General features: G+C 53.6%; 47 protein-coding genes (2 of these 47 cut by a window edge). 21 read left to right on the top strand and 26 right to left on the bottom strand.

The annotated features are described in order from the left end of the window. The 3 genes in view from dndD to JXQ78_RS16490 are tightly spaced (each overlapping or abutting the next) and all read left to right on the top strand, a layout consistent with a single transcriptional unit that may run on beyond the window. Positions 1–1,106: the 3' portion of a DNA sulfur modification protein DndD gene (gene dndD, locus JXQ78_RS16500; protein WP_330632932.1), read on the top strand. The gene continues 919 nt to the left of window position 1, outside the view; only the last 1,106 of its 2,025 coding nucleotides appear in the window; its start codon lies off the left edge, out of view; its stop codon occupies positions 1,104–1,106. Beyond that, on the top strand, positions 1,103–1,513 hold the full coding sequence (gene dndE, locus JXQ78_RS16495) for a DNA sulfur modification protein DndE (protein WP_330632931.1): 411 nt from the start codon (positions 1,103–1,105) through the stop codon (positions 1,511–1,513). The genes dndD and dndE overlap by 4 nt, the downstream gene beginning before the upstream one ends. Continuing rightward, positions 1,503–2,681 carry a cysteine desulfurase family protein gene (locus JXQ78_RS16490; protein ID WP_330632930.1) on the top strand — a complete coding sequence of 393 codons (1,179 nt, stop codon included), beginning with the start codon at positions 1,503–1,505 and terminating at the stop codon, positions 2,679–2,681. The genes dndE and JXQ78_RS16490 overlap by 11 nt, the downstream gene beginning before the upstream one ends. A 128-nt stretch (positions 2,682–2,809) precedes the next feature. Here the strand turns inward: JXQ78_RS16490 and JXQ78_RS16485 are convergent, their stop codons facing one another. From JXQ78_RS16485 to JXQ78_RS16450, 8 genes are all read right to left on the bottom strand, one after another. Next, entirely contained in the window at positions 2,810–3,274 is a 465-nt protein-coding gene (locus JXQ78_RS16485) for a hypothetical protein (RefSeq protein WP_330632929.1), read from the bottom strand. 3 nt (positions 3,275–3,277) lie between these two features. Beyond that, positions 3,278–5,224 (bottom strand): AAA family ATPase, encoded by a 1,947-nt coding sequence (locus JXQ78_RS16480; protein ID WP_330632928.1) that lies wholly within the window; start codon positions 5,222–5,224, stop codon positions 3,278–3,280. Continuing rightward, positions 5,214–5,402, bottom strand: a complete 189-nt coding sequence (locus JXQ78_RS16475) for a CxC ATPase DNA modification system associated small protein (protein ID WP_330632927.1) — start codon at positions 5,400–5,402, stop codon at positions 5,214–5,216. The genes JXQ78_RS16480 and JXQ78_RS16475 overlap by 11 nt, the downstream gene beginning before the upstream one ends. A 1-nt stretch (position 5,403) precedes the next feature. Further along, the gene (locus JXQ78_RS16470; RefSeq protein WP_330632926.1) at positions 5,404–7,338 is read right to left on the bottom strand and encodes a DEAD/DEAH box helicase family protein; all 1,935 of its coding nucleotides are present in this window, start codon (positions 7,336–7,338) and stop codon (positions 5,404–5,406) included. 312 nt (positions 7,339–7,650) lie between these two features. After that, complete coding sequence (locus tag JXQ78_RS16465; RefSeq protein ID WP_330632925.1) at positions 7,651–8,145, bottom strand: hypothetical protein; 495 nt, start codon at positions 8,143–8,145, stop codon at positions 7,651–7,653. 9 nt (positions 8,146–8,154) lie between these two features. After that, positions 8,155–10,110, bottom strand: coding sequence for an AAA family ATPase (locus JXQ78_RS16460; protein ID WP_330632924.1), 1,956 nt, complete (start codon positions 10,108–10,110; stop codon positions 8,155–8,157). Between the two features lie 90 nt (positions 10,111–10,200). After that, entirely contained in the window at positions 10,201–10,401 is a 201-nt protein-coding gene (locus JXQ78_RS16455) for a DNA modification system-associated small protein (protein ID WP_330632923.1), read from the bottom strand. Continuing rightward, positions 10,391–12,538: a DEAD/DEAH box helicase family protein gene (locus JXQ78_RS16450; RefSeq protein ID WP_330632922.1), complete on the bottom strand. Its 2,148-nt coding sequence runs from the start codon at positions 12,536–12,538 to the stop codon at positions 10,391–10,393. Before JXQ78_RS16450 ends, JXQ78_RS16455 begins: the two co-directional genes overlap by 11 nt. A gap of 770 nt (positions 12,539–13,308) precedes the next feature. Between JXQ78_RS16450 and JXQ78_RS16445 the strand changes: the two genes are divergently transcribed. Then, positions 13,309–13,446, top strand: coding sequence for a hypothetical protein (locus tag JXQ78_RS16445; RefSeq protein ID WP_330632921.1), 138 nt, complete (start codon positions 13,309–13,311; stop codon positions 13,444–13,446). Positions 13,447–13,507: 61 nt separating this feature from the next. Here the strand turns inward: JXQ78_RS16445 and JXQ78_RS16440 are convergent, their stop codons facing one another. The 7 genes from JXQ78_RS16440 to JXQ78_RS16410 all read right to left on the bottom strand — a co-directional run bounded on the left by JXQ78_RS16440 (position 13,508) and on the right by JXQ78_RS16410 (position 22,404). After that, on the bottom strand, positions 13,508–14,356 hold the full coding sequence (locus JXQ78_RS16440; RefSeq protein WP_330632920.1) for a malectin domain-containing carbohydrate-binding protein: 849 nt from the start codon (positions 14,354–14,356) through the stop codon (positions 13,508–13,510). Positions 14,357–14,454: 98 nt separating this feature from the next. Then, positions 14,455–15,195 (bottom strand): bifunctional helix-turn-helix transcriptional regulator/GNAT family N-acetyltransferase, encoded by a 741-nt coding sequence (locus JXQ78_RS16435; protein ID WP_330632919.1) that lies wholly within the window; start codon positions 15,193–15,195, stop codon positions 14,455–14,457. Positions 15,196–15,250: 55 nt separating this feature from the next. Further along, complete coding sequence (gene leuS / locus JXQ78_RS16430; protein ID WP_330632918.1) at positions 15,251–17,890, bottom strand: leucine--tRNA ligase; 2,640 nt, start codon at positions 17,888–17,890, stop codon at positions 15,251–15,253. A gap of 78 nt (positions 17,891–17,968) precedes the next feature. Next, positions 17,969–19,036, bottom strand: a complete 1,068-nt coding sequence (locus JXQ78_RS16425) for a hypothetical protein (RefSeq protein ID WP_330632917.1) — start codon at positions 19,034–19,036, stop codon at positions 17,969–17,971. Between the two features lie 37 nt (positions 19,037–19,073). Beyond that, complete coding sequence (locus tag JXQ78_RS16420; protein WP_330632916.1) at positions 19,074–21,548, bottom strand: efflux RND transporter permease subunit; 2,475 nt, start codon at positions 21,546–21,548, stop codon at positions 19,074–19,076. Between the two features lie 134 nt (positions 21,549–21,682). Next, the gene (locus tag JXQ78_RS16415; protein WP_330632915.1) at positions 21,683–21,958 is read right to left on the bottom strand and encodes a DUF7521 family protein; all 276 of its coding nucleotides are present in this window, start codon (positions 21,956–21,958) and stop codon (positions 21,683–21,685) included. Continuing rightward, positions 21,958–22,404 carry a helix-turn-helix domain-containing protein gene (locus JXQ78_RS16410; RefSeq protein ID WP_330632914.1) on the bottom strand — a complete coding sequence of 149 codons (447 nt, stop codon included), beginning with the start codon at positions 22,402–22,404 and terminating at the stop codon, positions 21,958–21,960. Before JXQ78_RS16410 ends, JXQ78_RS16415 begins: the two co-directional genes overlap by 1 nt. Positions 22,405–22,560: 156 nt before the next feature. Between JXQ78_RS16410 and fer the strand changes: the two genes are divergently transcribed. Continuing rightward, the gene (fer, locus tag JXQ78_RS16405) at positions 22,561–23,199 is read left to right on the top strand and encodes a ferredoxin Fer (RefSeq protein ID WP_330632913.1); all 639 of its coding nucleotides are present in this window, start codon (positions 22,561–22,563) and stop codon (positions 23,197–23,199) included. Between the two features lie 19 nt (positions 23,200–23,218). On the opposite strand, the gene JXQ78_RS16400 is transcribed toward fer, so the two are convergent. Continuing rightward, positions 23,219–23,854, bottom strand: a complete 636-nt coding sequence (locus JXQ78_RS16400) for a helix-turn-helix domain-containing protein (protein ID WP_330632912.1) — start codon at positions 23,852–23,854, stop codon at positions 23,219–23,221. Positions 23,855–23,956: 102 nt separating this feature from the next. Between JXQ78_RS16400 and JXQ78_RS16395 the strand changes: the two genes are divergently transcribed. Next, positions 23,957–24,433: an SAM-dependent methyltransferase gene (locus JXQ78_RS16395; RefSeq protein ID WP_330632911.1), complete on the top strand. Its 477-nt coding sequence runs from the start codon at positions 23,957–23,959 to the stop codon at positions 24,431–24,433. A 180-nt stretch (positions 24,434–24,613) separates the two neighbouring features. Further along, positions 24,614–25,201, top strand: coding sequence for an NADPH-dependent FMN reductase (locus JXQ78_RS16390; protein WP_330633558.1), 588 nt, complete (start codon positions 24,614–24,616; stop codon positions 25,199–25,201). A 1,053-nt stretch (positions 25,202–26,254) separates the two neighbouring features. Here JXQ78_RS16390 and JXQ78_RS16385 read toward each other — a convergent pair. Beyond that, positions 26,255–27,751, bottom strand: coding sequence for an alpha-N-arabinofuranosidase (locus tag JXQ78_RS16385; RefSeq protein WP_330632910.1), 1,497 nt, complete (start codon positions 27,749–27,751; stop codon positions 26,255–26,257). 140 nt (positions 27,752–27,891) lie between these two features. On the opposite strand from JXQ78_RS16385, the gene JXQ78_RS16380 reads away from it, so the two are divergent. From JXQ78_RS16380 to JXQ78_RS16350, 7 genes are all read left to right on the top strand, one after another. Next, entirely contained in the window at positions 27,892–29,187 is a 1,296-nt protein-coding gene (locus JXQ78_RS16380) for a sialidase family protein (protein WP_407934059.1), read from the top strand. 37 nt (positions 29,188–29,224) lie between these two features. After that, positions 29,225–30,355, top strand: a complete 1,131-nt coding sequence (locus tag JXQ78_RS16375) for an ABC transporter ATP-binding protein (RefSeq protein ID WP_330632908.1) — start codon at positions 29,225–29,227, stop codon at positions 30,353–30,355. A gap of 28 nt (positions 30,356–30,383) precedes the next feature. Continuing rightward, positions 30,384–31,721, top strand: coding sequence for an extracellular solute-binding protein (locus tag JXQ78_RS16370; RefSeq protein WP_330632907.1), 1,338 nt, complete (start codon positions 30,384–30,386; stop codon positions 31,719–31,721). A 13-nt stretch (positions 31,722–31,734) separates the two neighbouring features. Beyond that, entirely contained in the window at positions 31,735–32,625 is an 891-nt protein-coding gene (locus JXQ78_RS16365; RefSeq protein ID WP_330632906.1) for a carbohydrate ABC transporter permease, read from the top strand. Further along, on the top strand, positions 32,622–33,476 hold the full coding sequence (locus JXQ78_RS16360; RefSeq protein ID WP_330632905.1) for a carbohydrate ABC transporter permease: 855 nt from the start codon (positions 32,622–32,624) through the stop codon (positions 33,474–33,476). The genes JXQ78_RS16365 and JXQ78_RS16360 overlap by 4 nt, the downstream gene beginning before the upstream one ends. Continuing rightward, entirely contained in the window at positions 33,473–34,060 is a 588-nt protein-coding gene (locus JXQ78_RS16355; protein WP_330632904.1) for a hypothetical protein, read from the top strand. The genes JXQ78_RS16360 and JXQ78_RS16355 overlap by 4 nt, the downstream gene beginning before the upstream one ends. Before the next feature lie 103 nt (positions 34,061–34,163). After that, positions 34,164–35,690: a family 43 glycosylhydrolase gene (locus JXQ78_RS16350; protein WP_330632903.1), complete on the top strand. Its 1,527-nt coding sequence runs from the start codon at positions 34,164–34,166 to the stop codon at positions 35,688–35,690. A gap of 315 nt (positions 35,691–36,005) precedes the next feature. On the opposite strand, the gene JXQ78_RS16345 is transcribed toward JXQ78_RS16350, so the two are convergent. Together JXQ78_RS16345 and JXQ78_RS16340 are read right to left on the bottom strand one after the other, a co-directional pair. Next, on the bottom strand, positions 36,006–36,602 hold the full coding sequence (locus tag JXQ78_RS16345; RefSeq protein ID WP_330632902.1) for a dihydrofolate reductase family protein: 597 nt from the start codon (positions 36,600–36,602) through the stop codon (positions 36,006–36,008). A 174-nt stretch (positions 36,603–36,776) separates the two neighbouring features. Further along, the gene (locus tag JXQ78_RS16340; RefSeq protein ID WP_330632901.1) at positions 36,777–37,211 is read right to left on the bottom strand and encodes an alpha/beta hydrolase; all 435 of its coding nucleotides are present in this window, start codon (positions 37,209–37,211) and stop codon (positions 36,777–36,779) included. A gap of 591 nt (positions 37,212–37,802) precedes the next feature. Here JXQ78_RS16340 and JXQ78_RS16335 point away from each other — a divergent pair. Together JXQ78_RS16335 and JXQ78_RS16330 are read left to right on the top strand one after the other, a co-directional pair. Beyond that, positions 37,803–38,318, top strand: a complete 516-nt coding sequence (locus JXQ78_RS16335; protein ID WP_330632900.1) for a methyltransferase family protein — start codon at positions 37,803–37,805, stop codon at positions 38,316–38,318. A gap of 222 nt (positions 38,319–38,540) precedes the next feature. After that, complete coding sequence (locus JXQ78_RS16330; RefSeq protein WP_330632899.1) at positions 38,541–39,731, top strand: HEAT repeat domain-containing protein; 1,191 nt, start codon at positions 38,541–38,543, stop codon at positions 39,729–39,731. Between the two features lie 250 nt (positions 39,732–39,981). On the opposite strand, the gene JXQ78_RS16325 is transcribed toward JXQ78_RS16330, so the two are convergent. The 4 genes from JXQ78_RS16325 to JXQ78_RS16310 all read right to left on the bottom strand — a co-directional run bounded on the left by JXQ78_RS16325 (position 39,982) and on the right by JXQ78_RS16310 (position 46,364). Further along, complete coding sequence (locus JXQ78_RS16325) at positions 39,982–40,206, bottom strand: hypothetical protein (protein WP_330632898.1); 225 nt, start codon at positions 40,204–40,206, stop codon at positions 39,982–39,984. Positions 40,207–40,512: 306 nt separating this feature from the next. Further along, complete coding sequence (locus tag JXQ78_RS16320; RefSeq protein ID WP_330632897.1) at positions 40,513–43,392, bottom strand: UvrD-helicase domain-containing protein; 2,880 nt, start codon at positions 43,390–43,392, stop codon at positions 40,513–40,515. Next, positions 43,385–45,967 (bottom strand): PD-(D/E)XK nuclease family protein, encoded by a 2,583-nt coding sequence (locus tag JXQ78_RS16315; protein ID WP_330632896.1) that lies wholly within the window; start codon positions 45,965–45,967, stop codon positions 43,385–43,387. The genes JXQ78_RS16320 and JXQ78_RS16315 overlap by 8 nt, the downstream gene beginning before the upstream one ends. After that, positions 45,909–46,364 carry a hypothetical protein gene (locus JXQ78_RS16310; RefSeq protein WP_330632895.1) on the bottom strand — a complete coding sequence of 152 codons (456 nt, stop codon included), beginning with the start codon at positions 46,362–46,364 and terminating at the stop codon, positions 45,909–45,911. The genes JXQ78_RS16315 and JXQ78_RS16310 overlap by 59 nt, the downstream gene beginning before the upstream one ends. A gap of 360 nt (positions 46,365–46,724) precedes the next feature. Here JXQ78_RS16310 and JXQ78_RS16305 point away from each other — a divergent pair, with 360 nt between their 5' ends. From JXQ78_RS16305 to JXQ78_RS16295, 3 genes are all read left to right on the top strand, one after another. Further along, complete coding sequence (locus JXQ78_RS16305; RefSeq protein ID WP_330632894.1) at positions 46,725–47,498, top strand: hypothetical protein; 774 nt, start codon at positions 46,725–46,727, stop codon at positions 47,496–47,498. Positions 47,499–47,575: 77 nt separating this feature from the next. Then, a complete protein-coding gene (locus JXQ78_RS16300) occupies positions 47,576–48,325 on the top strand; it encodes a helix-turn-helix domain-containing protein (RefSeq protein ID WP_330632893.1) in 750 nt (249 codons plus the stop codon). A gap of 60 nt (positions 48,326–48,385) precedes the next feature. Beyond that, on the top strand, positions 48,386–50,734 hold the full coding sequence (locus JXQ78_RS16295) for a heavy metal translocating P-type ATPase (RefSeq protein ID WP_330632892.1): 2,349 nt from the start codon (positions 48,386–48,388) through the stop codon (positions 50,732–50,734). 187 nt (positions 50,735–50,921) lie between these two features. Here the strand turns inward: JXQ78_RS16295 and JXQ78_RS16290 are convergent, their stop codons facing one another. Both JXQ78_RS16290 and JXQ78_RS16285 read right to left on the bottom strand, forming a co-directional pair. Then, a complete protein-coding gene (locus tag JXQ78_RS16290) occupies positions 50,922–54,398 on the bottom strand; it encodes an AAA family ATPase (RefSeq protein WP_330632891.1) in 3,477 nt (1,158 codons plus the stop codon). Further along, the gene (locus JXQ78_RS16285) at positions 54,395–55,696 is read right to left on the bottom strand and encodes a metallophosphoesterase family protein (protein ID WP_330632890.1); all 1,302 of its coding nucleotides are present in this window, start codon (positions 55,694–55,696) and stop codon (positions 54,395–54,397) included. Before JXQ78_RS16285 ends, JXQ78_RS16290 begins: the two co-directional genes overlap by 4 nt. A 246-nt stretch (positions 55,697–55,942) precedes the next feature. On the opposite strand from JXQ78_RS16285, the gene JXQ78_RS16280 reads away from it, so the two are divergent. Beyond that, positions 55,943–56,269: a DUF6788 family protein gene (locus tag JXQ78_RS16280; RefSeq protein ID WP_330632889.1), complete on the top strand. Its 327-nt coding sequence runs from the start codon at positions 55,943–55,945 to the stop codon at positions 56,267–56,269. Positions 56,270–56,541: 272 nt separating this feature from the next. Here JXQ78_RS16280 and JXQ78_RS16275 read toward each other — a convergent pair whose 3' ends face one another. After that, the gene (locus tag JXQ78_RS16275) at positions 56,542–56,853 is read right to left on the bottom strand and encodes a hypothetical protein (protein WP_330632888.1); all 312 of its coding nucleotides are present in this window, start codon (positions 56,851–56,853) and stop codon (positions 56,542–56,544) included. Positions 56,854–57,402: 549 nt separating this feature from the next. On the opposite strand from JXQ78_RS16275, the gene JXQ78_RS19135 reads away from it, so the two are divergent. After that, positions 57,403–57,671 carry the 5' portion of an outer membrane protein assembly factor BamB family protein gene (locus JXQ78_RS19135; RefSeq protein ID WP_407934058.1) on the top strand. Its footprint extends 118 nt past the window's final position, so 269 of the gene's 387 nt are visible here — the first part of the coding sequence; the start codon lies at positions 57,403–57,405; the stop codon falls past the right edge of the window.

The following is a 57,671-nucleotide window of genomic DNA, read 5'->3' as shown; positions in this document are numbered from 1 at the left end:
TTGTTGAACGTCTCCAAGAAGAAACCGAGCAGCAGAATCAGCAGACTGCAAAGGAAGAGCTCACCAAAGAACTCGATGATGTGCTAGATGAAGACGATGTCTGGGAAGACCTTGGTGTCAGCGAAGGCGACGTCAACGAACTTACCTCCCGTATCTACTCCAAACTCGAGGGCCAACTTGAACACGATGGCGACGATACGCAGTTAGCCCATCAGTTCTCCCGGGCGCAACGTCAAGACATCTACTCGGTTGTTGACCGAGCGATGAACGACATTCCTGAGCAGTTCGCCGAGATCAACCACAAGACAGAGGCTGATGTCCGGGAGCTGCAAGAAGTAGAAGGTAGTCTTAGTAAGGTTCCCGACCAATCGGTTATCTCACCGATGATCGACAAATTGAACGATCTAACAGAGGAGAAAGGTTCACTCAAAAATGAGATTGAAGGCCTAGAAAGCGAAATCAACACACTTCAGAACAAGCTCGAAACAGTAAATAGCCGTATTCAGAGCAAGCTCGATGAAAAGTCCCGGCTCGAAGATGTCTCTGAACGCGCCAACCTCGCTTCCGACGTTCGAAAAGCAATTAAGGACTACCGAGATGAACTCACAAAGGAGAAGCTCGGGAAGCTAGAAAAGGTGCTAAGTGATCGCTACCTCACTCTTTCCAACAAGAGTGACTTCTACGAGAAAATCCAGATTGACGAGGACACACTGGACATCTCTCTTATCACGAAACATAGCAGCCAGAAACCACATACAGAATTGTCGGCGGGTGAACGACAAATTTTCGCCACGTCTCTACTTTGGGCACTTGCTGAGATTTCTGGTCGACCGCTTCCGTTCATCATTGATACGCCGCTTGGACGATTAGACCAGAATCATCGGAATAACCTGATTAAACAGTTCTTCCCAGAGGCGTCACACCAAGTTTTGATTTTCTCTACTGATACCGAAATCGACGACCAACAGTACAAAGTCTTGAGTCGCGATGTGGCGAAAGCTTACCACCTCGAATATGATGAAGCAGAAGGAGTCACGGTTCCAACCGAGGGGTACTTCTGGGATGACGACACAGAACAGCTCTCTTACGGAGAGATCACATCATGAGTAACGAATTCAACCGTATCACATTGGGAAGCGACGCAACGCATCGATTACAAATGCTGAAAGGCCGGACAGGAATGACCCACAATTTCACCTGTCGGATTGGTCTCTGTTATTCGTTAAACGAGCCTCGGCCTCCAAGCCAAAGAGAGTACGATACAGAGGGACTCACCATCAATCGCTACACCCTGTTCGGAGAGCACGAAGCTCTCTATCTCGCACTTGTCAAAGAACGGCTTATTCAGGAGGGAAAAGACCCCGATGAGGATCTCTACGATGAATTAGTGGCACACCTGAACCGGGGTGTCGTCCGAATCTTTGGAAATATCAAGAATATCAACGATTACTATACCCTGATGCCCGAACGGCTCAAATCAGAACAAGGTGATCTGGCCACGAATGAGTCCTAACCCCAAATCTCCAATATATCTTGACCACCACGCTACAACTCCTGTCGACGAAGCGGTTGTCGAGGAGATGCAGCCGTATTTCACAGAACAGTTCGGAAACCCGGCTAGTGATGATCACATCTTTGGATCCAACGCCAAGAGGGGCGTCGAACAGGCCCGGGAACGTATTGCGGATGTCATCAACTGCCGGAGCGAAGAGGTCATCTTCACCAGTGGGGCCACAGAGTCGGATAACCTCGCTGTCCGTGGTGTAGCTGAATACGCCAAGAAACAGGACAAAGGTAGCCACATCATTACCAGCGTCACCGAACACGAAGCGATCCTAGAGGTTTGTAAATCCCTCGAGAAAGACGGATTCGACATCACCTATCTCACCGTTGATGCACACGGTTGTGTCGACCCACAAGATGTTAAAGAAGCGATTCGGGAAGACACCATCCTGACCTCGATAATGGCCGCTAACAATGAGATCGGGACTATTGCACCGATAGAAGACATTGGGGAGATTGCCAAGAACAATCAGGTCTTCTTCCATACTGATGCAGTCCAGGCGATGGGATATGTCCCGATCAACGTCCAAGCAATGGGGGTCGATCTAATGTCACTATCTGCTCACAAAATCTACGGCCCGAAAGGGGTCGGGGCACTCTACGTCCGTAGACGAAACCCGAAGGTCAAACTCCAGCCATTGATTCATGGGGGAGGCCACGAACGAGGGTGGCGCTCTGGAACGCTTAACGTTCCATCGATCGTCGGATTTGGGAAGGCTGTCCAGCTGGCTGACGAGCAAATGCAAGAGCGTAGTCAACATGTTACCGAGCTCACCACAGCGATGTGGGAGCGAATCAATACTGAACTCGACGATGTTGTCCTGAATGGCCATCCAGAAAAACGAATTCCGAACAATCTCAATATCTCCTTCACTGGCGTAGAGAACAAAGCGTTGGTCCAGAATCTGCAACCTGACATCGCGGTTTCCGCTGGTTCTGCCTGCGCAACGGGGAAGGTAGAGGCATCTCATGTTCTCCAGGCAATCTCAGATGAAGAGGATATCTGGCATTCAGCCATCCGATTCGGGCTCGGTAAAGACAACACTCAAGAACAGATTGAATATGCGACTGACCAGGTAATTCAGTCGGTTAACCGGCTTCAAAAGCTGACGTTCTAACAGTCGTCGGTAACACCAACCATATCTTCTTTAATTTGGTCTTTGAACATCACAACAAATATTTTATAATAGTTTATAGAAGATAATTGTACAACCCTGAGCCCGGGAATCGATCTGTGACTTCAGTTCTATAGGTCATTGAGGAAGTTGTAGTAAAGTTCGAGAAATTCATCCAGTTGGGATTGTGGAGTAATTTCGCTTCTGACTAGTCGGAATCCTTTCTCGGCATAGCAGTTGAGAACTTGGATTCCTTCTTCTGAGAGCCGAGTGTTACTGCTGGAGTCCAGCAGGTTCAACATCAGCTGCCTAATCTCTTCTTTCTGTCCCCAGGGGATCCCTTCTCGCTCGATCTCGGCTACAATTAGCGAGCCGTAAATCTCGTATTTCTGGTCATCGTAGTTCTGGATAACATAGTCGACAAACTGCTGCTCAGCTGGAGGCTCCTCGTCATCTGGGACACGGTTGCGGGCTTTGATCCCTGCCATTGCAGAGAGGTAGTACTTGTCCCAGTCACTCTCAAACTTGTTGGTTGTACTGGCTTTGTTAATGTTATTATAGTAACTTCTTGATTCCTTGCTCAATCTAAAAGACATTATTCAGGTTGCCTCTTGCATTTCTTCTTCGTCCACTTCGGATTGGAAGTCCATGAAGTAGTCCTTGTTCAGGCTTTTCTCGACCTGTCCCGATTTTTCGGTTTTATGGACGGTACAGTATTTGATGTCGCCGGAGTCCAGTCCGTCAACGAATCGTCCACGCTCTGGAGAGATCACAAAGATCACCAATTGATCGAACAGATTCGAGATGATCGGGGCGACTTCTGCCCGTTTTTCGTAATCGATGCTGACTGCTGGGCTGTCGATGATGAATGGGACGTCGATTGCAGAGTCTTCGAATAGCGTAGAGAGGTAGGCGTAGGCAATTGATAGTCTCTGCCCCTCGGAGACGTCCCCCTTCCCTTTGATCTTGATCGAGTTATCGATATCTTCAATTTGAACCTGTGACAGTCCGAGGATTCTCTGAAGTCGCTTGTTGGTCTTATCGATCTGGCTCTGTTTCAGGGTAGCCAAGTATCTGTCGATGAAGTCTTCGAAGATGTCTTCGAGGAGATTGGCTCTTTTCCCGAAGTTGACGGTGTTGCTGGCCTCTCGGACTTTTTGAGTTCGCTTATCCACCTCTTGTCGGCAGAGATGGATGTTGTTCTTCCAATCCAAGCCTAGTTCTTCCCGCTCGTTTTTATCAGTACTCGTCAATTCACGCCGTTCTTGCTTTTTCTGGTTTTTCTGCCGTTTCTCCTTTTGCTTTTCTTTAGTAATCTCTTGGAGGCATTTGTTCATGTCTGGGTCGTCAAGGTCGACTCTTGCTTTTTCCTGTTTCTTCTGCTCCAGCTTTTTTCGCTTGGCTTCTAATTCGTTGAACTTGCTTTCGCAATTCTCGAAGTTAGGAATTCCTCTCAGATCTTCTTTGAGAAGGTTGAGGACGCCGATATCCTCTTCGGAGAGATAGTGGTCTGCATTGTTCAGTATGGCTTCTGCGTGATCTTCGTCGATTTTCCGTCCACAAATACATTTCGGGCGTTTAGACAGTTCCGTGAAAAACTCCTGGGAAGTCGGCTTCGGCAGCTCCATGATATTCATGTTCTTCACGAGTTTCCCCATGTCGTCGTGGAAGTTTTCATGGAGTTGGCCGGGCTCCCGCATCCGTTTCAGGACTTCATCTGTCGAGTTCTTTATCTTAGAGCGTAGCTCGGTGATTTCACGTTCCAGCCGGTTATCCTTCTCTAGTTGCTCTTGGTTCTCGGCCAGTAATTCACTACGTTTAGTGCTCAGTGACTGGATAGTCTGTTCGTGCTCTTCTATCTCGGATTTAAGCGTTTTTTCTCTCCGCTTAAGCTCTTCAATCTTTTCTTGAGCGGTGTCCCGCCGTCCCTTAATATTCCGGTAACCAGGTTCGGTATCGACGCTTCCCTCGCTCTGTTTTTCCTCTACTTCTTGCTCGATCTTATTCTTCTTATCTTCCAGCCGGTTGAGGTGGTTGACGATCTTCAGGGCATTCTCCGCCTCGGCCTTCCCAGTCTGAAGGAAGTCCTGCGTGAGTTCGCCGTTGAAGACAAACAAGTTAGTGAAGGACTCATTAATCACTGTACGCAACTTATTCGGCGGGGAGTGGCCTAGCATGTTCCCACCGCCAACCTCGCTGGGGCGAATTGTCCGGTACCGGTGATCATAGGTTTCGTAGTCGAGTTCGAGGCGGAAAGTGAATTGGTTCCCGTTGGATTTGAAGTCCGCTTCAAACCAGCCTTCTATCGCATCGTACCCTTCTGGTTCAAGATTATTGACTGTGAGCTTGCTTTCCTCACTCTCATCCAGATTCTTGCCTATGAGCACCGTCCGTATCAGGTCCATTGTGGTTGTTTTCCCGGTACCATTCGGCATCTGGATCAGTGAGATGTGATGAGTATCTCCGTCGTCTCTAATCAGACTAATTTCCAGATCTTTGAACTCCCGGATGTTCTTGTACCGTATACCTGTAATTCTAAGATTCATCGAGTTTCTCTTCTTCTGCGAGCTCAATTGAATTGATAAGTCTCTGTAGGTCACTTCCACCAAAATTGTTGTTGACAGTGTTTTCGTAGAACGCTAAAAATCGCCTCTCGACGTCGTCTGACTGTTCGTGTTCTTCCATTACTTCTTTCATTATTTTTTCAACATCTTGTTTTGACATATTAATTCTCCTTCTTGGTCACCTTACTGAGATCTGTTAGCCAGTCGTACCGAATCTTGTCTGGAGGGATATCGACTTCATCGTTTTCTGGTTCTCCTTCGATATCACTTCTGACAACAAAGTCAACTATATTAGCTGTTTTCCCAGGGTTATCAGGATTGGTTCTGAGTGCTCTGCCAATTCGCTGGATGGTAGTTCCTTTGGAGCGGTTTGATGTAAATAATATGATGTTTTCCACTGACTTAATATCGATACCTTCAGAGATTGCCTTGCTGCTCACGAGGGTTGAGATGTCTCCATTTGAGAAGGCGTTAAGGGTTTCCTCAGGATCTTCTCCGTAGTACGTCCTGTAGCTCTTGGTGTAGTTGTGGATGATTTTTTGGACCTTGTATCCGTATTTCTTCGTCTCAACGAAGATGAGACAGTCCTTAAGGATGTCAGGGTTGTTCTTGAGATGCTCTCTGAAGACCGGAAGCTTCGCCTCCGAAGTTTTCCGGACCTTGGCCAGCATAATGTACAGTTGGCTTTTGAGAGTACACGGGTTGTTTTCTTTCATCCCTTTGAATGTCCCGAACGCTGCTTTCTGTTCCTCTTTATCCTCCTCTGAGAGTTCGTAAAACAGTGGAGTATAGTCTGTTTCACAGAGGATACCTCTCTTAATTGCGTCTTCAGCAGAGAATTCGTATACTACGGGGCCAACTTCGTCTCGGAGGAAGTCATTTCGATCCGAGTCGTAGGGGTCAAAGGGTGTGGCGCTTAGTCCAAGACGGTGTTTGAAAATATTCAGCCCTCCAGTGAGGTTTGCTTGTCTTGTGTCGCTGCCCATATTGTGGACTTCATCAGCTATAAGAAGACTTCGTGGCAGTTTGTTGTTAATGTCTCCGTTGATGGCTTCGTGGAGATTGTCGTAGGAGATTATTAGTGTCTCCAGCTTGTCTCTGTTCTTAGTCAGGAATTTCCCTAGGTCATGATTTCCTCCATATTCTTGGTAAATCCACATTTCGTCGGCACTGAAGTTCTTAGTGAGGGTATTGTGCCATTGATCTAAGAGATCGTTTCCTTGAGTGGCGACAACAATGTTCTCTACGGCGTCTTGTCTGAGAAGTCGGTTCAGGATCTTAAGGGAAGTTCGGGTTTTCCCAGTTCCTGTTGCCATGTTGAGAATACCGTGACCATTCTCCAGAAATTTGTTCATCGCAATCTCTTGGTGCCTCCACCGGTAGGCACTGGTCAGCTTTTTTGACTCTGAAGGTTCGTTATACGGTCGGTCGTCTTCCCGTAGCTCTGCGATATTGAGGGCGAGACTGTCTGGCAGTGAGATACTGTGTATTCCTTGTTTGGCGTTATCCCAGATGCTATCGAACCTTTTTTCGTGCTTTTCTAGCTTTCTTAATTCTCGATCAGAGGCCCAAGAAATAAAGACAGTATAAGATTCGTAGTTTGAAAATCCTTTGCTGCTGTCGTTTTGTGACCCGTGGAAGGCGATTTTATCGTTGTTGGTATCCCGTATAATTCCCCATTTGTCGTGGAAGTCACCGGACAGGTTCTCACCGGTAATGGCGATTTTAATATCGAGGAGGCCATCAGCAATCATCCACGCGATAGTGTTCCTAGTCTCCTTCTCGAGCCCTTCTTCGATGTTAGGGACCATGGTGCTTAGCCGATCGTAGAGTTCTTGACTCCGTTTGGCTTCTTCTCCTTTCTGAAGTGTCTTCCAGTCGTCCTCCTCCAGTATAGGACTGATAATCCACTTCGCGGTGCCTTCGTTCTCCGCTAGTCCTTTCAGACCCTTGGAGGCGAACTTAAACCAGTTGCTGGTGAAGTAGCCGACTCCTCTCTTATACTCAACAGCAACGTTCAGAGCGGGATTATAAAATTCGTCAGCAAAGTCTACATCGGAGGTTTCGATGACTCCTGGAAGATCTAACTCTTTCAAACCTTTGTTAGAGCCTAACATCTAGAAATATGCATTACATACTTACTATTTCAACTCTTCGATATCATATGGGATAATAATTAATATATAACCTTCAACAGTAGTTCTTACAATATAAATATATGAATAATATATTGATAAGATATCTGTAACGTACTTACGGAGATCAAGGGCAAGAAGACGTAACACCGATTGTATGGCGGCAATCAACTATCTCAAAGAAGATAGCGTGACGATAGCAGAAGCTGCTAAGCGGACTTAAATTCAAGCAGGTATTTCCTCATACAGTCAATAGCTACCACAACTCGTAGATTATTCTGGATGAAGTATTCGTTCGTCCCCGGGTGGCCCCCCGAGAGCGTCTTCGATTCGATCTGGCCATTTCTCTTCGTGTTCTTTTACAAACCCTATGAGATCGAAATTGCCTTGGATATCGACTTGCTTGTCGACGTAGTCGGTCCCGGCATCAGCGTGCTCGAGCATCCGTGTCCAAGCCTTCGTTTCAAGTTTCTTTTCATCGATGTCTTCATCGACTTCTCCGGACTGAACTAACTCGGCTTTAACGAGCGAATAGATGAACTCAATCGCTGACTGATGCTCATCCCTCGTAATATCTCCGACCTTGATGAACGTCTGGCTGTAACTATTCCCTTTCTCTTTCTTATAGGTCTCCTCCCGGAGGAACCCGATCGCTGCACCGAGCGTAAAGAGTTCGTATCGGTGCTGGAATGGATAGTCATCGCTGTTATCGACGATGGCTTTGTACAGGTCGAGTCGAGTGCTTTTGATTGATTTTGAGAGTGCCATTTGTTATTCCTACATTAGAGTTGTCTGCCTTTGACCAGGAGAGATTAGTGCTGCTTCAGGTTCGTCTTCCTTCTGCTCGATTTCTAGATGTTTGGATGCATACTCCGACAGGTACTCTATATCCTCCTTTTCTAGCTCCCGTGGATGATACAGGATAATCACCTGTTCACTGAATTCAGGATAATACTTGATCAGATTGTCTTTATGTTCTTTGTCAAGTCTACTGAGTGGGGTATCAATCACGACCGGAGCCTTACGAGCAGTATAGTTGTTCAATCCGGCAATGAACGAATACGCAATAATCTGAGTGGCGCCTGCGCTCGGTGCCTGCTCTTGAACATCTCGTGTTGCTGTGTCGGTCTTCACCTGCAGCTTATATTCCGAAGTGATATTGATCCCATCGTAGACATCCGATTTATTCGTGAGTTCTCTAAACGTCTTTGAGGTATGGTTCTCCACCGCCGTCTGACGACTCTCTACGAACTCTTCCTTGAGATCCTGCATTGCTTCTTTGGATCTGGCGGTCAGGTCACGAAGTTTCCGGAAATATTTTTCATCTTCTGATGCCCCGCCTAAGCTGTCGATCCGACGTTCCTTTTGCTCTTCCTCACCCTCCACCTTTCCAATCTTCTGATTAATATCTTCAATCTCACTCTTCAATTCTTCAATCTGTTCGTTGGTTTGTTCTTTCTGTTTTTTCAATTGTTTGTGATCGTCCTCTGTGGCCTCATCAATCTCTTGTTCCAGATCATCTCGTGTACTGCGGAGCGTACGCAAATCCCGTTCTAATTCGTAGATCCGTCGTTGAACTAGTGTAAACTCTTCTTTCTTCTGTTCACTACCCAACTCTAACTTCGACGCTTTATCTCTCGCTTTGATCGTCCGTTTACGTCCATCGGATGCCAACTCTTCAAGTTGGTCTCTGAGACTCTCTTTATCATCTTTGTCTAAGGAATCTCCACAGATGCAAGTCCCAGATTCAAGAATATGCTTGATCACTTCTTCGCCGCCATCGATTGAATCGAAATCATAGCATTGTTCGACGTGAGATGTGCCCACAGCAGTGATCAGTGGTCCTGCAAGCCGCAAGAGGTCTTGACGACGATCAATCTTCGTATCAAGCTCAGATTCTTTGTTGTTGATCTCATTTTCTGTATCATCTAGCTTCGATTGTTTTTCCGCAATCTCTTTGATATTTCCTAAATCTTCTTCAATCCCACTTAACCTCTTTTCTGCCTGATCACGGTCGTTTTTGAGGCGTTTCTTCTCACTCTCTAAGTGTTCTTTGCGGAATAAGATCTCTTCCAGATCTTGCTTTATTTGTGAATACTCATCAACATTTGACTGAGCTGTTAGGAATTTCTTATTATACTGCTTTTGCCGTTCCCTTAGGTCTTCAATTGCATTTTGGATTTCCTCGATTCCGAGAACAGTTTCAATTGCTTGCTTGACCTCCTCGGTGTGCTTCATATACTTTTGCAGATCATCTTCAGCATCAAAAAAGAAGAATTTCGAAGCTTTCTCCGGTAGAATTGGATTGATGACTTCGTTGTATTCATGTGGCAAATCACTCTTACCAACCTCCTGATTACCGTTCTTTTCTACGGTAACGTAGCTGTTGTTCGGACTTCGCTCATCCGGATCGTCAACCTGATCAAAAGTGATCACCCGTTTGATCTCGTAAACATCATCCTCATGCAGGAATTCAACAGCGACACTTGTTTCGTCTAACCCATCCTCCGCAGCTTTTCGATTAATTGCCTGCCGTTGTTGCTCGTTGACTTCTGTTCTTGTTCCTTCAAAACCGTAGAGGCAAAACTTTAGACCAGAGTAGAACGCGCTCTTCCCTCTGTCATTTTGGCCTTCGATGAGGACTAGCGGCTTGTCATCATCTGTTTTGAGATCGACAGCAACCTCGCTATGATAGGGCTTATAGTTATTGAATGTAACTGAGGCTATCTTCATTTGATGCCACTTGCTTGATCAAGTGTAATAAGCATTTATCCTTTTAGTTTCTATCACAGGTATAGTGATAGAGATATTCACATCAAATACTTATTGCTCTCTATTTTCAGCATAGTCTTCAATGATGTCTTTCACTCTTTCGCGAATCCCATGCCGATTTTCCATGTTCACCACTTTCTCCTCCTCAGCAAAAAGATCATGAAGAAGTCCTTTCGGGACGTCGTGTTTCTCCGCTTGTTTCTCAATCAATTCATCAATATCGTCGTGGGAGTCTGTCGTTTCAGTACTCATTGATGTATGCCAGGTGCCCAAAGCCGTATGGCTCTAAGTTGGTACGCAGCTTTTGTTCGACTTGATGATGGTTCTCGGCAGACCGAATTAATACTTTTGCTCTTCTCAACTCCTGTTCAATAACCTTCCGAGCAGTTGTTCCACGTTGCTCAGCTGTCAATCCAGGGAGAGTGATCATATCATAGATTGCTGCTTTATCTTTCGCTTCAGTCTTTCGTAGCACTCGCCCGCGACGCTGAACGAATTGACGTTTATTTGTCGAACTTGCTATTAGAACGCAGGTCGGACAGTTAGGTACGTCCACTCCCTCATCCAGACAATTAATTGCCAATAGGTAATCAATAAATCCTTTTTCGAATTTGTAAAACGCTTTCTCCTGTTCCTCATTCGCCATCTCAGAAACGTATACAGCAAATGCTTTCTCCTCGCTTTTGAGGTGGTATTTTACTGCATCCACCTGTTCGTTGTCCTCACAGAAAATAATCACAGGTGTCGGATGGCTGCTCTGAAGGAAATCCCTGAATCGGTCTGGCTTTGAGCGTGCTTTTTTCTTGATTTTCGCTCGTTGTCGTAGCAATATTTCGTGTTCTTCTTCGAGATCTGGAGTTGGAGCATCTTTATCGTTTAGTTGACCGCTAACTTTCCCGATTCGCTTCGTATAGTCTATGAAGTCTTCGTACTCCTCTGGATCAAGTTCACAGATGATTGGATGGTACTCATACCGAGTCAGGTATCCGTTATCGATCGCATCTTGGGTTTTAAATCCGAATTCGTAGTTGCCAAAGTAGTCTCGGATCACTTGAGTGCCTTTTTCATCCCATTGTCGGTCTGGCGTGGCGGATAAGCCGATTCGGCGGCCAGCATCAATGTTGAACAGACGTTGGTATGTCGGTGCCCCGTAGTTATGTACTTCGTCAGCGATGAGCTGCAACCGCTCTGGGGGGGTAAACTTCATGTATCGTTGAAAGGCGTCACCAGAGGCTGTCTGGATCGTTGTGAGAATCACGTGTTTCGGTGTATTGTCGATCAGCTCCTCATTATCGATCCGGTATGGGTTAACGATCTGGGTAATCCTTTCTCGCCAGTTCGTCTCGCCCCGGCACTGCAGGATACTGGCTTCGTCTCCGAATACAGCCCGTATCTCATCTGCCCATTGCCCAAGCAAGGGTGACTGAGGAACTACGATCAATGTTAGCCGGCTATCTGCCTGTAACTGGGCTGCTCGAAGTGCTGTATATGTTTTCCCAGTCCCTGTCGCCATCGCGAAAATTCCATTATATTTGTTATCAATCCACCAGTTGATCGCTTCGGTCTGGTGCTCCCAAAGGTCACGGTTTTTGTCCCTTTTACCCCCTGCACTAGAATCTTCCCGATAGAACATATCTAAAGCCGGTTTCCCATCAACAGTCCCTGGACTGTGTTTCTTCAGTCCCTCCTTGATAGCTTCAGGTAATTTCTTGATAACGATATTCGGATCCTTATCTTCCCAGAGTTTGTCGAATTCCTGCTGCTTGTCTTGGACTCGAATGTCGTCTACATCTCGCCAACTGCAGAAGACATCGAATGACTCGTAGTTGTCTGTCCACGCCAGCTCTGTCTCGTTGATTGATCCAGAGAACGCAACCTGATTTCCATGCGTGTCAGTGAAGATTCCTTTCTTTTCATGATAATGACCAAATGGATTTACAATTTCATCTTGTCGTATAAATGCTACGCGGATCTCAAGTAAGCCTTCTTTCACCATCCACGCAAGGCACCTGAACCGATCATGTCTCAGATAATCCGAAAACTGGTCAGCGGTCAGTCCACGGTGAAGGGACTCCTCTACGATCTCATCATCTGTTATCACCCCGTTTTCAAGAGCTTGGATATCGTCTTTGGTAAGCCGCGGACTTACCACCATCCGCATTTTCCCACCGCTCACGATCAGCTGGGATATACCGCGAGCAGCGTTCATTAATGACTTGCTATCAAAATAGCCTGCAGCCCGGTCATATCGCTTCGTCTGCTGCAGACAGGGGACGTAGAATTCTTCTAGGAGATCATTCTTCCCTGTTCGATAACTCCGATCAAGTGGAAGGCTTTGCAGCCCCCCACGGCTACTTGTTTTCGTATCTGCCTCCCTTGTGTCTTCCATCTATTCTCTAACCAATTTATACGACACAATCGGCTTATTTTTTATCTTTCTCAGCCAATTCACAGTTGCGATCATATGGTTAGCTATAAGGCCAATCTCTTTGGCTATGTTGTCTTTTTAGAAACTGAACAGGATGTCCGGTCGAAATCACGGCTTGCCACTCGGGCCTAAAGACACAATTGAAACTATCGAATGAGTCCAGCGTGACAACTCAAAGAAGTTTCAAACACCCACGAACGATGGCACTCTACCGTCGCAATGCGGACAGAGTTTCCCACTGGTCGGAGAATGTGCTGATGGAGCCAAGTAAACTCAGAAGCATTGGTTTTGTGGCTGTGATCGTCATGATTGAATGTGCTTTTCTAATATTCAATCGTCAGTGGTGGCAACAGATGTGGGGGCTGTCATCACTGGACGACCCAGCGCGTGAGAGCTGATTACAGCGGTGGTCCCGGGAAGTACTACGACATGACAATGGTGTTCTTGATCGGAGTGATCACCGTTGGTGTTAGGAAATACGTAGAATCGATTTCTTTGGGATTACGAGTCATCAAGATATTGACGAAGTTGCTCCATCTTTTCGCGCTCCGTCTGCCGATCGTAGTGTTTGTCGATCATCCTCTGGCTCATGTTCGGTCAATCACTGACAACCCTCTCTGGTATATCACTATGAAGACAATGAGTGATGCTACCTCGACAAATCGCGTGCGGACTCACACTCGACGGCCAGATCGGGATGGCTCTCGATCAGTGATGACTACGAAATCCTCGTGAAAGACGCATCTGATCGAGAGGGGTACGACGAATTCCACCACCTGGCTGGCACCACGATAACTCTTCCAGAGAACGACGATGCACTACCGCATCCGATCTTTCTCGAAAAACATCGAGCGCGCAACGGATTCTGATCACGTCCCCACTATCACCGCACCGCCACCCACACAGTTCACACTGTCTGGACAGTGTGACTCAGCCTTGCTGTTCGCCTTTATCAACGATTTCGATCGCTGAGACTGTCGGATTCTCTTGCTCGCGTGGGAAGTCGATCGTCAACCGATCGTCGTCCGGCGAGATTTCGACCGTTTTCACGGTCCCCACGTCGTGGCCAGCATCCTTGAGGAGTTCGAGGTCGTTCACTACCGTATCGCCTTCAACCCGGATGTCGAAGACCCGTGGGCCGCCGTCACTGTTTGCCCGTTCGTCCTCGCGGGGGGGCTCACCGTTGACGAAAAACGGCTCCATCGTGTAGACGCGAACCTCGTAGGTGTGTGATGGATTTACGGGGAACTCGTAGGCCATCGTCTCGCTGCTAGAAAACAGCCCGCCACCGTCATCGAATCGGTAGGTGGTGAACAGCTCTTTGGGCGTAGACGCTCCTATCGATGGCCCGAGTGTCACCGAGTCGGGCGTCGAATATGCGACGGTGTCCGACGCTTGTGCATTCAGATACGGCGAGGGAGCCTCACCAGTGTCTGCCTGCCAGTCCGGCCCCGAATCTGACGCGGCGATCCGTTCGCCACCGACGTTGATTCGATAGGCAGTCTGCTCTGTGGGTGTCGGTGTTGGCGTCGGTGTGGGAGTCGGCGTCGGGGTCTGGGTCGCCGTCTCCGTTTGGTTGTCGATCACGGTCGGTGTGTCGCCTGTTTGGCCGCCTGGAAGACCGCTCCCGAGAAACATCACGGCGATAGCGCCGACCAGAAAGAGTCCACCGAATCCGAACAGCAGATACTGCTGCCAGTTGCGGGACCCCTCATCAAACTCTCCCGATCGTTTGTTTGGTCCCTGCGATCGGCGATTGGGTGGTCTTGAACGAGGCACGGATATCGATTCACTATTACCGACACGAACAATTAATCCTCACGCTTTTCGTTTCCGTGACATCTGCCCACATCCAACGTACACCAATTGAAACGCTCTCAGTCGGTATCGAGTGTGCGGGCCATCATGAGTTCGGCCGTGTAGCTCCCCTCGATCTGGTAGTGGTCTTTCCGAATCGCCTCTGTTTCGAAGCCATGGTCTTCGAGAAAGCGGGCGGCATTCTGATTCGTTGCGGGAATGGAGTTGTACACACGCTTATAATCATGCGACCGTGCCCATTCGAGCCCGCGATGGAGCAGGTGACTGCCCATACCATGTCGACGATACGTGGGCAACACGCCGACGGTCAGTTTTGCCGCGTGACTGAGCTTTTCGAGCTGTGGCGCTTCGATGTGGGCCCAGCCAACGACATCATCGTTCACGGTCGCGACGAAGAACATCCGTCGTTCTACGTCGTTGTTACGAAGCAACACTCCTTCGAAATTGATCTGTTCGGCGACGCTTTCTGCGACCAGATACGTTTTCTCGGCGGTAATCGCCCGAATTGTGCCGACGATTCCCGTCAGATCCGACTGTCTGGCCGGTCGAACGACGAACGTCAGATCGCTCGAAACGTACTCTTCTGCAGTACCGGCCTCAAGGACTACCTGAAATTCGCCACCGTGCTCTTCGACGTAGCCATCGCGTTTTAGTATCGCGATCTCGTGAGTCATCGTCTCTGGGTCGACGCCAACCGCTTCGGCGAGATCGGGCGGTGCCACGGAGCCGTGTCGTTCGATGTAGTCGTATAGCTCCTCGTGGATGGAGCGATCGAACGATGGTACCTGGCCGTGTGTCATGCTCGTACCCCGTCTTCGGCCGTGGCGTACTTACTGATACTGGCTGCGCTTGCAATCACTCGGTGATATCGATCGCGACGCGTCCGGGTTGTGCCGGCGTTCGCTCGTCATCTTCGGCCGGCCGGATCTCGACTGGCGCACCGAACTCATCTTCGAGCAGCCACGCCGCTCGTTCGAGTGCCGCTCGTTCGCGATCGGGATGGAGCTGGTGCTCGGTAGCGCCACCAGCAATCTCCTTTGCGAATGAGGCGGCTTGCTCACCTCGCTCGCGGAGCTGTTCGTCTGCCATTACCGTCCCAACCACGTTTCCGTCGGCTCCAGCGGCGAGCTGGTAGGCATGGTGTTTCCATTCGGGGGCAACGGTCAGCGTGATTTCCCGGGGATCGTCGATCCCCGCGGTGTCGATGATGTCGCGAACGTCAGCGCGGGTGTTCTCGATCAGCCGCTCTTCGAGATGGTAGGTCTCCTCGACACTGCCAGCCGGCCACTCTGCCGTTGCAAGCAGCCCGTCCGTATCGAGTCGCTCCCAGATCGCTTCGGTAACGTGCGGTGCGACCGGTGAGAGCATGGTAACAGCGGCCTCGATGCCGTCGGCAAGCGTTGCTGGATCCGCACCGTCGTACTCGAGATACCGTCCGAGTAACCCGATGAGCTCACGGAGCTCGCTCAGTGCGCGATTGAACGTGAACGCCTCGTATGATTCCGTCACTGTCTCGACCGTCCGGTCGATCTCCGCGGTGACGTACGCCGTTGCGTCTGCGTCGACCGTCGCGGGGTCCTCCAGTGTGCGAATGCGTTCGGCAAGCGAGTAGACACGCTGGAGAAAGCCCGACGCGGCTGCGACGCCGTCTGGACTCCACTCGAAATCCCGTTCGGGAAGCGCTGCTTCCATGGTGAACAGGCGTGCGGTGTCGGCACCGTACTCCTCGACGATCCGCTGTGGTGAAACGCCATTCCCTCTTGATTTTGACATCTTTGCACCATCTTCACCCAGCACCATTCCCTGCGTGGTCAGTTTCGTGAATGGCTCTCTGACTCCCTCGAGCAGTTCCAGATCGCTGAGCACCTTCGTGAAAAACCGGGCGTACAGCAGGTGCATGACGGCGTGCTCACTCCCACCAACGTAGCGATCGACCGGCAGCCAATCGCTCGCCTGCTCTGTGTCGAACGGAGCCGATTCGAGCTCTGGAGAGATGAATCTGAGGAAATACCACGAGGAGTCGACGAACGTGTCCATCGTGTCGGTCTCCCGTAAGGCAGCTGATCCACAGGACGGGCAGCTGACCTGCTTCCAGTCAGTGGCGGCATCCAGTGGGTTGCCGGTCGTGTTGATGAACTCGGGGAGCTCGACCGGCAGATCGTCCGCGGGTACCGGCTGATAGCCACAGTCATCGCAGTGGATCATCGGAATTGGCGTCCCCCAGTAGCGCTGTCTGGAAATGCCCCAATCGCGCAGCCGATAGGTGGTCTCGGTCTCGGCCTCGAACACGGAAAGAAATCGCTCGCGTGCCGTTTCACTCGTGAGTCCATCGAATTCGGCGCTGTTGATCAGGATGCCGTCTTCGGTGAACGCCTCGGTGTCGGTGTCGACCGATCGGTCGTCCGCCGGTTCGACGACCTGTCTGATGGGGATGTCGTGTTCGGTGGCAAACGCATGATCACGGTCATCGTGTGCTGGCACACCGAACAGCGCACCCGTTCCAACGTCGTCGAGCACGTAGTCGGCGACGTACACGGGAATTTCCTCGCCGGTCGCCGGATTCGTGGTGGTGACACCCGTATCGACGCCAGACTCCTGTGGCGGCTGCTCAACGGACTCAACGTAGTCGAGATACTCCTGGACTGCCTCGTTGCGCGCTCCAAGTCGTTCGCTCAACGGATGGCCCGGTGAAAGCGCAAGGAACGTTGCCCCATATATCGTGTCGAGTCGGGTCGTGAACACGTCTACGGACCCATTAAGTGCTGGAATCTCGAACGACAGTCCGTAGCCCGCTTGCCGACCGATCCAATTGCGCTGCATCTCTTTGACGTTTTCTGGCCACCCATCGAGCGTGTCGATTGCCTCGAGCAGCTCGTCGGCGTACTCGGTGATGGTGAAAAACCACTGATCCATCTCTCGCGACTCAATCGGCGTTCCACACCGCCAGCAGCGCTCTTCGTCGCCCTCGACCTGCTCGTCGGCCAGGACTGTTTCACAGGAGGGACACCAGTTCAGCTCGGTTTCCTGGCGTTCAAGCAGTCCGGTCTCGTAGAACTGGGTGAATAGCCACTGGTTCCACTGGTAGTATTCGGGCTCACACGTGGTTATCTCTCGGTCCCAATCGTAGCCAAATCCCATGGCTCGCATCTGTTCGGCCATGGTTTCGATACACTCGAGCGTGTAATCGCGGGGATTCGTGTCCTGTTTTTTGGCTGCGTTTTCTGCGGGAAGCCCAAACGCATCCCAGCCGATCGGATGGAGCACCGACGCCCCGCGCAGTCGCTCGAATCGCGCGTACGCATCCGTGAGCGTGTAGTTGCGGACGTGTCCCATATGAAGCGTCCCCGACGTGTATGGAAACATAGAGAGTACATACGTCGGATCGGTCGTCTCATCATCAATACGGAACACATCTGCGTCTGCCCACTGTTGTTGGGCACGGCGTTCGATCGCCGCGTGATCGAACCGTTCAGGCGGATCGGTCTGGGTGTTCATGGATATGGATAGGAACCGTTTCACCTCTATACCTTTCTCTCCTGCGGAACGCGGCCGGTATTCACACTGAGTGACGCGTTAGGGCGTCTGTTCGTCAACAGAGTAGTACCAGTCCTGATCGATAAACTGCTCGGCGATCTGAAGTGCCCCCCGTGCAGCCGCCGTTTCTGGCGTTTCGGGAGCGATGACGTCGATGTCGTGCTGGAGTTTCTTTCCGAGTCTGCGCTCGAACGCCTCGACGAGGTCAGGAATCGAGGCCATCCCGCCGTTGAGTACGATCGGTTCCTCGAGCGAGTGTTTATAAATTTTCATGTGGTCGTTTGCCAGCTGTGGGAGAAATTCGTCTGCGATCGTTTCGACGGCTTTATCGACGTATCGATTGATTCCGTCGACGACCGAACGGTTGATGGTGAACTCGTGAGTGCCTCCGCCGGGCTGTTGTATTACGTCAGTAAACGGTTCGAAATCGTCGAGTGCTCCGTGATTTTCTTTGTACTCTCTCGCCGTCGATTCGTCGACGTTGACTCGTCCCTGGGTTTCTTCTTCGATGTTGTTGGCGATCCACCGGTCGACTTCGTTGCCGGCGATTGAGCCTGTGGTGAATCGTACCAGCTGCTCGCCTCGCTGGTACGCACACGCTCCAATGTTGGTCGATCCGAGATTGATCGAAATGAACACTCGCCCGATCGCAGCGAGCTGGCGGCCAAACGCCGGAATCGATCCACAGAGCGATTCAGGATAGCCCCGGATCAGCCGATCTCCGACTGGCGTCGATTCGATGACGTTTCCGAGGTTATCGATGCCGGCTTCGTTGTTGACGGCCGGAATCGCGTAGACAACGACGCTGTTGGCCGGCAGATCGTTGGCTGTAACGATGCGCTCGAAAAACCGGGCGGTCTCTTTTGTCCGCCGTTCGTCCTCTGGGAGCCCCGTTCTGAGCATGAATTCGACGCGTTCGGGGTATTCGTCGACGGCTTGCTGACCGAAAATGGCGTGTTGTTCGCCCGAAAGCACGTCCTCATACTCGGCGAGACAGGTGAGTGTTGTGTCGGTGTCGATCGATCGCCCGTCCGGTGTGGCGACGACGGTCCGGGTCGATCCGATCTTGATCCCGACCGGCGTTGGATCGCTCGACGAGTGTGCCATATCGTTTGGCTAGAGGGTGCCGTCGTAATAACTACCATCACTCGTCTTTGGGTGTGCGCCAGGCAAACAGCGCTGGCAACACCGTCACGCAGGCGACAAACGAAAATCCGATCGAGAGTGCCGTCACCAGTCCGAACCGCCTGAGTGGCGGTGAAAGCGAAAGTGCGAGCACGCCAAATCCAGCGGCAGTGGTGAGTGCGCTGCCGAAAAGCGCACCTCCTGTGCCCGTCAGTCCGGCCGTGATCCATGCCTGCGTTGAGTCGTGTCGCGGCCGCTCTTCGAGGAAGCGTTCGGTCAGGTGAACGCTGTAGTCCACGCCGAGACCGATCGCCAGGCTCGTGATGACGACCGTTTCGCTGTTGAATGGCACGTCTAGCACCGCCATTGTTCCGAGTAGCCAGGCGAGTGCGAGCACAACTGGCACCAGCATGATGATTCCAAGCGACGGTCGCCGGTGGCGTATCCACGCGAGTCCAGCGAGAACGAGCAGGATTACGCCCACCGTGATCGCGAACCCTTCGACCATTGTGGTGAACAGGGCAGTCTGGACGACTGCGGTGACGACCGGCTCTCCGGTGGCAATCACCGAAACGCTCGCGTCAGCTTCGATGTCGTCGGCGACTGCCCGTGTGTCTGTGGCCACTGCACTCGCTGGTTCGTCGGATTCGACCGGTAACAGGACCCGAGCGCTCTCATAGGTGCCGTTCTCGTGGTAGAGCACGGTCTGTGCTTCTTCGGGGGCCACATCCATCACCGCATCGTACACCGGCTCGAGATCTCGGTCTGGGAGTCCGTCACCATCGGTGTCCCGTTCGGCGACGAGCGTGGCCACGGTCTCGTTACGAGCACTCACCGATCGGATCAGTGCTGGTGGACTCTGAATCGATCCTGCTGTTGGTCCGGTTACGATCGTTGAATCGCCATCGTCAACCACAGCAGTCGTGGCACGATCGACCGCTGCGAGCGTTTCCGTGTCCGTGACCGATCCGCGGACGAGTAGCTGTGCCTGTTGGTCCTGGCGGGTGAACGTGTCGCTCACGTAGCTGAATTCCTTGGCGATCGTGTACTCGTCAGGAGCAAACGGTGCGGGCAGTTCGTCCATCCATTCCGGTGCATCCTGTGGGAGGAAATCGGCCTGGTTGAACGACGTATCGATACTCGTTGCGCTGTACGCACCGACGCCGGCGAACACCACCGCGAAGAGCAAAATGACTACCGGCAGCCGACTCGTCAGGCTCGCAGTTCCAGTGAGTGCGGACTGAATTGGCCCTGTGGTGCGCCCAACGGCCGCCGTCGATCGCTCCCGGCCGAGTCGTCTGAGTCCCCGTTCGAGCAGGAGCTTCAGCGCCGGCACGAACAGGATGAACACGAACACCAGGCTCAGGATACCCGCTGTCGAAAGCAATGCGAACTCACGAATTGACCTGATTGAACTGCTGTAGTTGGCGAAAAAGCCGATTGCCGTTGTGAACCCGGCGACGAGCAGTGCAGCCCCGACCGAGCCAAGCGCACGGTTCATTGTGTCGCGCGGAATTCGCTCGCCACCATCGCTGGCCTGTCGGTATCGCATTATGATGTGGAGCGAGTAGTCGATGCTGAGCCCGACGAGAAGGAACGGAACGGCGATCAGCATCGAACTATCACCGATCCCGAACCAGCCCCTGATGCCAGCAAGCCACACCATCACGACGGCGACACCACTCAGGCTCACGAGCACATCGACCACGTCACGGTAGGCGATTGCCAGCGCGATCACCACCAACAACAGTGCGATTGGCGTGATAACGATGAAGCTGTCGCCGATGGCACTCGAGTTCGCCGCATCGATCCGACCGCTTCCGAAGACGAACCCATCATCCAGTTGGTCGCTCGCGAAGTCGTTCATCACGAGTTGGGCAGGGGCGGTTGCCGTGGATGCGTTCTGCGTAACAATTGTAACGCGCGCGTGTGCGGTGGCCGTTCCCGGCTCGTAATCCGCCGGCAGAAACGCCGTCGGGTCTCGCTCGCCGGTGTGTGTCCCATCGAGTAGTTGGCCGACGATTTGATCGATTTCGGCGGGCGAACTCGATTTGAGTGCCCCGATCTGCTCATCGATCGTGAGCGAGGTGGTGGTTTCTTCCGGATTCTGTTCTGCGTACGCCATTCGGGCGACCACATTCTCGAATCCGAACGCCCCACGGTCATCGAGCGTCTTTGCGACCGTTTCGTTCGATTCGAACGAGCGTTGTAATCGGAGGCTCTCCAGTAACGATTCTTTCCCAAGCACGTTCTCATCGGGGGATCTGACGACGACCTGTGCGACCGTCGTGTTATCAGTTCCATACGTTGCTTCGATCGTCTCGAGTGCGTCCTGTTCGGGCGACGATTGACTTTCAATCATCGCATTTGAACTGGCCCCCTCCGATTGTGTTACTCCCGCACCGACGGCGGCCGTCAGAATCAGCACGCCAATGAGAACGAGTCCCGGATGGTCGAGGAGTGTGCCGAGCAGTCGACTACTTGGGATTTTCATCGAACGGTACCTCCCGAATACCACTGCGTCTGTCGCATTGAGATGTAGTATCAGCTTGCCGTATTAGATGCGCTGGAAGATTCCCAGCTCCTGGGAGTAGCATACAACCGAGAGTGTGGTCGCCAGCTTGAGATTTAGTACTGATATAAACCGGCGATCATCACGACGAAGCCAATCGAGAGAATGAGACTCTCGATCACCATTCCGAGACGCACAGATACACCCAGCAAGTGGTGGAAGATACCGACGAGAACGGTACCAGCGGTGATGATCGAAAGCCCAAGTGCGAAATACTTCAATCCGGAGAGTCCAGTGCGGCGGTAGGCACGGTAGGCGAGCAGCGCTACGACGCTTCCCAACACCAGCGCCAGTAGTTTTGCGAACACCAGCGCGAGCGTGAGTGGATCCATCATGATTCGTCTTGCATTGCCTGGAAAAACGTGGCCATCCGATCGGTGGCGTCCGCATCTCGCCGGTCGATCGCCAGCTCGATGCCGTTCTCGCCAAATCGCAGGGAAATTCGTTCGATATCACGCTCGTACCGGCTCGCATTGGGACCGGACCGGCGGATTTCTGTGTACTCGCACACGAGTCCGGCTTCACTGAGCCGATCGAGCTTCCGATAGACGGTAGAACTCGAAAGCTCGGTCGCTTCGATCAACTCCGAGGCCGTCAGCGGCTCGTCGAGACACTCGAGCAGCGTTCGACAGTGAGCATCCTCCAGGGCAGAAAGGACGTCGGAGAGCTTGGCCTGTTCTGGAGTGGCTTCCGTCAGACGGTGGTCTCTGCTGGTTGTGTCGTCCGCCGTAGCAGTGCCCGAAAGCAATCGATCCCAGCCGTTCGTGTGTTCTTCCATCCTCGAAACCGTTATTCTCAGTTCGGTGCTCTCGAGTAAAGGGATTCCGACAGCATTCAACGGCTGAGAATCATGGGCGTATGATAGCTATTCACGTGGATGGCTTGCGAATGCTGGGAAGCCAGATTTATACCCCGCCCAGCCGTCAGGTAACGTGTGGAATCTTCGTTCGATGTTCTCGGGATCGACCCGGATGCGGACGACACAACAATAGAGCGTGCGTATCGGGATCGAATCATGGAAGCCCATCCCGATCAGGGGGGGTCTGTAGAGGCGTTTCAGCGGGTCCGTCGCGCGTACGAACGAATTCGCAACGGCGAGACTAAACCGCCCGCAATCGGAGAGCCATCGGATCCAAACCAGCGTCATCCACCCTCTCGTGTGGAGTATCTGAACTACGAGGTGCTCGACGATTTTGGCTGGTCGATTGAGGATGACGATCTATTCCGAAAAGCGCACCGTGCGGATCTCCCGGCCGAAGATTTCGGCCGATTTCTGGTTCGTCCGCACGAAAGTTTGCTCGAGGCGGCAGAAAATCGTGGCTTTGCCTGGCCGTTCGCCTGTCGTGGTGGGGCGTGTGCAAACTGTGCGGTGGCAGTTCTCTCGGGCGAACTCAAGATGCCCGTGAACACAATTCTACCGAGTGAAATGTACGAGCGAAATATCCGCCTTTCGTGCAACGGCATGCCGTTGACCGAGTCGATGCAGGTAGTGTACAATCTGAAACACCTCCCAGAACTCGACGAACTACAGCTACCGCCACGCCCCTTCGAACAGGCGTGCATGACCGATTGAATCGGTTGGGACCGACTCGTTAGGGCGCAGGCGCATCCAGAAACGCTTTGATGATACGCCCTTCAGCTCGGTGGAGTATCCCGCTCGCTGCCGATTTATTGATGTCGAACGCTGCTGCCAGATCGGTCAGCGTACAGTCGCGAGGACTGTCATAGTAGCCCCGCTCAACTGCTTCGGTGATGATTTCCAGTTGGCGATCTGTTAGCATCGCTGTCGAATCGTGTGATTGGGAGAGCCGGTCGATCTGAAACGGAATACCGGCCGCCTCGAGCTCGCTAGTGTATTGAGAGAGTTGCTCGTGCGTGCCCGTCAGTTCGGTGTGCAGCCACCCATCCTGCAGCCGTGCCGGAAAATCGGGCGGCATTTCGGACGCGTGATTCGCCTGATACCCGGCGGGAATCGGGGTTGTTGCTCGCACCAGAACGGATTGATCGTCGATAGAGAGCACGTCAGTAGATCGAACGTCTGGGGCGTCTTCGAAGCGGCGAATGACCGTGTCAGCTGCTGGTCCACGGAGCTCCATCACCGTGAGCAATCCAACGTCAGCTGGATGACTCGATAGCAAACAGATTTCGGTATTCGGAACGTCGGTCGAGAGCGTGGCCAACCAATCGTCGGTTGCTCCTGTATTGAGCGAGAGTCGAACGAGAGGCATGCGATTGGTCGATTCGTAGGTGGGACACACACGAAAAGATGATGGCAGCGTATTTTTCACAAATAATATCTAATACACTCTCAACTAGTACTACGAAATCAGATGGACTCAACGATTCCCAATGGGGCAATTGAACCAATCGGTGTTGTCAGCTCCCCCAGAAAGAAACGACGGGATGATGAGTGGGGAACGGTCGAATCAACAATCACGCTCGACGCCGAGCAATTCGATCCGGTTGCCCTGAATGGGCTTTCTACGTTCTCTCACGCCGAAGTTATCTTTTTTATGGACCGCGTTCGTGAGGAGGAGATCGAGTGGAAAGCACGACACCCGCGAAACAATTCGGACTGGCCGTCAGTTGGCATTTTCGCACAGCGCGCAAAAAGCCGCCCCAACCGCATCGGGCTGTCACGGTGTCAGATCACGAGCGTAGACGGCCTGACGGTGTCCATAACGGGGCTGGACGCCATCGATGGAACGCCGATCCTCGGACTGAAACCATATATGAACGAGTTCGGTCCGAACGGACCGGTGAGACAGCCAGCATGGGCTGATGAGTTGATGGCCAACTACTACTGAGTGTCTCGTGGGCCCACTCGCTGCTGACATTATATAAATACCTGAACGTGTTCACGAGTGGAGCCGTTGTGTCGACCACCGTTCTCAGCGTATGGCACCGAACCAGGATGTGACCGATGCAGAACAGAAGATCGAATGGAATCGGGTTTTGCTTACCAGAGGTCGATCACCGTGACAGATCTGGCTCGTCCGCACGTCGTGGCTCTCTGTGGAAGTCTTCGTGCCGGGAGCTATACGAAAATGGCACTCCAACACGTGCTTGAGGCCGCAAAAGCTGCTGGTGCGACGACGGACTGCATCGACCTCCGGACGCTTGAGTTGCCGGTGTTCGATGCTGATTCACAGGACGCAGGTGATGCAGACCGTCTTCGACAGCGGGTGGATGCTGCAGATGCGATCATCCTTGGCACCCCCGTGTATCACGGTTCGTACGCATCACCGCTCAAGACTGCGATCGACTACTGTGGATTCGACGAGTTCGAGGGAAAAACGGTGGGATTGCTCGCGGTTTCGGGTGGGCCGAGTTCATACCCAGATACATTGGCACAGCTTCGGCTCGTCGCCCAATCGCTTCACGCGTGGGTTCTCCCACAGCAGGTCGGCATCGGGGCTGCAAGTGAAGTGTTCGACGAAACGGGCGCGTTCACCGAACCGAACCACGATCTCGCCCGGCGAACGAGAACGCTCGGTTCGGAAATCGTCTCGTATGCACATATTGTTCCAATAGAAGAGGATGCGCACGTCGTAGCTGTTCGTGGCGATGCGTAGAGACAGATTCCAGCCCCGAGGTGTGATGTCCCGACGGACTGTGTAAAAGACGCGCTCTCGAGGATGACGCCGTGAGCGTTCGGTGGGGCTCTCGCGCTCGTCGGCCTCATCCACACGGAGCGCAAATCGATCCCTCGATCAGTAACGAGTAACTGCTATCCCCGTCCAGATTCACACTGGATCCGGTCTTGCCACACGTCCGTGCGCCACAACCGAATCCTCGCGAGCACCGCCTTTTCCTGAATCGGTGAATTGCCAGTTCAACAGGGAATTTGCCAGCTACGCGTTCACTGGGTGGTGCCCGGAGGAGCCAATATGTCGAACGACGAACGACCCATCGTGAGCCATCCACAGAGAGAAGCGGCTCGGCCATCGCACACGCCGAATTCGTGCACCCACAACGGATACGGCGCGATTGGATAGTGAAGGCATGCGGTTGCACACGTGGGTGAGTGGGCTCCGAGACGTGTTTTGGTATAATCGGAGCTGTGAGATCCATCTGGATGTCATTGATGAAAACGTCCGTTCGGAGATTTCAAAAATATTTTTGATAGCAAAACCTCTATTAAAGTATAATATCTCGGTACAACATAGTTCTTTCGCATTCTTGCCTGTCACGCTCCATTCGAAGCGCGTCCGTGATCGATGGCTCAGTGACGCCACATAGATTCTGTGCCGTCCACAATCGGTCTACTCCGTCGAAACTGTTAGCCGCTGGCTGATCAGGCGTCCGCACTGGAGTTACACGTGTACACCTGTAATGGGAAGGGTGTTTTCCGTCACGCTTCCGTGTAGTGAAACTCACCAATGATGTAAGCATCCATTATGCCTGTGGCGTCGTTCCACGATGGAGAATGTAGATACTGACCCTGTCGACACTCTCTCCGATTCGTGATCGTCGCGCTCGGGGAATGCTCGCTCACGGAGGGCGAGCGCTCCAAATTCAATAATCAGGGAATTCGGTACAGAACGGAGTGAATGAGGGTTTCCGACGGTGAAATTGACCAGTACGTGGCTATCTGCCAACGGTACTGACGTCCGATCGAACCGGTATTACCGGACTGCGATCCCGGCGACACTCAGTGGCGGGAGTTCCACCGACAGGGTGTGGTCGGCAACAGTCATACAGTCGAGCGTTGTCGCTTCGAAGTCGTCCTCGTTCGAGGCATTGACGACCGTATCAGCAGACTGATCGCCGAACAGTAGCGATCCCGAAACGTCGTTCGTAGTCACCTCTCCCGTCAGGGTGACATCGACGGCGTGTGCGGAGGCATGATCCAGATTCGTGAGCGTGAGATACGTCTCCTCGTCGGCGACCGATGCCGAGCCACCAACCAGTGGGAGCTCATCATCATCCACAGCCCGTGTCGGTGTCGCAATGGAGGTTTCCACGGCGGTGTTTCCTTTGTGTGGCGCGTACAGATCGAACACCCGGTAGGTTGGTCGTGCCCAGGCATTCTCCCCCTCGGTCTCGACGAGACAGTGGAGCACGTTGACCGTCTGTGCGATGTTGGACATCGTCATCACATCGCTGTGGTGGTTGAAAATATCGAGAACCGCCGCCGCAGAGACGCCATCGATCACGGTCCCTGGCTGTTCGAGTCCGCTCTCGGCGACTGCCTCTGGGTGCCAGGCACCCCATTCGTCGATGATCACACCGATATCGCGGGTGGTGGCAACGGCGTTGATCGCGGCCCCAATCCGTTCGATGTGCGATTCGATCTCGAGCGCTTCACAGAGAAACGTGTCGTACGCGTCCGTGTCTGCCTCCTCGATCGTGATCGTTCGGCCGTAGTAGTGATGGAGCGTTAAATGATCCAACGGGAACTCGACGCCCCAGGCGTTCGTCCCGATCTCTTCCATGAATCTTCGATTCCATTCGTGACCCTCAAAGCCACAGGCAATGAGTTCGAGGTCGTGATCGAGCAGCAGTTTGTCCATCGACCCGACGTACGTCGCAAATTTCCGGTACTCACGGGCGTACTGTTCTGGAGTCATCTGTCCACCACAGCCCCAGTTCTCGTTGCCAATTCCCCAGTATTTGACCCCATAGGGCTCTGGATGGCCGTTCTCACGACGTCGGTCGGCGAGTTCGGTCTCGCCATCGTAGTTGCAGTATTCAACCCAGTCCGTGGCTTGTTGGGGATCCCCCGACCCAACGTTGACCGCGAGATACGGTTCGGTTCCGATTTGCTCGCACAACTGGAGAAACTCGTCCGTGCCAAAGCTGTTGGGCTCTTCGGGAAGTTCCTCGCGACCCTGTGCCCAGAAGAGATTCCGCCGCCCTGGTCGGTCTTCCTGTGGCCCGATGCCGTCTTCCCAGTGGTAATCGTCGGCGAAACAGCCTCCCGGCCAGCGCAACACCGGGATATCGAGGGCCGACAGCAACGATGCTACATCCGATCTAACGCCCGTCTTGGTCGACGAGGGATCGTGATAGAGCCCATCGTACACACACCGGCCGAGATGCTCCGAGAAATGACCGTGAAGTTCGGGTGCAATCCGATCGATGCGTGCCTCTGGATGGACCGTAATCTGAACATCCGACATGCAGTCTCGGTGTGGCGGTTGGTGTGGCATAAATCAACTGGTTGAGGCAACTCGGTCACCGATTGAGTGAGGGCGTTTCGAATTCATATGTATGATATATGAAGAAAATTTAATAATCAATCAATTGCCAGTACGGACGTATGTTTGACGATGGCCAACGGTCATTGAGGCACAGAGTAACAACCGCCCGACGAGGATTTCTCCGTGGTGTCGGTGCTGTGACGGCTGGACTAGCAAGTTCAGTTATTGCAGACAGGGCCCAGGGAAAACGTTCCACCACGGGTCGTTCTCTGTACACACCACCGGCAACGACGCCGAAACCGGGCGCAATGTATCCACGTGTGACGCGACTCTCCCGCGATAGCTCCGGTAGCCCGGTGTTGCTCGCCACGTTCGAGCATTACCGATCCACCATGGCAGAGCACGCCGAGAAGCCGTATTTTCCGGTGTATCGCAGCAAAAACGGTGGCCGAACGTGGAGGAAAGTCTCCGAAATCCACGACACCGAGACGAACTGGGGACTGCGCTACCAGCCGACGCTCTTTGAGCTTCCGCGTGCGACCGGTCCATGGGAAGCTGGCACAGTGCTGGCGGCCGGCAATCTCGTCCCGGATGATCTTTCGGGAACGCAGATCGTGCTATACGCCAGCGAGGATCATGGTCGAACGTGGAAGTACGTCAGTACCGTCGCAACGGGTGGGCGTGCCGTTCCGACGGACGGTGCTGATCCTGTCTGGGAGCCAGAACTCGAACTCGACGCTGACGGGAATCTGGTCTGCTATTTCTCAGACGAACGGCACAAAGACCAGGGATACGACCAGCTGTTGACACACAAACGCTCGCTGGACGGTGGGCTGACGTGGGAATCACAGACGTTCGATGTAGCAATGGCTGACGGTGTGCCTGGTCGGCGTCCTGGAATGCCAGTTGTACAACGGCTTCCGACCGGAACGTACGTGATGACCTACGAAATCGTTCGGCACAGACACGGTGCGGTGTACATCAGAACCTCGCCCGATGGACTCGACTGGGGTGATCCAACGGCAATGGGAACGCCAGTCACAACGCCAGACGGTCGATATCTGGCCAACGGCCCATACGTTACCTGGACGCCCCGCGGCAGTGATGGTGGAACCCTGCTGGTGTCGGGGAAAACCCTGCGCAATCCCGACGGCACACAGGCACCTGGTAGTGGGTCGACGATGCTGGCTGCGTCTTCCCCGACTGATGACTGGGCGACGGTGCAATCACCACTGCGTTACGACGATGAAATCGAGACGGGTGATCTCTATGTGGGCTGGACGTCGCCGCTCGTTGTGCTCAACAATCACGTCCTGGAGATGACCTCAACGTATCTTCCAGAACAAGATCTCTGTGAAATCCGCTATGCGAAACGGCCGCTCACCCAGCATGGGAGTGAACAGACACCATGGTAAGCTATATGTCTATTGAGAATTTTGTTGGAGGACAGGCATGAGCCGAATCGTACTCGATAGCGTCAGCAAGACGTACGACGAGGAAACGACAGCCGTCGAGTCGTTCGATCTGGAGATTCAGGACGGCGAGTTCATCACGATCGTGGGTCCATCAGGATCAGGCAAATCCACTGTGCTCCGAATGATCGCCGGGCTCGAAACCATTACTGGGGGTGCGATCCACATTGGTGGCCAGCGCGTCAACGACGTGCAACCACAGGATCGAGACATTGCGATGGTGTTTCAAAACTACGCGCTTTATCCACACATGACCGTCGAGCAGAACCTCTCTTACGGGTTGAAGCTCACGTCTGATCTGGATCCAGAGACGATCGATGAGCGCGTCACCGAGGCCGTCGAGATGTTGGGTATCGAGGATCAGCTGTCCAAAAAACCCAGCCAGCTCTCCGGTGGTCAACAACAGCGCGTCGCGACTGGTCGTGCAATCGTTCGCGATCCCGCCGCGTTTTTAATGGACGAACCGCTGTCGAATCTCGACGCAAAGCTTCGAACGACGATGCGAACCGAACTCCAGCGCCTCCAGGAAGAACTTGAGACGACGACGGTCTACGTTACCCACGACCAGGAAGAGGCGATGACGATGTCCGATCGCGTCGTGGTGATCAACGAGGGGTCGATCCAGCAGGTTGGCACGCCGCGGGAGGTGTTTGCCCAGCCGACAAACCGGTTCGTCGGTGAATTCATCGGCAGCCCGTCGATGAACTTTTTCGACGTAACCGTTTCCGGAACCACGCTTTCGGGCGACGACATCAGCGTTTCCGTTTCGAAATCCCTCGCCGACCAGCTGGAGGACGCCCAGATACAGAGTGGCGATCTCGGCATTCGTCCGGAGCACATGCGGTTTGCGACCGTGGATGATCGGAATGCGATCAGTGCGGTGCTCGATGTGCAAGAGCCGGTCGGTGATGACAACTACCTGTATCTCCGCAGCGGCGAGACCGAGTTCACCATGCGTGTGCTGGGATCGGTCGACCACGCAGAAGGTGATACGATCACCGTCACATTCGACGAATCGGACATCCATCTGTTCGATCGAACAACCGGGAGGAATCTCCTGGTCGGTGAATCGGCACCGACAGACACCGAAACCAACGCAAAGACACCATGAGAACCGTTGTAGACACACGAGCAAACCAATGACAGCAATAGATCCACCAGTACCGGGTGTCGACCGTCACCGACTCTCCAGGCGAGCGTTTCTTGGGAGTGCAACCGTGGCGGGTACCATGGGACTGTCTGGTTGTGGCTCGCTTACGGGTGTACTCGGCAATCAAAATGCCACTGCCACGACCACGGTTCAGTTCTGGACGCTGTTCAGCGGCGGCGACGGTGCGGCGATGAAATCGATCGTCGAACGATTCAACGACGAACAACCCCTTGGAGACGTTCGCATTGAGCGCCAGCGCATTCCCTGGAACGAATACTACACCAAGCTGTACACTGCGCTCGTTGCAGACACAGGACCCGATATCGCCATCATGCACCAGGCGCTAATGGGCCGATTTCAGGCGATGCTGGATCCGTTCGACGACTTTCTCGGTAGTGATACGCGCTCACACTACGTCCCAACCCTGTACGATCGGATGACCGTCGACGATCAACAGCTTGCGCTGCCGCTTGATGCTCATCCGATCGGCATCTATTACAACCGGTCACTGTTCGAATCGGCCGGTCTCGATCCGGACGCGCCACCAACGGATTTTGAATCGTTCAGGGCGGCCTGTGACGCGATCGTCTCGGAGACCGATGCTCATGCGTTCGCGTCCGCACTCGATCCCATCGGAATGATGCGAACGTTCATTGCCGTTCTCAATCAACGAGGAGGGAGTCTGCTGAGTGATGATCGAAACTCCGTCGCGTTCGACGGCGACGCTGGGCTGGCGACAGCGCAGTTGTTCGCCGATATTACCGGCAATTACGGCTGGGACGTTCCGAATGCGGATAACCAGCGCGCTCGCGTTGCATTCAGAGACAACAATCTCGCTATGATCGTCAACGGATCGTGGTACGCGGCGGTGTGTGAATCGATCGACGGGTTTGATTGGGGCGCATTCAAACCGTTTATCGCACCCGACAAACAACGCGACGTGACCGAATCGGGCAGCCACGCCATCGTGTTGCCCCGCAATCCGACACGCTCCGAAGAGACCACGCGGACGGCCGTGGCCACAGCCGAGTGGATCACGCAGAAAAACCCCATCTGGGGAACTACCGCTGGCCATTTACCCGCTGCTACGGACGCGTTGAACTCTAATGCACTCCGTGACTCGCCGCTCTGGCCGAAGTCGATATCGATATTCTCGGAGATGGCAAATGATGATCAGTTTGCGTATCTTCCACGCGCACCCTTCAACGTCAACGAAGGCTCGACGTGGGATTTCCTCGGCGATATCTACGCCCACACGGTGTCACCGAAAGCGGGCATTTCACGCGGCGCAGAGACCGTCCAGGGGGTGATCGACGATGTCAAGTAAGGAGCTATCCGCTATGGTACCCTCAATCGATGCGCTGAATCGGCGCGAGACGATCGATGGTGTGTTGTTTGCGCTGCCGTATTTATTGTTCTTCTGTCTGTTCTTGTTGTATCCGTTGCTTGAAGGGCTGTACATGAGCCTCTTCGAGTGGAACCCACTCGTCCCGGCGAACTCGACGTTCGTTGGGCTGTCAAACTACACCAGAATGGTCCAGGATCCGGCGTTCTGGAACGCACTGATGAACACGATCTATTTCGTCGTGTTGACGGTTCCACTGATGGTCATATTGAGTCTTGCGCTCGCACTGGGGGTCAATCGCGAAGTGCTCGGCCGTCGCTATCTTCGGACGATCTATTTCAGTCCCTACATTCTCACGGTCTCGATCGTTGGCATCGTCTGGTCGCTCTTTCTGACGACCGAATTCGGCCCGATGAACTACGTCCTCGGATTCGTGATGGAACAGCCACCGAACTGGCTCGGCGATCCACTGCTAGCCATGCCAGTGCTTGCGTTCGTCACCAACTGGTGGCTGCTGGGATTCAACTTCGTCATTTTGCTTGCGGCCCGACAGAACGTTCCAGAACGGCTCTACGAGGCCGCACGACTCGACGGCGCGGGTACCTGGCGGAGTTTTTGTGACGTGACGCTCCCACAGATGCGCAATGCGATTGCGTTTGTCGTGATTATCCAGTTTATTCAGCAGTTTCAGGTGTTTGGCCAGCCGTACGTGATGACTGACGGAGGTCCCAACAACACCACCACGACGCTGGTGTTCTATCTCTACGACGCGGCATTTAGCCAACAGCAGTTCGGTTATGCGGCTGCTGTCGGCTATTTGCTGTTTGCGATTCTGGTGGCAGTGTCGTATGTGAACTACCGGTACATTGGGGGTGATGGCACATGAGCGAATCGTTGCTCAATTCTAGTCGGTTCGACACTGACCGACTCCAACGGTATGCGATCCACGCCGGGCTGTACGGCGTCGCAATACTCTTCGTGCTACCGTATATCTACATGGTGTCGCTGTCGGTACAACCGACAGAGTTCGCGATCAGTTCGGTTCCCCACCTCATTCCACCTGCGTTCACGCTCTCTCACTATTCGGATTTGCTCACCGACTCATTGATCGTTCAGTGGGTGATCAACACGTTCATCGTCGCGACCGTCGCGACGATACTCGTTCTGGTCGTCGATTCGATGATTGCGTTTTCGCTCACACGACTGCGCTGGCCAGGCCAGTCGATCCTGTTGAGCATCATCGTCGCCAGCTTCATGGTGCCGTTTTACGTGAATCTGGTTCCGCTGTTCACGCTGGTGGCCGATCTCGGTCTCGTGAGCGATCTGCTTGGGGTGATTCTGCCAGCGGTCGCCAATCCACTCGGTGTGTTCTTGCTCTATCAGTTCTTCAGGGACATCCCCGAGGAGTACGACGAGGCCGCCCGCATCGACGGGTTTTCGACGTTTCAGATCTACAGTCGAATCATCCTCCCGATCTCGAAACCGATTCTCTCGGCGCTCGCGATTTTCGTCTTCGTGTTCAACTGGAATCAGTTCATCTGGCCGGTCGTGGTGCTCCAGGATCAGGCCACGTTCACGCTTCCGCTGGGGCTGGTCGTGCTTCGTGATACGTTCACGTTCCAGCCGGGGCTCACGATGGCCTCCGGAGTGATCGCCGGGTTGCCGCTGTTCGTACTGTTTCTCCTGTTGCAGGATCGCATCATTCAGGCGGTACAGTTCCAGGGGACGACGGGATGACGACCGCGTTCTATCGGACTGGACGGTTCGTTTATCACAACAGCCTCGAGCTCGTCGTGGTGAGCGTCTGCTGGGCCGTCGGATCGATGTTTCTCCTGACAGCCGGGCCGGCCACCCTCTGTGCGTATGCAGTCATTCGATCGTTACGAGATGAGCCGATCGACCGTTCGCTCGTGACGGTTCTTCGTGAGCATGGCATCGCTGCGGCCCTGATCGGAATCCTCCCGATCTGCGTGGGACTGATCACGGTTGGCTACGCGCGGCTGTTTGTGGCCACTGGCTCGATGGTATCTCTGAGTCTCACGATCGCCGGCGTGTATCTTTTTTCGTTTCTCTGTCTCGTCGTCGCGACAACGCTTGCAGGATTCGTTGCGGGCGCTCCAGTCCAGGAGGCACTCAAAAATGGCTACTGGTGGACGATTCGACATCCTACGCGGGCTGTTATGCTTCTCCTCGTCTCTGCGGTCGTACTCCTCGGTGGTGTCGTGTCGATTGTCGGTCTCGTGGTGATCGTTCCTGCGATCGTCTTTAGCTTTCACGCCGAACTGGTCTGGTCCGGCCGGTCGACCACCCCAACGGGCTGACCGAAAGCCTCGGTTGCCGATCTCCTTACCGCCGCCACGCTTATTGGTTGCTATTGGAAAGATTATTTATGGAAATATATATTTACGATACTAATCAATACGTATGGGAATGTCACACGAACAGTCTGACAGTCTGATCAGTCGTCGAACACTATTGCAAACCATTGGTGCAGGATCGATTGCTGCGGTTGGAGCGAGCGTTTCTGTTGGTGCAGCCGCTGCGTCCACGCAGTATCACAATCCGGTCGGGCCAATCGGATTCGGTGATGTGTCGATCATTTCGGCTGATGGAACGTACTACGCGTATGGGACCGAAACACCCCTGGACATCATTCCGATCGCCGAATCGTCGGATATGTCCACCTGGACGTATATCGCGCCAGCGCTGGAGTCGTATCCGTCGTGGCGCAGCGACGGTGCCGGCGTGTGGGCACCAGACATCAACTACTACAACGGTCAGTACTACCTCTACTACTCCTACTCGAAGTGGGGGAGCACGGAGAACCCTGGCATCGGGCTTGCGATTGCGGACACACCGGGCGGCCCGTTCGTCGATCAGGGACCGGTGTTTCGCGAGGCAGATCTCGGAATGACCAATGCGATCGATTCGGAGTTTCTCGTGGTTGCTGGCACGCCGTATCTGATCTGGGGAAGCTGGTATGGCATCTACGGCGTTCAGCTCACCGATGATGGAACGGAGTATGTCCCTGGAACGACCTTCCACCTCGCGGGCGATAAGCGCGAGGGGCCGATGATCGTCCGAGAGAACGGCTACTACTATCTGTTTTACTCCACCGGCCACTGTTGTGATGGCTACGACAGCACGTACGAGATTGAGGTTGGTCGCGCCGAGACGCTTGAAGGACCCTACTACAATCAGGCGGGTCACGATCTCCGCTCGCTCAACCAGCATCACAGCGGTGTTGCGGTTCTCACCGGCGACGAGTACTTCACGGGTCCGGGACACAACGATGCGTATCGCGATCCGGACGGCAACTGGTGGCTCTACTACCACGTTGAGGCGACGGCCGACGACGAAACGCGGTATATGATGCTCGACCGAATCCAGTGGGATGAAGACGGTTGGCCAATCGTTGCGTGTACCGGCACGCCCAGCACCCGGAGTCCCGTCCCTCTCGCCGACACGTACGACTGTGGAGCTGTTCTCCATCACGGTGACCCGGGAGCTTCGGGTCCAATCGAGGAGGGCACCTATCGAATTGAGAATGTCAACAGCGGACTCGTGGTGACGGTCGGTGCCGGAATCACCACCGATGGGGCCAATATCGTGCAGCGTCCCGCTGCTGGTGGCACACACCAGCACTGGATGGTCGAATACGTGGATGGAACTGTCCAGTTGCGGAACGTTCGGAGTGAAACGCCGATGGTGGTTGCTGGCGGTGGGACAGGCGAGTACGCAAACGTTCAACTGGGCTCGGCAACCGCTGGCGCTAGCCGCCACTGGTCGGTCGAACCGGTCGCAGACGAGCAGTATCGAATCACCAATACACACACCGAACTCGCACTGACCGTCCAGAACGATGCGGACACCGACTGGATGAATCTGATTCAGCGGACGTACGACGAACGACCGGGACAGCACTGGGAGTTCACTATCGTTGGAGACTGAAGGAAAGATAGACTCTATCGAGCAAAGTTCCCATTCTTTTGATATTTTCTAGAACGTAATTAGGAACATCGACACCGATTTGGGGATCGGTTCACAAAAAATCCATCGATATTGGTTCATCATTATTCACTGTTTTATCCATCTCTGAGGTGAAAAGATAATAACTAATTCTGTCGTGTGAGTTGCTGGACCGAGGATCTTTTCACCAGTTGCTTTGCTAGTGTGTCCTTGCTGCGTGATGTCTTCAACCACCATATTGACATTCTCGTCGACGGATTCGATTAGGCAGCCATTTTCGTCGGGTTCGAGTGATGGTCAGGTGTCTCTCTCCGTCGGTTGGTAGGTTAAAATGACGATCTCTTCTCCGATCGTCTTCGTGTCCACGAGTTGTAGCGTCGTTGTATCGTTTGTTTCTCCAAAGAGGCGCTTTCCGCTTCCCAGGACAATGGGGAACGTCATGAGTCGATACTCGTCAATGAGGTCGTGTTCCGTCAGCGTGTGGACGAGCTGTGCGCTGCCGTAGACGAGGATGTCACCGTCTACCTCTCGTTTCAGCTCCGGGATCTCATCTGGGACGGATTCCTCAATCAACGTCGAGTTGTTCCATTCAACATCTTCGAGGCTCCGGGAGACGACGTACTTTGGAATCTTGTTTAGTTTCGACGCCATCGGGTCATTGCTGTCGGCGGTGGGCCAGTACGCAGCGAAAATGTCGTACGTCTTTCGACCGAGCAAGAGCGCGTCGCTTTCGGCCACCTCAGAGAGCTTGAACTCCTCAAATTCGGGCCCATGCTCGAACTGGAAGCTCCACCCGCCGTGTTCGAATCCGCCACTCCGGTCCTCATCGGGACCCCCTGGGGCTTGTACGACGCCGTCTAGCGACATGAACTCGGATACGATTATGTTTCCCATGCGATGATCACCACGAGCCAGGAGCTATTCAGCTATTTGCCTGTGAACCCATACGCAATCAAGTGAAGCGCTATCCTAATTTCTAACGACCGACGGTGGAGGATGTCCTACCACTACCCTGTCCGGTATTGTTCAGTTGCCAGGGTAGTCAACGTGATTCAGCTGTTTCTACCGCTATGAACGCTCTTTTTCCAGTCGTTCGATGTCATGAGCAACGACAGACAGGTCGCTGTTGAACTGGTGTCCACCACTTTCGATAACGTGAGTAGTAGCCTGCGGCAGTAGTTCTTCGTACTGCGATCGGTGTACTACTGACACAATTTCATCATCTCTGCAGTGGTAAACGAACACTGGTAGCTCAGTAGGAAACGTCGATTCGACGGTGGCTTCGAGCATGTACTCATCAACGTCCCACCCCGCAGCGCCCCAGTAGGGCGGCGCAAGCAAAAACAGTCCCAGAACGGACTGTTCGACCACCGTTTTGGAAAGATACTTCACCAGGAGGGAAGCTCCCGGCGAGTGCCCGACAAGGATCACCTTCTCATCTGAAGCAGCGAGCTCGGTTTCGAGCTGCTCGTACCATTTTTCTGTTTGGAAGCCCTCGGGCATTTTCGGATACCGTATCTCGTATTTTGCTTCCAGGAAATCTCTCAGAGTGACTCGGAGTGGTTGATGGTCCTCGTATCCTCCTGCGCCGTGTATGAACAACCTGATGTTGCATGGTTGCACGTGACACGGATATTTGTTCATCCAGTCGATGAAGTAAATGGCTGATCGAAGTAAATGGATATGGCCTCTCCTGTGCTATCCTTTCCTGTTGTCCTCCAAGCGGTGTTATGCTTTCTATAGCGGTCGTGGAATCACTATTGTTATGCAATTGAATATAACTAATTCTGAATATACAGCTATGATCTTCCTCGAATGTGGGCTACTGCCAATTACGAACGCACCCGGTACACTGCGTTCGAAATCACACTTGGGCGCAGTCAGTTCTCGGAATCGACTTCCAATGGACAGTATAAACTACGACTATTGGATCTTCACTGGAACTCTTCGGTAACTGTCGTGCTGTTCGATCGAGGATTGATCAACCAAGCAAACTGCAACGAACACTTTCGAAGGATGATATAAGAACAAATTTCCTTGAGACATCCATAGACCTTTCAAGAATGAATTATTAATCAAATTATAAGGGAATAAATGAAGGTCGATAACAATAATAGAGACGATTCGGCAGAATCGAACGCTGATCCTCCATTAGAACAGGCGTTTCTCGCTCCCACACCGGTGATTCACTTTGGCATACTGGTTTTGAGCATTATTCTCGCAGTATTGATCCCAATACAACTGTTCTCGCGTGGAGTTGCGAACATTCTCGGAATTGGGATCTTTGGTAGTGGCATCATCATGATGCGGTGGTTTTTTCAGACGATGCGACGCAATGGTGCTCCTGTGGCGTACAGGGCGGAGGAATCAAAATTAGTCACGGACGGACCGTTTCAGTACAGTCGCAACCCCATGTATCTCGCCATCGTGCTGTTTCACGCAGGGCTTGCCTGTCTCGTAAACGCACTCGGATTTGCTCTGGTCCTTCCCGTCCACATCCTGGTAATGCAGTATGGGGTGATCAGACACGAAGAGCGACATCTCGAACGTGTCTTCGGCGAGCAATATCGTACGTACAAAACACAGGTTCACCGCTGGATCGGTCTCTAGACATTGCAGGCACTCATTCATAGTCTGATCGATAATTCGATTATCCAGGTTGACTCCCATACATCACGATGGCAACCTTCCGGCAGAGGACGATCTCGATCTGCCTGCAGATTACAGAACATCGCAAGTGGACAATAACACAAAGCACCTACAGTTTCGCGCAATACAAAATATATGGTGGTCTTTCGGTGTCGGAACTGTACTGTACCGGTGAGTCGACCAGTGGCAGATCTAGCCGATGAAACGTTACTCCACCGTCATCCTGACCCGAGACAACCGTCGCACGGGGGGTCCGGTGAACCGGATTACGTTCCGGAAGGCTTCTTCGAGGCACACCCTGATGAGAGTCCTATCACGGATGCTGCTGGGTGGCCACTGCTCAACCCAAAGGACCTGGTTAAAACGACCCTGAACCAGGATATCCTCCGTGGCTGTTGTGGTCCCGATGGACAGCAGGGGCCCAATACGGACTGTCGAAACGGCCATACAGTCGGCATAGAGATGGGTGATTGCTATACGGTCCACTGTGTCGCACTCGATCCTGCAGCGGTGATCGCAACTGAGACTGAAGCGGTGGTCACAGAGGGGATCGATGAGAAAACACCCTCTGACTGGCTTTCGATAGCAGAAAACGGATCGGTTTCTGACCGTCGACGGGCTATTGTCTTGCTCGGTATTCACGACATTCGTGAGGCCATTCCAATGCTATCGGAGATCATCTTGAATGGCCCTCAGTCGCTATGTGGGGCTGGAACGCAAGCGTTGTATCGACTCCCGAGCGTTGATGCAGTTCCAGCGCTCGAATCGGCACTTCATGAGTCAGATCCATCGATTCGCGAGCGCGGGGCAAAAGCCCTTGGCGAGATCGAACACCGTCAAGCAGTTGAACCACTTCTGGAGCGACTGATCATCGAATCGGACCCATCCGTCTGCCACGAGATCAAACGGAGCATCTACGACGGGGCGACATTCGAACAGCTACAGAACGCTTTCCAGGCCGCAGAAACCGTTCCTGGACAGAAAGCGATCCTGTGGCTCTTCGAAGTCGTCCGTGGGGACGAAGTCGTGGACACACTTGTAGATATTACTACTGATCCAGCAATCGAACCATCGGTTCGCAAAAAGGCGGTCTGGCAGCTCACGGTGATCGCGTCGAATGACGACGACAGCCCGCTCCTCTCTGCAACTGAATACAATCGACTGCTCTTCGATATGATTGAAGCTATCGAGCATACCGCGGTCAAAATCAAGTGCCTGGAAACCCTTTCACATCGAGAAATACGCACGGAGCAACTTCAGAGCCGACGTGATGATCTATTTCGAACCCTTCGGGATGATCTGTCGGTTGATTCTGACGTTCGATCGACTGCGCAGGGATACTTCGAGCAGGAATCTGATCACTACTCCCAGTGACTCCTCATTGGTGATCGTATCCATCTGTTCGTGTACTCTGAACGCAACGGTCAAGCGCAATCAGTACATTGCTATGATGTTTGATGAATTGTAACGATTTCCAGGTACCATCCACTAGGGTAGTTGACTGAAGATTTGTCTTACCAAAGAATCATGGTGGGTTGGTGCGATAACTTTGGTAAGATACCGTATTCGCTAGCTCTTGAGTCGCTTCCAAAATATATCACTGAAGCAATCTATTCGTGTCATATCAGGCGAGATCGCTTGTCTCTGGTTCGTCGAGATGGTCGTTCTCGCCCAACCGCCAGGCGCGGTCCTTGTGGTCCTCAACAGTCCGTGCAACATTCGTCGCGTCGTTTTCTCCGCGGATTTTCGATTTGAGAGCAGTGAAAGCCGATTTGCAGATCGTTTCCATCTCGCTGTTGGCCCGTCGGTACTCGTCTTCCTCCTCTTTGTCCCCCGCTGTGTAGCCCATGACTCCTGCATCTCGAAAGTACTCGAAAATCTATCGATTTCTCGTTGTCTTCATCGAAGTAGAACCAATCATCCTTCATCGTGACGCCAGCAGCTCGTTGCTACTGGTATCATAGAACCCCGTCTATATCTCTACCTTATCGCCAGAACCACTTAAAGGAGACTACGAGTACAAACTCACCCGTTCGCCCATCCTCTCCTCTAGGTTCTGTGTGCTAACTCAGATCCAACGCTTGCCTGATCACAGGTGTCGGTGACAGAAACGACCGCACCATTTCATCTCTGAAGTTGATCAGGGTGATGGCGACTACTGAACTGTTGGCGCAAACTCCACGTCAGAAACACTCCTCACGAGATCGGCCAGCTCATCCAGTGTGAGGGGATCGATCTCCTCGCGAACTCCATCAACGGTGTAGAAGATCGACGCCGAAATCTCACGCTCAGGATATAGCTCACAGAGCACGTGATAGTAAACACTGAGCTGTTTTCGATACTCGGATGTTGCGTGTCGAGAACGGTCGGTCTTGTAATCAACAACTTCGACGCTCTCAGACTGTACATGAACGAGATCAATGATTCCAGAGATCATCACACGAGTTCCGTCGATTTCGAGCGGGAGATAGGCATCCTCCTCGACGAGCAGGTCACCGGATAGCCCGTCGAGAAACGACAGTACGCGCTGTTTGTCGTTCCAGCCGGAGGCGTCACGTTCCAGGGTGACTTTTTCTCCCCGCGCGTACGCCTCTGCGAAGTCGTGAACATCAGTACCGAACACTTTCCCCATCCCATCGTCGACATTCTCGAAGACGGCATCACACATTAGTGAATGCGGCGAGTGTTCCACTGGTCCCTCCGATGTCGGCACCGTAATCAGCAACTCAGTCTGTTCGGTGTCGTCGACTGATTCTGTGTCGGGGGCCGTCTCCCACGCTTCGATCTCGACTGGGAGTTCTTCGAGGAACGTGTTTGGATCCTCCCCTGCCGAGAAAATCACGTGGCTCTCTGCGCGCGTAATCGCCACATAGAGCAGTCGGCGCTCTTCGTCGTACTCTTGAGGGAGACACCGGCGAAGCACATCAGTCCGCCAGTCATCGTACACATGGGGGAGGCCATCAACCTCGGCGTAGCAGTGTTGCTGTCGGAGTCCAACCGGCTCCTGAAACGTGATCGTTCCACTCTCCCCACCTGATGGCGGGAATCGTCCACTGTTCATATTCGCAAGCACGACAATTGGATGCTCTAAGCCCTTCGCTGCGTGAATTGTCTGGACTGTCACCGAGTTCGTCCCGGCATTTGTGTGGACATCGTGTGTACTCCCGGCTTCGATGCCGCGCTCAATGAACCGGATCAGATCTCCCCGCGTCAGCGTCGTCGTCTGGTGTACTGACTGAATCGTGTGGAGAACAACGTCGGCTGTAGCGTCGTCGTATCCATACCGCGAGAAGACACGCTCTGCGATTCCACCGAGCGTCTCCAGCTCTGTCAGCTTTTCGTGGAACGAACGCATGTTCTTGGGATATTCTTCGGTTTCCAGGATATGCTTGCTCTCATCGAGCGTGTATCCTGCCCTTTCGAGGACGACGGCCCAGCCCCGTTCGGCGTTGGATTCGAGAATGCGGAGCCACGCAAGCAGAAGCTTTGCCTGTGGCGTGCGGAACAGTTCGATCCCACCCTCGTACGCCATTGGGAGTCCATACTCTTTGGCGGTCTGTAACAGCTCTCGGCCGAACGCTCGCGTTCGCGTGAGAATCGCGACATCTTGATACTCTGGCGTTCGGAGCGTCCCATCACCGGCCATGACCTGATATGCGTCGTTGCCAACGATCTCCTGAATCTTTGCGACTACCGACTCGTGTTCTTCCGTGCCTGCGATCGCTTCGATCGTGGTGCTTTCGTCCTCGGCGTTCGCTGTGAGCGAGACGATTCGATCCTGTACGGCTGATACATCGACATCGTCCCGGCTCGCCGCCGGAACGAGCAACCCATGCTCGGAGAAATCGAGGATCTCCTGGGTAGAGCGATAGTTCTCGACGAGCTCGACGGTGTGAATCGGTCGCGTGTTGAACGTCACACGGTCGTAGTCTGCGTTGAGTTCGGCGACAAACTGGTCGAGTCGCTTCTCGAAGGCGGTGATGTTCTCGACTTCAGCGTACTGAAAGCTGTAGATACTCTGTTTCCAGTCACCAACGACACAGAGGTTGTTCGTCTCAGCGAGAAGGAGTGTCAACTTGAACTGGATCTCGCTGGAGTCCTGGAACTCATCAACCATCACGTAGTCGAACGCAATGGATTCACGAAGGGCGTGGTCTTCACAGAGCAGGACGAACGCCAACAGCTGGAGGAACCCAAAGTTCAGATAGTTCCGACTCAGAGCAAACTCCAGATACTCGTAGTAGATGTCGTGGACGAATGCTTTGAGGCTCTCGCGGTCGTCGTTGAACACCTTTCGTGCGACGCCGTCGGGGACGCTCTTCGTTCCCTGTCCACGAATCTCGACCTTCTCGGGGGCATCCGGCAGATAGCACTTATTTCTTCCGTAGTGACCGAGCTTCGCGCGAAGCCGCGATTGCTTACTCCCACCGTTTCGTGGCTCGTTTATCTCGTCGAACAACGATTTGAACGCCTCGAAATCACCTTCGAGATGCCGTTCGCCGCTCCGATACCAGTCGTCAGCTGTCGGGAATACGCCCTTCGAGGCGAGTTGCGAGATGAGACCGAGCAGTTCGGTCGGATCTGAGATAATGCGGAAGTAATCATCGTACTCGGGATGGTCGTCACTGAACCGGTCGATGAATTCCCCGAACAGTGCTTGTTCGACGAGATCGTCCTCCACAATGTGTGTCGAGTCTGTGATACAGTCGTCAATCCCGAGGTACGTCGGGGCGTCATAGCCATGTTCTTGAAGGAGATCGTGACATAGCGAATGAAACGTCTTGATCGGTGCGTCTGCGAGATCCCTCATTCCGTACTCGCAGTGGCCGACGATGCGGTCTTTCATCTCGCTCGCAGCATTGTTCGTGAACGTCACCAGCAGGACATCTTCAGGGGCGACTTCGTCTGTATCGACAATGTTCGCATAGCGGCGTGTGATTGTAAACGTCTTTCCTGTGCCCGCGCCGGCGTCGACGAGGTACAGTCCTTCTGTGCTATCGATGAGGTTCTGCTGTTGGGGATTGGGTTCAGTCATGATCTAGGAGGAGGTCGCGGTTGTCCACTCGACGATAGTTCGGCTCCCCGGTGAGGCCGGTAATGGGGAAGCGTTCTTCGCCAGCGCGTCGATGATTCAGTTCTGCCATGCGCTCGGTGACGAACGTCTCGAAGGCATCGAGATCGCCTTCGAAGTAGTTGCGGCTGCGGACTCGTGCCAGCTGTCGGAGTACCTGTTTGCAGCCCGTGATTACATACTTATACTCGCCAACACACTCCTGGAGATGGGTTTCCATTGTTTTTCTGAACTCGGAGTCAATGAGCTCATCTTTGTTGCGTGTCGCTGGTAGTGGAGCCCTCTCGAACACACCCTGATACTCAGCGTACTCGATCTGCGAGAGCGTCTTCTGACATTTTTTCGCTCCATCGTCGCGGAGCGTTTCGAACATCGTCCGCGACTGGGCGTACTCCTCGAACGTGGTTGGATGATACTCGATCGTCGTCAGCGTCTCGTCTACGTCTGTCTCACCAGCGACGACATCGTCGAGGGTCTCGAGGAAGTGAAAGAACGTGAACTGCAACTGCTCGCCCGGGCGCTGGCTACGCCGGTGGGAAAGATAGAGGAGTGCCTGGAAGTTCGGCGTGTCACTCGGCGGATCGAGCGCTGAGCTTTTGACGACCTGGGATGCCCGTTTTTGGCTTCCGCTCTTATAATCGAGAAGGTGGGTCGGACCGTGTACGAGATCGATCTTGCCCTTTAGCCCGAGTGCTTCGTTCTCGAACCAGCGCTCGGTGAACGGCGAATCGACCGCTTTGTCAAAATGGTCTGCGAAGAAGTTCTGCTCCCATCCGCTGGTCGGGGTGAGCAGATCGTCACCTTCTGGCGGACGCGCATTGAGCAGCTCGATGATTGTTTCGAGCCCAATTCGGTATCTGGTACGACGCGTTGGCCGATCGACACGCCGAACGAATGGCGCTGTCTCATCGAGCATCACATCGACGAGCTCACCGATGGGCTCATCATCGATCAGGTCGGGATGGTTGACGTAGAATTCGGCGAAATCGTGGAAGAGATTCCCCTCCTTGAAGTAATCCGTATCTGGGCTGTCGAGGAGCCGACTGAAGAGATAATCACGGGGGCTGTTGACGTACGTACTCAGACTGGACTGACTGATGGTATCGATCTGGATTGGCGAAACGTCGAGCGATTCTTTCTCGAATCCCGTCTGGGTCGCACGCAATGTCCGTCCGTGAGACACTGTGTCGAGATCACTGAAGCGTTCGAAGTCGACCTCAAGGAGGTCTTCGAAGTAGAGACACGGCGTAGCGGGTGCCCCCCCGACCGTGTCCTGAACGAGATAATACTGTTCGATGCCGTTCTGCAGGAGGAGCTGAAACTGCGACCGATTCCGTGCGAATTCGCTGTCGCGGTCGACCCATGGGCGAGGAGGTGGCGTGTGTGTCCATGCTTCGTCGAGGCCCAGGTAAAATACAATCGGGCGATCGACGTAGGCTGCTGACTTTGCGTCGGCCAGAAGCACCCCCTCGTGTTCGCGCTCAATCGGGACGTCGTACGTCTGGAGGTAGAATTCGAGTCGGTCAGTTCCCTGTCGGGTGACGGTGTCGGTGGCAATCCCAAGCGCCTTGAGCTCGTCCCGGAACGCATCCAGAGAAATCCCAGCCTGTCGTTCGTACGCAGTAAGTGCGCCAGCAAAGGTAGTGTCAGCAATCTCTGCACTGAATTCCTGAAACCACGTGAGGCTGTCGGTGTCGACGTTTTGTAGCCGCTTTTCGTCATGTTCGATATCGACAGCGATCCCGAGGCGAGAAAAGACGGAACGTATTGCTTTCACACGTGTTTCTGTCCCGCGAGTGGCAGCGCGAAGAAATTGAACGAAGCCACGATGGTGCTGTTCGTCAGCGAACTCTGGTCCACCGATAAACGGAATATCGGCGGCTTCGAGTTCGCTTTCGACGAGCGTTGCGTATTCGCTGTCGCGATCTACGATGACTGCAACGTCTTCTGCGTAGTCAGCACAGACGTTGTTGAGCACAGCGTCAACGATGGCTGTACTCGAGTTGAAGATGTGAAATGGCGGTCGATCGAATGTGTCGTCAGTGAATGGATCGATCCTGTCGTACTGTGTGGGAAGAATCGATCGTTCAAGGGTTGTGAGCTGGTCGTCTCCGATGACAGCGACGTCTTTGTCGTCGCCAATCTGGTATTCATCAAGTCGTCGGGAGGTCGTGTCGAGCGTCGAGAGCTGTTCGACAGTGATCTCTGTTGTGTAGCCGGCGTACGCGTCGTAGTCAAGTATGGCCTCAACACGACCTTCGTGCTCCCAACATTGGAGCGTGTTGCCGATCGCGTAGGCAGCTCGTTTCCATTCGAGATCCGTTGTCGTCACGATCTCGAGAAAGGCGCTTCGGTCCTCAACACGCACACGACGGCCCGCTGCCAGTCGTCGTGGCGTAATGGCAAATGTACCGAGATGAGCATGATCGAGCCGTCGGTTTAACCCACTGGCAAGTGGTGCATCAGGAACAATGACGAGATCATAGGCACGGACCTCGTCGTAGAGCAAATTGAGCGATTTTGCCTGCGTAATTGGCATGGCAACAATACACTGGCCAATAATCCATATAGGTGTCGTTGGGGAGCTCTTTGGATTTGTCCGTTCCTAAATTGTAGCTTTTTCTTGAGGGATTGGTGTGGGTTGCAGTGGTTGAATAAGAATTAACCCATCCGAGTATTGTCCCCGTTGTTGCCTTCCGTTCGTATTCATCGATACGTTGCTTGATGCGTTCTCGCTCTGACTGAGAATACTCCTCTAAATTGTTCACCTGGTGCTGTATCTCGCTTTGGCGGCGCTCTAAAAGCTCATCCCGAATCGTTGCAATGCGTTGATTTATAGAGTAGTCGGATACCGATCGCAGTTGCTCTTCGCTTTGAAACAGCGTGCGAACCTGTTCTGTATTTGACGCACCGTTAATTGAGCCTCCCTTTACCACACGCCGACCAAGACGCTGCTGGGAATTGCCGTGAGCTGCATCAACGAATACTGGTAGCATCTCGTGAGAGCTTGCCAGACAACGGTGGAAGGAAGGAGTCACCGTCGAATATAAGAGTCATACGCTAGCAGACTAAACCGATCCACTTTATTTCGTCTACTGCAGGACGACATCGGCACGTCTCTGGTTATAGAACGTGCAAGTCGAAATCCTACAGGTTTGATGGAAACCTCACCGACCATAGAGATACAACACACCTAATAGCTTCGAATGATCAATTTACTGTGAAAACAGATGGAGATTGATTTCGGAATAGTATATATTACCATCTTCACGATTCCACTCATGGTAATCTGTTTCATGTATTTTCTATACGCGTTCCTTGTCTGGGCCGGCGAGGTAGACGATGTCGTATTGCCCTCAGCCCTGTTCGCAGTCCCTGTCGATATCCGCGGTTTTCCGGTGTTCAGCGTGTTTTTGTTTGCGGTTGGGGTTGTAGGCCCGATCTGGATGGGGCTTGATTCTATCGTAGCACTTCCCAGACCAATATACGATCTCTTCGGAGCGATTGTCGGGATCGGGTTTGCTTGTCTCCCGCTTTCGGTGTTCATCACAGTGTTCAACCGACCGCAGTTTCTCATTCCACCAGCCCACCGAACCAACGCAGGGAAGATCTATAGTTGGTGGATCGGCTCTAATAGTAGCAGCTTTTCCTCAGACTTCACAAACGAGGATGTCCAACGATGGCTGTCCAACGATCCAGACCGACTGGATCGGCTGGTGTCTGAACTCGAAACAGGAACAGCGCAGCTTCTCACTGCCGACAACGGAACCGCAACCGTTGCGGTCTCTGATGAGTGGTGGTTCGAGATTGGCAGCAATCTCGGCAGCGTAGTCAACACATCCGAGAAAGCACTCGATGAGATTACCAACACGTCGGCATATCAAGACCACGCCGAACGAGCGAGATTGCTCCCCGAAGTGCCGTCCTATCAGTACCGGACGACCCCGCTCATCGTTGAATACCGAAAACTGTGGGGGAGTAATCCGTTCAAACATATCGATGAAGTAGATGCACATGACCGATTTCTCGGATTATTAAATAGAATGCCTGTAATATCGAAATTATGGTAATAATGTGTGGCTAAAGTGGTGACAATGGCGATGAGTAGTTCACTATGGATTATATCGTCGCATTCCGTATACAGGATATGCGAGAACTCGTTTTCGCTCTCGAATACGAACCGGGATGCAACAGGGTAGCGGACGCCCTCGCCGACCATCCCACTGCCCACGTCCGTTCGCTCTCACTCCATGCCACTGCCGACCAACTCTGGCGGGTAGACCACGCCACTGGAACCCCTGCTGCGCTCGAAGCTATTGAGGACGCCTTTCTCAACGGTGATTACTACGCTGACTGTCTGGTGACCGAAGACTGTGGTGCCACACAAACCACTCGTGTCCTTGATCGCGCTGACGATACGCTCATCCTCTACTCCGACTGGGAGCGCACCCCCGCCTGCGAATCGGTTCCTCACATCGCCCGCGACCACCTCGGTGACGGTGTGCTGTTTGAGACCCGTCACGAGGGTCGCCATTACACGTGGCGACTCATTCACTCCGGCGACGGCGACGTGGCAGCGTTCTTCGATGATCTTACAGTGGCTGTCGGGGAGTGTGCCCAGATGGAGATGCTCAGAACCGCGGACACGACGACCGCAGCAGGGAGAAATGATAGAACACAGTCTGGTTTGACCCCAGAACAAGAGGCCACACTCCAAGCAGCTGTCGAACACGGTTATTACGAATCTCCGCGAGAGGTAGACGGCGTCGAACTGGCCGAGCATCTCGGTGTGCCGCGGTCGACGCTTACCTATCGACTCCGGCGGGCGGAGGAACATCTGGCGAAACAGTACATTGCCGGCAAACGAGGGGCAAACGAACGACTGGCATCGCACTGATTGGCGAAATTGGAATATTCCAACAAAGGCATATCGAACTCTCGCTCCTACCGTTAGGTGATGACAGAGAATCCGGATGCAGCGGGGCAGGCAAACGGAGGCAGACAGCGCCAGGAGCTGACTGTCCGCCTCACCGTCCCCGAGATGGACTGTCCGTCGTGCGCACAGAAAGTCGACAAAAGCCTCCAACGAGTCGATGGCGTCCTTGAGGCCACGCTCCAGCCGACCACCGGTACAGCTGCCATTAGCTACGATCCTGACCGCATCACGAAGACCGATGTCGTCAGTGCCGTTGAGAATGCGGGCTATGAGGTAACCAACGGCGGTGACGAGTCAGCTGACGGCGAAGTGGGGATTGCTCCTCCCTCCGACGTTTGGAGGAGTTCGCGCGCCATCAAGACGTGGATCGGAGCAGCGTTCGTCACACTTGGACTCCTCTTCGAATTCGTGCTCACGGGACAAAACCTCGCTATCGCGAGCGTGCTCGACTATCCAATCCACCTCGCCGATGGCCTTTTTCTCGTCGCGGTCGCCGTCAGCGGTCTCCCGGTTGTCCACAGTGGATACTACTCGGCGAAGAATCTGAGTCTCGACATTGACCTGCTGATGGGAACGGCCATCATCGCCGCCACCGGAATCGGCTACTTCGTCGAGGCAGCGACACTGGCAGTCCTGTTCAGCACCGCAGAACTCCTCGAAGACTACGCGATGGACCGGGCTCGGGGATCTCTCCGCGAATTGATGGAACTGTCACCCGACGAAGCCACCGTCCGCCGCGACGGCGAAGAGGTCACAGTCTCCGCTGAGGAGGTCGAAATCGGCGAGACAGTCATCGTCCGCCCTGGTGAGAAAATCCCCCTCGATGGGACGGTTGTCGACGGCGAGAGTGCTGTCGACGAGTCGCCGATAACCGGTGAGAGTGTCCCTGTTGATAAAAGCGCCGGTGATGAGGTTTACGCCGGCAGCATTACCGAGGCAGGCTACCTTGAGTTCGAGGCCGACGCGACAGCTGCCGAGTCGACACTCTCACAGATCATCGAGCTGGTACAGGGCGCACAGGAAAAGAAGACTGAGAAAGAGCAATTCGTGGATCGGTTCGCGGGCTACTATACGCCAGTAATCGTCATCTTGGCAATTTTAACCGCTACACTCCCACCGCTGCTCATCAGCGGCGATGCCACCGTCAGTCTCGCCGGCTACTCCCACACTGTCAGTGGAAGCTGGCAGACGTGGTTCATTCGTGGGCTCACTCTGCTGGTGATTGCCTGCCCGTGTGCGTTCGTCATTTCGACGCCAGTCTCCGTGGTATCGGGGATTACGAGTGCTGCGAAGAACGGCGTCTTGGTCAAGGGTGGTAACCACCTTGAAGCGATGGGAGAAGTTGACGCCATCGCGCTTGATAAGACAGGCACCCTCACTAAGGGTGAACTCGCCGTCACCGACGTCGTGGCACTTGACGGTGCGAGCGAAACCGAGGTCCTCCAGCACGCGGCAGCACTCGAACAGCGGAGCGAACATCCCATCGCCGAGGCGATCCTCTTCCGGGCCAGTGCGGAGGTCACAGAGCTGCCGGATATTGAATCCTTCGAGAGCATCACCGGGAAGGGAATCCGTGCGGACGTCGGCAATGAGACATACTATGTGGGCAAGCCAGCGCTTTTCGAGGAATTGGGCTTCGACCTCACCCATGTCCATCTCCGAACCGACGGTGGTACGGTTGCCGAGGTGCCCCCCGAGAACTGTGCCGACATCGAAAATGGGGCGATCACGAGATTTGAGAACGAGGGCAAGACGGTCGTTCTCGTCGGCACGGACACCGAAATGGTCGGTATTATTGCGATCGCTGACGAGATACGACCGGCCGCCGAACAGGCAGTCGCACGCTTGCACGACCTGGGTGTCGAACACGTCGTGATGCGTACCGGCGACAACGAAGGGACCGCCCGTGCGATCGCCGAACGCGTCGGCGTCGACGAGTACCGTGCTGAGCTACTCCCCGACGAAAAGGTGGACGCAGTAGCGTCGTTGCAGGCGGAGTACGGCACCGTGGCGATGGTCGGTGACGGTATCAACGACGCCCCCGCGCTGGCGACTGCCGACGTTGGTATCGCGATGGGTGCGGCCGGTACGGACACCGCGCTCGAAACCGCCGATATCGCGCTGATGGGTGACGACATTGGCAAGCTCCCGTACCTCTACGCGCTATCGAACAAAGCGAATGGTGTAATCCGCCAGAACATCTGGGGGAGTCTTGGCATGAAGGCTCTGCTTGCGCTCGGCGTCCCGTTGGGTCTAGTAAGTGTCGCGCTGGCGGTCGTAGTCGGCGACATGGGGATGAGTCTCAGTGTGACCGGCAACGCGATGCGGCTTTCGCGGATGAAAGCGGAGCGATTCATAGAACCGTACTGAAAGGATTACAGTGCTCCCGATGGCGTCTTGAAAGGTATACCCGCTTGCTGTTGAGGCCACTTCGGCCGCTATCGTCTCATATGTGTGTTCTGAAACAGTATCCACTGGAACGCGTTTCTCTGAGCGTGACTTCAGAATTCCATATCATAATTGTAATGGAATTGAAGTGTTTAACAGGGTAATGGAGTCAGACCTCACCCAGGCGTGAAAGCAGTTCGTCAGTTCTGTCTTTTGCCGTTTCCCGGGAGACACCGTCGCTGACGTAGGTTTCTATGACACGGGCACGAATCTGGCCGTTGTCCAGCGTATCACGAGGCTTGATGTATCCATTCGCTTCGAGATACGCTTCTAGTTCGTCCGCTTTCTCGCTCCGAAAGCGGTTCACCTCGCCATTGTGCAGTGCCTTGACGATCTGCTTTCCATCCCAGGTAACCGATTCGGCAAGCGCAGTGACCTCGTCGATGAAGGTCTCGCTCACAGCGCCAGAGGCTTCGAGAACTGCTCGGTCAACGGGATCGCCACGGCCAATCTTCCAGGCGTCTGTGAACTCGCCCAACGCTGCAGCGTTCTCCTGTGCTATCGTTACCTGATCGGAATTGACTGCGTGGAGGGAGCCGTTGCCCCACTGGAGCATGTTGCTCAACGGTCCCCAATGCTCGACCCCGATCTCTAAGAGTTGGTGGAGGGTGTCGACATCATCGACAACGTACCACAGATGTGCCGTCTCGACGCCACGGTGCAGATTGAATGGGTCTACCCCGAGCTCTTTCTCATAGGTTTCGTGGTCGTGACCGTTGGGACTGGGTACCTTCGAAGTGAACGATTCGATAGCTTCCAGTTTGGGGATATGGACGGCGTCCTCGACATCGCGGTCCGTTGTGAGGTCGATAATTTCGTGATCAACGCCGTTCGTGCTCTGTAATGCCCCAGTCCATTTTGCCACTTCGTCGCCCTGTGCGGTGAAATAGAAGACCTGGCGACCGTTTCGGGCGAGTTCAATCATTGACTTGATGATGCTTTTTGCCCGGCGGTCGTCGGTATTGGCAAGCGTCTCATCGAGGAGGAGTGGAACTTGCGCTCCCTGCTCTTGCTGTTCGACGAATGCGATTCGCACGGCGAGCAAGACCTGCACCCGAGTACCGCTCGAAAGCTCATCGAGTGCGAGTCCCTTCTGTCGTCTTTCGTCGAAGGCACGGAATTCGGCGTCGGTCTCATCGAAGTCCAACCGAAAACTGCCGCGAGTGATCGTTGTCAGAATTTCACGAGCACGCTCGAAGACGTCCGGGCGACTGGTCTCCATCGTCGCCTCTTGTACGTGTTCTACCAGTACATCGCCGACCATCGCAGCACAGTCGTCCTCAAGTTGATCGTTCAGATCATCGAGCGCCCGATCACGCTCTGTGAGTGCCGTTTCGACCTGATCGTGGGATTTTGCCTGCCTGATCTTCGCTTTGATATCGGCAATCCGTGACTGCAGATCCTCGAACGCTTCGGCAGTCCGTTCTGCGGCACGAAGTTCTTCTTTGAGGGCATCTACCGTCTGTTCTTTGAGCTCCGGTTCGAAGCCTGGGCAATCTTCGAGTTCTTTGGCCTCTGTGTTCGCCCGAATGGTGGCCTCTCGTAGGGCCTCCGTAGCCGATTCGTACGCATCGACCCGCTCACAGAGCTTCTCCAACGTATCGTGGTCATCGGGATCAAGATCCAGATCTGTAAAGATCTCGTCGCGTTCATCCACCAGTGTGTCTATTTTCCCGGTCGCTTCCTGAATCGTCTTTGTAGCCTGATCGAGCTTCCGTTGTGCGGCGTCGTGTTGCTGTTTGCGGTTCTCGAGGTTACGGATTGTCTCGGTCGCCTCACCGGAACTCTGGACATCGTCATACCCATAGGAGACGAGTTTCGCTTGAAGTTTTTCGCGGATGGTCGCAATCTGCTCGTCGACGGTGTCGATGCTCGCTTGAATTCCTTCAACCTCGTCGTTGGCTTGCTGCCAGTCGAGTACTCGCCTGGAGATCACAGCTAGCTCGACAGCAGACACGTCCGGAGCAGCGCCCAACTGGTTTCTGAGCTTGGCATGTGTTTCTTTCAGATACTGCGCTTTCCGTTCGAGCGCCTCCGAATCGGTCGCCAGACTATCGCGCCATTCAGAACGTTGCTTGGCCAGCTTTTGCTCTGCGATTGCGTCGTACAGCTCAATCAAACGAGATCGAACTTGGTCCTCGTTCCACGCCTCTGGTTGTTTCAGGCCTGTCTTTTCGAACGATTCGCGGTGCGGTTTTCGCAAATTGTCTGTATCTTCGGTTTGTGAGCGAGCGCACAGCCCATACCAAAAGATACCGGCAGCGACGACCAGGATGGAAAACAACAGTGGATGTACCAAAAGCCCCAGCACAACGCCCGCTGAGGCGAGAGAAACGGCCGAGAACACAGCAATTCGAAATGCTTCCGAACCGTCGTTCGACTCAGTAGCAACGAAAGCAGCCAGCCACTCCTCCAACGATTGACTCGCACGTTGGAGGGTGGATAGATCGGGCTCGGGTGCGTTTCCGTCCTCCAGCAGTCGCTGGACGGCCTCTCGGGTTTTTCGTTCGGATTTGAGTTCTTCGGCCTCTCGTGCGAACTTCGAGACGGTTTTCCACGTGGCTGGTTCGAGCGCTACGAGCGCTTTGGTATCAACATCTAGCGGGATATCTTCCCGGGCAGTTTCTCGCTGCCGTTTGGCAGCAGCCAGCTCTTTTTGAAGACCGCGTTTTTGGTCCTCTGCAGAGTCGAGATCATCGCGAAGCGATTTCAGATGGTCGATACGACCTGTCGGGAGGTCGACTTCAACAAGTGCAGCCCCAGCAAGCCGCTCCTGAGTGTTTGCTTTTGTCTTCTCTGCCGCATCTTTTTTGTCGGTCCACTCGTCGATGTCATCTTCAAGAGATCGAACACGCTCAATTTCGTCACCGTCGACCTGATCTAATACATCGAGAAACGTCTCGAGCCTCGATTTAGCCTGTTCCAGTTTGTTTCTCGCCTGTGCGTAATCTATCGCCTGCTCGAGCAGTTCGGATCGTTCTTGGGCTCGGCGTGTCGCCTCCTGGTCACTACGCAGTCGGGAGAGTTCGTTTTGCTCTTTTCGGAGTCTGGAAACATCGTTCCGTGCCTCATGCAGCTTCTGAACCGCCTTCTTGGCATTCTGGACGACGTTCCTGTTGGCCCGACTTGGAGTTTCAGAATATCCGAGCGCGTCGTATGCCCCAGAGAGATCGTAGCCACCAGCGGATTCTCGCTCGATTATCTCGGCGAATGATTCGTTGGTGTTGTCTCGCTGGAGCAGGTCGTGGAGGGAGAGGCGGTAGCGGTCGCGTTGCTCGGCCGGAGGGAGGCTCGGACCGTTCACCTCCTGACCGTCTCGTTGATAGCTTGCGCGTCCATTGTCGACTTCAACTCGCAAGGCATCACCATTCAGCGAGAACTGCCCCACGAGAGATGCACGGTTGTCGGCAACCTCTGGCCAACAAAGCGATTCGAGCGACTCAGCGAACGTTGTCTTTCCTGTTGCGTTCGGTCCATGAACGACATTGATGCCGGGGCTAAGGTCGTCGACAGTGAAGCCACCAGTTTCGAACCCAGGTGCCTGGACGATCTGGATCTCCTCGAAGCAGATCGGATCTCTGGTCATGCTGTTCCCTCCTTCTGGCTGAGTATGGTGTCGAGTAGCACCCGTGCCTGCTGTTCGAGCTGTTCGATTGCCACAGCGTCGTTCGGATCGTCCAGTTCGGTTTCGCGTCGAAGCGGGGTGTACGCATTCGCACTGTGAGCCTTCCGTACAGCGGCTACCGAGCTATCGATCAATCTGCCGTAGTTTTCGTGAGGATTACCGTTCTCGATCTCGAGCAAAAGATCAGCGAGGTATGCCGCTGCATTGTCTCCGTTTGCAAGGTCTTCGAGATCGATTGCCGGACGGGTATCGACGTCAATCGATTCGATCCGAACCGAAACCGATCCCTCCCGAAATCCGAGGTCACGCTCCATCGACCGATGTCGATCGACAAGCGCCGAGTGGGCAGCCGTTCGTCCGGTAAGATGAATCCGAACGAGGCTGAGCTCCAGTGATTTCACATTGAGCTCGGCGCGAACGTGTTCTTTGATTGCCTCAGAAATTACGGCGGTCGCCGCGTGGGGGTCGTCTACACCTGAGACATCGACCGAAATCTGGTCATAACGAACTGAAGCCAGGGAGATCTGTTCAGCACGTTCGTCTCCGTTTTCAGGGATCGTAATCATCCACGGGCCATGGGATCGCTGTTCACCTGGATCGAGCGGTTGTGGAGACCCCGGGTACAACGTCAGTGGACGCGACTCAATCTGGATACCCGGACTGTGAATATGACCGAGTAGCCAGACATCTGCTGCGGTGTCTCGGAGGTCGCTGGACAGAACCGGTGCATATCGGCTCCCTCGCGAGTCGAGGTCGGCATGAACCACTCCGATCTGGGGTGTGTCATCGGCCGCTGGAAGCTCGTACTCCTTGAGCGGAGACTCATAGACGTGTTCTGCTGAAAACGACCAGCCATCGAAGTGTGCGACCGGCCCGTCGTCTCGTTTGAGCGTCCAGCGTTCCCACTGACCACCGTTCCCGAGAAAGTGGAGCGTGTCGGAGTCGAGGGCATCGACCATATCTGGGAGGGCATCGAAGTCGTGATTCCCGGCAACGACGACGACCGGAATCCCTTCTTCGTCGAGTTGAGCGATCCCGTCTTCGAACGCTCCATACGCCTCGAAATAGCGGTTTTCCTGATCAACAACATCACCAGCAATCACGACCGCGTCAACATCCCAATCGATTGCCCTCTGGACCGTCGACAGCCAGACAGCTTTCGGCGACAGCTCGGGACTATCCAGATCATCGGGGATCCGACTCGGGTGACGGCCGAGGTGAAGATCTCCCGTACAGAGTAGTTTCAGGGTGTCCTTCATGAGTGCAACTAGACGGTGAGATAGAAGCACAAGTGACTGATAAATAAATCTCACCCATTATCGATCTACTGTGAAGAAACATATAGGAAATTCAATATAATGACAACTGCGAAATCCGGGGAGGAAAGTTCGCTATGAGAGTCGACGGATTGTGACCTACTTCTGTGATCACTCACCAGAGCGGTTGGCTAAGGATTCTGTCTTACCAAGAAGTGATACGGGATGGGTGCGATAATCATTGGTAAGATGCCATCGCACCCACCAGCCCCCGAATCGCTCCCAAAATATATCGCCGAAGGGGTGCCCAAACAAGACAGCAAATCACTTCGTGACCTCAGTGCGTGGATTGAAGAATTGCTTGATTACCGAGAAAAACAGCTTTCAGCAGCAATCGAGACCGATGATACGATCGAGTCGGTTGAACAGACAAATGAGGGGACGATCGTCACAAAAAAACAGCTATGTGGTAAGGACAACTGCAAGTGTACCGACGGTGACCTGCACGGACCATATAAATGGAAGGTCACATATGAGAACGGCAAGACAAGCTGGGAGTATCTCGGCAAGGTATAAAAAATAATGATGGAATTGGGTGCCGTCCGTTTCGTGCTTGTCACAACGTTCGAGAAGATGCGTTTTAAAGTCCGTGTATGGAAGTTCCGAGATGAGTGCCGAAATCTAGAAACAATTCGAACTGAAAATCTTCTCTGAATTACGCCAAACGAAGATACGTAGAAAACTCCGGTTTCTGGAGCTGTCGTCGGACGAATCCCGATTGTTCTGGCCTCTACGGTGGATGAATTGACGAACAGTATGACCTTACTCCGTCAGTGAAACCTCATTATCTACTCGACAGAGGTAAGTCGTGGCGCAGGATAGCCCTCGTAGTAAATGCCACGTTCCTGGAGGTCAGCCTCCGTGAGTGGTGTCTCCTCATCCCACTCGGAGAGATAGGTGGGTACGTCATCGGCATACACGACGACAACGGTAGGTGCCTCTGCTGGATACTTGGGGTTACTACTAGCGACGGTGTGGCCACCATACGTAAGCCAATCGGACGCGGGAGTCTCCGGCATAGCCACGACGACCACCAGGGGAGCAATCGACGTATCCCGGTCAATAACGGTCTCCCCGATGGTAAACGGGGTGGAAGTCATGATTGCCTATGCTAATATACAATATAAACACTAATAAATCATTCCATAATAGACATAAATTAATATAGTAGATAAATGTTCTATATTATGAATTACATAGAATGAAGTGGGATACTCATACCGTCGACAGAAGTTGAAAATTTCTCCCGACATACGTACATCTCATAGCCCTTTTGGACAGCCAGATCACGGTGCTCTCAAATCAGGCGAGCTCGTCCCGGAAACCGCATTGGGGCTCACTCGTGTGTCGATAGGTACTGCTGAAGGCGATTCAGCTCTGGAAGATATATGCCTGGATAAGTTTGATAGTAATCGTTCTATATCTGTTATTTTACTATATTCTCCAAAATACTTTATACAATAGTTTAATAGTTGGTCTGAAAAAGCAGTATAATGAATTATATTGATGTCTATAGAAGCACACCAGGAACTACGACGGTCAGCGTGTTGAACGTGGCCTGTACGTCTGTGGGCACTGTGACGCGGCGTTCAACGCTGATGTGAATGTCAAATAGGAAGATTGCATTAGGTGGACGGAGATAAATCGGAATGGAGATACTATTAATGCTGACCCAGCCGGCCTCCGTCGCCGTGGCCGATGGGATCGTATACGCTGGATTTGTGTGGAACGCTCGAAATTGGCTCGTTGCAATCGATGGTGAGAACGGAACCGAACTATGGCGAAGCGAAATCTCCAGAGGAACCGTGGAGCCCTCCGTTGGCTTACCGGCCGTCGCTAATGGCGTCGTCTACGTTCCTACCGGGGGTGACCGAAATGACACACAGGGCCTCGTGGCTGTCGATGCTACAGACGGTCA

This window comes from Halocatena halophila (genome assembly GCA_027563145.1).
GTDB classification, from domain to species: Archaea; Halobacteriota; Halobacteria; order Halobacteriales; family Haloarculaceae; genus Halocatena; species Halocatena halophila.
The sequence above is the reverse complement of the archived record's forward strand: the minus strand, read 5'-3'. Positions and strand labels throughout refer to the sequence as shown.

Excerpts from the sequence above, each read along its gene's own strand:
- JXQ78_RS16455 (WP_330632923.1), bottom strand. The coding sequence starts at position 10,401 with ATGAGTACTGAAACGACAGACTCCCACGACGATATTGATGAATTGATT.
- JXQ78_RS16275 (WP_330632888.1), bottom strand. The coding sequence starts at position 56,853 with ATGACTTCCACCCCGTTTACCATCGGGGAGACCGTTATTGACCGGGAT.
- JXQ78_RS16285 (WP_330632890.1), bottom strand. The coding sequence starts at position 55,696 with ATGAAGGACACCCTGAAACTACTCTGTACGGGAGATCTTCACCTCGGC.
- JXQ78_RS16435 (WP_330632919.1), bottom strand. The coding sequence starts at position 15,195 with ATGACACACGGCCAGGTACCATCGTTCGATCGCTCCATCCACGAGGAG.
- JXQ78_RS16400 (WP_330632912.1), bottom strand. The coding sequence starts at position 23,854 with ATGCCTCTCGTTCGACTCTCGCTCAATACAGGAGCAACCGACGATTGG.
- JXQ78_RS16410 (WP_330632914.1), bottom strand. The coding sequence starts at position 22,404 with ATGGAAGAACACACGAACGGCTGGGATCGATTGCTTTCGGGCACTGCT.
- JXQ78_RS16460 (WP_330632924.1), bottom strand. The coding sequence starts at position 10,110 with ATGAAGATAGCCTCAGTTACATTCAATAACTATAAGCCCTATCATAGC.
- JXQ78_RS16315 (WP_330632896.1), bottom strand. The coding sequence starts at position 45,967 with ATGCCAATTACGCAGGCAAAATCGCTCAATTTGCTCTACGACGAGGTC.
- JXQ78_RS16420 (WP_330632916.1), bottom strand. The coding sequence starts at position 21,548 with ATGAAAATCCCAAGTAGTCGACTGCTCGGCACACTCCTCGACCATCCG.
- JXQ78_RS16450 (WP_330632922.1), bottom strand. The coding sequence starts at position 12,538 with ATGGAAGACACAAGGGAGGCAGATACGAAAACAAGTAGCCGTGGGGGG.
- JXQ78_RS16360 (WP_330632905.1), top strand. The coding sequence starts at position 32,622 with ATGAGCGAATCGTTGCTCAATTCTAGTCGGTTCGACACTGACCGACTC.
- JXQ78_RS16280 (WP_330632889.1), top strand. The coding sequence starts at position 55,943 with ATGCCATCGCACCCACCAGCCCCCGAATCGCTCCCAAAATATATCGCC.
- JXQ78_RS16335 (WP_330632900.1), top strand. The coding sequence starts at position 37,803 with ATGAAGGTCGATAACAATAATAGAGACGATTCGGCAGAATCGAACGCT.
- JXQ78_RS16465 (WP_330632925.1), bottom strand. The coding sequence starts at position 8,145 with ATGGCACTCTCAAAATCAATCAAAAGCACTCGACTCGACCTGTACAAA.
- JXQ78_RS16305 (WP_330632894.1), top strand. The coding sequence starts at position 46,725 with ATGTATTTTCTATACGCGTTCCTTGTCTGGGCCGGCGAGGTAGACGAT.
- JXQ78_RS16370 (WP_330632907.1), top strand. The coding sequence starts at position 30,384 with ATGACAGCAATAGATCCACCAGTACCGGGTGTCGACCGTCACCGACTC.
- JXQ78_RS16380 (WP_407934059.1), top strand. The coding sequence starts at position 27,892 with ATGTTTGACGATGGCCAACGGTCATTGAGGCACAGAGTAACAACCGCC.
- JXQ78_RS16425 (WP_330632917.1), bottom strand. The coding sequence starts at position 19,036 with ATGGCACACTCGTCGAGCGATCCAACGCCGGTCGGGATCAAGATCGGA.
- JXQ78_RS16395 (WP_330632911.1), top strand. The coding sequence starts at position 23,957 with ATGGACTCAACGATTCCCAATGGGGCAATTGAACCAATCGGTGTTGTC.
- JXQ78_RS16340 (WP_330632901.1), bottom strand. The coding sequence starts at position 37,211 with ATGCCCGAGGGCTTCCAAACAGAAAAATGGTACGAGCAGCTCGAAACC.
- JXQ78_RS16490 (WP_330632930.1), top strand. The coding sequence starts at position 1,503 with ATGAGTCCTAACCCCAAATCTCCAATATATCTTGACCACCACGCTACA.
- JXQ78_RS16345 (WP_330632902.1), bottom strand. The coding sequence starts at position 36,602 with ATGGGAAACATAATCGTATCCGAGTTCATGTCGCTAGACGGCGTCGTA.
- JXQ78_RS16485 (WP_330632929.1), bottom strand. The coding sequence starts at position 3,274 with ATGTCTTTTAGATTGAGCAAGGAATCAAGAAGTTACTATAATAACATT.
- JXQ78_RS16475 (WP_330632927.1), bottom strand. The coding sequence starts at position 5,402 with ATGTCAAAACAAGATGTTGAAAAAATAATGAAAGAAGTAATGGAAGAA.
- JXQ78_RS16290 (WP_330632891.1), bottom strand. The coding sequence starts at position 54,398 with ATGACCAGAGATCCGATCTGCTTCGAGGAGATCCAGATCGTCCAGGCA.
- JXQ78_RS16375 (WP_330632908.1), top strand. The coding sequence starts at position 29,225 with ATGAGCCGAATCGTACTCGATAGCGTCAGCAAGACGTACGACGAGGAA.
- JXQ78_RS16415 (WP_330632915.1), bottom strand. The coding sequence starts at position 21,958 with ATGGATCCACTCACGCTCGCGCTGGTGTTCGCAAAACTACTGGCGCTG.
- dndE (WP_330632931.1), top strand. The coding sequence starts at position 1,103 with ATGAGTAACGAATTCAACCGTATCACATTGGGAAGCGACGCAACGCAT.
- leuS (WP_330632918.1), bottom strand. The coding sequence starts at position 17,890 with ATGAACACCCAGACCGATCCGCCTGAACGGTTCGATCACGCGGCGATC.
- JXQ78_RS16385 (WP_330632910.1), bottom strand. The coding sequence starts at position 27,751 with ATGTCGGATGTTCAGATTACGGTCCATCCAGAGGCACGCATCGATCGG.
- JXQ78_RS16350 (WP_330632903.1), top strand. The coding sequence starts at position 34,164 with ATGGGAATGTCACACGAACAGTCTGACAGTCTGATCAGTCGTCGAACA.
- JXQ78_RS16480 (WP_330632928.1), bottom strand. The coding sequence starts at position 5,224 with ATGAATCTTAGAATTACAGGTATACGGTACAAGAACATCCGGGAGTTC.
- JXQ78_RS16365 (WP_330632906.1), top strand. The coding sequence starts at position 31,735 with ATGGTACCCTCAATCGATGCGCTGAATCGGCGCGAGACGATCGATGGT.
- JXQ78_RS16325 (WP_330632898.1), bottom strand. The coding sequence starts at position 40,206 with ATGGGCTACACAGCGGGGGACAAAGAGGAGGAAGACGAGTACCGACGG.
- JXQ78_RS16295 (WP_330632892.1), top strand. The coding sequence starts at position 48,386 with ATGACAGAGAATCCGGATGCAGCGGGGCAGGCAAACGGAGGCAGACAG.
- JXQ78_RS16300 (WP_330632893.1), top strand. The coding sequence starts at position 47,576 with ATGCGAGAACTCGTTTTCGCTCTCGAATACGAACCGGGATGCAACAGG.
- JXQ78_RS16355 (WP_330632904.1), top strand. The coding sequence starts at position 33,473 with ATGACGACCGCGTTCTATCGGACTGGACGGTTCGTTTATCACAACAGC.
- JXQ78_RS16320 (WP_330632897.1), bottom strand. The coding sequence starts at position 43,392 with ATGACTGAACCCAATCCCCAACAGCAGAACCTCATCGATAGCACAGAA.